Origin of the sequence: Pseudoalteromonas atlantica (assembly GCA_007988745.1) — a bacterium.
GTDB classification, from domain to species: domain Bacteria; phylum Pseudomonadota; class Gammaproteobacteria; order Enterobacterales; family Alteromonadaceae; genus Pseudoalteromonas; species Pseudoalteromonas atlantica.
In genome coordinates this window covers 1-50,784 of sequence record BJUT01000029.1, presented here as the reverse complement: position 1 = coordinate 50,784, position 50,784 = coordinate 1, and the positions used below count along the sequence as shown (strand labels likewise).

General features: G+C 42.6%; 48 protein-coding genes and 1 pseudogene. 36 read left to right on the top strand and 13 right to left on the bottom strand.

The window, feature by feature from the left end; translation table 11 throughout:
* Positions 1–179 precede the first annotated feature (179 nt).
* Positions 180–899: an osmolarity response regulator transcription factor OmpR gene (ompR, locus tag PAT01_RS12690; RefSeq protein WP_004587537.1), complete on the top strand. Its 720-nt coding sequence runs from the start codon at positions 180–182 to the stop codon at positions 897–899.
* Positions 900–904: 5 nt separating this feature from the next.
* A complete protein-coding gene (gene envZ / locus PAT01_RS12685; protein ID WP_154945575.1) occupies positions 905–2,221 on the top strand; it encodes a two-component system sensor histidine kinase EnvZ in 1,317 nt (438 codons plus the stop codon).
* Positions 2,222–2,266: 45 nt separating this feature from the next.
* Here envZ and PAT01_RS12680 read toward each other — a convergent pair whose 3' ends face one another.
* Entirely contained in the window at positions 2,267–4,309 is a 2,043-nt protein-coding gene (locus PAT01_RS12680; RefSeq protein ID WP_154945574.1) for a glycoside hydrolase family 97 protein, read from the bottom strand.
* 158 nt (positions 4,310–4,467) lie between these two features.
* Between PAT01_RS12680 and PAT01_RS12675 the strand changes: the two genes are divergently transcribed.
* Positions 4,468–5,091, top strand: a complete 624-nt coding sequence (locus PAT01_RS12675) for a methylamine utilization protein (RefSeq protein WP_154945573.1) — start codon at positions 4,468–4,470, stop codon at positions 5,089–5,091.
* Positions 5,081–6,307, top strand: a complete 1,227-nt coding sequence (locus tag PAT01_RS12670; protein WP_154945572.1) for a hypothetical protein — start codon at positions 5,081–5,083, stop codon at positions 6,305–6,307. The genes PAT01_RS12675 and PAT01_RS12670 overlap by 11 nt, the downstream gene beginning before the upstream one ends.
* 55 nt (positions 6,308–6,362) lie before the next feature.
* Here PAT01_RS12670 and speE read toward each other — a convergent pair whose 3' ends face one another.
* On the bottom strand, positions 6,363–7,226 hold the full coding sequence (speE, locus tag PAT01_RS12665; protein ID WP_024033887.1) for a polyamine aminopropyltransferase: 864 nt from the start codon (positions 7,224–7,226) through the stop codon (positions 6,363–6,365).
* A 197-nt stretch (positions 7,227–7,423) separates the two neighbouring features.
* On the opposite strand from speE, the pseudogene speA reads away from it, so the two are divergent.
* From speA to PAT01_RS12645, 4 genes and pseudogenes are all read left to right on the top strand, one after another.
* Positions 7,424–9,304 (top strand): annotated as a pseudogene (gene speA / locus PAT01_RS12660) (biosynthetic arginine decarboxylase).
* Positions 9,305–9,368: 64 nt separating this feature from the next.
* Positions 9,369–10,247, top strand: a complete 879-nt coding sequence (locus PAT01_RS12655) for an acyltransferase (RefSeq protein ID WP_154945571.1) — start codon at positions 9,369–9,371, stop codon at positions 10,245–10,247.
* Positions 10,248–10,275: 28 nt separating this feature from the next.
* Positions 10,276–11,196 (top strand): acetyltransferase, encoded by a 921-nt coding sequence (locus PAT01_RS12650; RefSeq protein ID WP_154945570.1) that lies wholly within the window; start codon positions 10,276–10,278, stop codon positions 11,194–11,196.
* Positions 11,193–12,449 carry a mechanosensitive ion channel family protein gene (locus tag PAT01_RS12645; RefSeq protein WP_029773670.1) on the top strand — a complete coding sequence of 419 codons (1,257 nt, stop codon included), beginning with the start codon at positions 11,193–11,195 and terminating at the stop codon, positions 12,447–12,449. The genes PAT01_RS12650 and PAT01_RS12645 overlap by 4 nt, the downstream gene beginning before the upstream one ends.
* Here the strand turns inward: PAT01_RS12645 and chrA are convergent.
* Entirely contained in the window at positions 12,409–13,563 is a 1,155-nt protein-coding gene (chrA, locus tag PAT01_RS12640) for a chromate efflux transporter (protein ID WP_154945576.1), read from the bottom strand. The two genes, PAT01_RS12645 and chrA, sit on opposite strands and share 41 nt — an antisense overlap.
* A 215-nt stretch (positions 13,564–13,778) precedes the next feature.
* Here chrA and PAT01_RS12635 point away from each other — a divergent pair, with 215 nt between their 5' ends.
* Complete coding sequence (locus tag PAT01_RS12635) at positions 13,779–14,411, top strand: YiaD family glycine zipper/OmpA-like lipoprotein (protein WP_004587548.1); 633 nt, start codon at positions 13,779–13,781, stop codon at positions 14,409–14,411.
* Here PAT01_RS12635 and PAT01_RS12630 read toward each other — a convergent pair.
* Entirely contained in the window at positions 14,408–16,186 is a 1,779-nt protein-coding gene (locus PAT01_RS12630) for an ABC transporter transmembrane domain-containing protein (RefSeq protein ID WP_138578635.1), read from the bottom strand. The genes PAT01_RS12635 and PAT01_RS12630 overlap by 4 nt on opposite strands.
* Positions 16,187–16,277: 91 nt before the next feature.
* On the opposite strand from PAT01_RS12630, the gene PAT01_RS12625 reads away from it, so the two are divergent.
* The 5 genes from PAT01_RS12625 (at position 16,278) to PAT01_RS12605 (ending at position 25,025) form a co-directional block, all read left to right on the top strand.
* Positions 16,278–16,676 carry a DUF3224 domain-containing protein gene (locus PAT01_RS12625; RefSeq protein WP_029773150.1) on the top strand — a complete coding sequence of 133 codons (399 nt, stop codon included), beginning with the start codon at positions 16,278–16,280 and terminating at the stop codon, positions 16,674–16,676.
* Positions 16,677–16,856: 180 nt separating this feature from the next.
* Positions 16,857–17,039, top strand: coding sequence for a hypothetical protein (locus PAT01_RS12620; RefSeq protein WP_008168146.1), 183 nt, complete (start codon positions 16,857–16,859; stop codon positions 17,037–17,039).
* Positions 17,040–17,657 (top strand): LysE family translocator, encoded by a 618-nt coding sequence (locus PAT01_RS12615; RefSeq protein WP_138578633.1) that lies wholly within the window; start codon positions 17,040–17,042, stop codon positions 17,655–17,657.
* 167 nt (positions 17,658–17,824) lie between these two features.
* Entirely contained in the window at positions 17,825–20,698 is a 2,874-nt protein-coding gene (locus tag PAT01_RS12610; RefSeq protein WP_138578631.1) for a TonB-dependent receptor, read from the top strand.
* 22 nt (positions 20,699–20,720) lie between these two features.
* Positions 20,721–25,025, top strand: a complete 4,305-nt coding sequence (locus PAT01_RS12605) for an alpha-1,6-glucosidase domain-containing protein (protein ID WP_138578629.1) — start codon at positions 20,721–20,723, stop codon at positions 25,023–25,025.
* A gap of 86 nt (positions 25,026–25,111) precedes the next feature.
* Here the strand turns inward: PAT01_RS12605 and PAT01_RS12600 are convergent, their stop codons facing one another.
* From PAT01_RS12600 to PAT01_RS12590, 3 genes are all read right to left on the bottom strand, one after another.
* Entirely contained in the window at positions 25,112–25,861 is a 750-nt protein-coding gene (locus PAT01_RS12600; RefSeq protein ID WP_138578627.1) for a MipA/OmpV family protein, read from the bottom strand.
* Between the two features lie 187 nt (positions 25,862–26,048).
* A complete protein-coding gene (locus PAT01_RS12595; RefSeq protein ID WP_029773146.1) occupies positions 26,049–27,374 on the bottom strand; it encodes a basic amino acid/polyamine antiporter in 1,326 nt (441 codons plus the stop codon).
* A 32-nt stretch (positions 27,375–27,406) separates the two neighbouring features.
* Positions 27,407–28,324, bottom strand: coding sequence for a homocysteine S-methyltransferase family protein (locus tag PAT01_RS12590; RefSeq protein ID WP_171038586.1), 918 nt, complete (start codon positions 28,322–28,324; stop codon positions 27,407–27,409).
* A gap of 248 nt (positions 28,325–28,572) precedes the next feature.
* Here PAT01_RS12590 and PAT01_RS12585 point away from each other — a divergent pair, with 248 nt between their 5' ends.
* Positions 28,573–29,112 (top strand): PH domain-containing protein, encoded by a 540-nt coding sequence (locus tag PAT01_RS12585; protein WP_096740265.1) that lies wholly within the window; start codon positions 28,573–28,575, stop codon positions 29,110–29,112.
* On the opposite strand, the gene PAT01_RS12580 is transcribed toward PAT01_RS12585, so the two are convergent.
* The 3 genes from PAT01_RS12580 to PAT01_RS12570 all read right to left on the bottom strand — a co-directional run bounded on the left by PAT01_RS12580 (position 29,109) and on the right by PAT01_RS12570 (position 31,486).
* Positions 29,109–30,887 carry an alkaline phosphatase D family protein gene (locus PAT01_RS12580; protein ID WP_154945569.1) on the bottom strand — a complete coding sequence of 593 codons (1,779 nt, stop codon included), beginning with the start codon at positions 30,885–30,887 and terminating at the stop codon, positions 29,109–29,111. The two genes, PAT01_RS12585 and PAT01_RS12580, sit on opposite strands and share 4 nt — an antisense overlap.
* A 66-nt stretch (positions 30,888–30,953) precedes the next feature.
* A complete protein-coding gene (locus PAT01_RS12575) occupies positions 30,954–31,298 on the bottom strand; it encodes a rhodanese-like domain-containing protein (protein ID WP_004589222.1) in 345 nt (114 codons plus the stop codon).
* Positions 31,298–31,486, bottom strand: a complete 189-nt coding sequence (locus tag PAT01_RS12570) for a YgaP family membrane protein (protein ID WP_138578623.1) — start codon at positions 31,484–31,486, stop codon at positions 31,298–31,300. The genes PAT01_RS12575 and PAT01_RS12570 overlap by 1 nt, the downstream gene beginning before the upstream one ends.
* Before the next feature lie 99 nt (positions 31,487–31,585).
* On the opposite strand from PAT01_RS12570, the gene PAT01_RS12565 reads away from it, so the two are divergent.
* Positions 31,586–31,894, top strand: a complete 309-nt coding sequence (locus PAT01_RS12565) for an ArsR/SmtB family transcription factor (protein ID WP_024033876.1) — start codon at positions 31,586–31,588, stop codon at positions 31,892–31,894.
* A 6-nt stretch (positions 31,895–31,900) separates the two neighbouring features.
* Here PAT01_RS12565 and PAT01_RS12560 read toward each other — a convergent pair whose 3' ends face one another.
* A complete protein-coding gene (locus PAT01_RS12560; RefSeq protein ID WP_154945568.1) occupies positions 31,901–32,578 on the bottom strand; it encodes a nitroreductase family protein in 678 nt (225 codons plus the stop codon).
* 185 nt (positions 32,579–32,763) lie between these two features.
* Here PAT01_RS12560 and PAT01_RS12555 point away from each other — a divergent pair, with 185 nt between their 5' ends.
* Both PAT01_RS12555 and PAT01_RS12550 read left to right on the top strand, forming a co-directional pair.
* Positions 32,764–33,645, top strand: a complete 882-nt coding sequence (locus tag PAT01_RS12555; RefSeq protein ID WP_029773142.1) for an ABC transporter ATP-binding protein — start codon at positions 32,764–32,766, stop codon at positions 33,643–33,645.
* Positions 33,646–33,654: 9 nt separating this feature from the next.
* Positions 33,655–37,233: an ABC transporter permease/M1 family aminopeptidase gene (locus PAT01_RS12550; protein WP_138578621.1), complete on the top strand. Its 3,579-nt coding sequence runs from the start codon at positions 33,655–33,657 to the stop codon at positions 37,231–37,233.
* Between the two features lie 286 nt (positions 37,234–37,519).
* Here PAT01_RS12550 and PAT01_RS12545 read toward each other — a convergent pair whose 3' ends face one another.
* Positions 37,520–38,206, bottom strand: coding sequence for a TorF family putative porin (locus tag PAT01_RS12545; protein WP_004589216.1), 687 nt, complete (start codon positions 38,204–38,206; stop codon positions 37,520–37,522).
* Positions 38,207–38,483: 277 nt separating this feature from the next.
* On the bottom strand, positions 38,484–39,647 hold the full coding sequence (locus PAT01_RS12540; protein WP_024033871.1) for a hypothetical protein: 1,164 nt from the start codon (positions 39,645–39,647) through the stop codon (positions 38,484–38,486).
* A 311-nt stretch (positions 39,648–39,958) separates the two neighbouring features.
* Between PAT01_RS12540 and PAT01_RS12535 the strand changes: the two genes are divergently transcribed.
* From PAT01_RS12535 to rplQ, 18 genes are all read left to right on the top strand, one after another.
* Positions 39,959–41,929, top strand: coding sequence for an AsmA family protein (locus tag PAT01_RS12535; RefSeq protein ID WP_154945567.1), 1,971 nt, complete (start codon positions 39,959–39,961; stop codon positions 41,927–41,929).
* 276 nt (positions 41,930–42,205) lie between these two features.
* Positions 42,206–42,574: a 50S ribosomal protein L14 gene (gene rplN / locus PAT01_RS12530; protein WP_004589211.1), complete on the top strand. Its 369-nt coding sequence runs from the start codon at positions 42,206–42,208 to the stop codon at positions 42,572–42,574.
* Between the two features lie 10 nt (positions 42,575–42,584).
* Entirely contained in the window at positions 42,585–42,899 is a 315-nt protein-coding gene (rplX, locus tag PAT01_RS12525; RefSeq protein WP_004589210.1) for a 50S ribosomal protein L24, read from the top strand.
* Positions 42,900–42,915: 16 nt separating this feature from the next.
* Positions 42,916–43,455 carry a 50S ribosomal protein L5 gene (gene rplE, locus PAT01_RS12520; protein WP_004589209.1) on the top strand — a complete coding sequence of 180 codons (540 nt, stop codon included), beginning with the start codon at positions 42,916–42,918 and terminating at the stop codon, positions 43,453–43,455.
* Positions 43,456–43,465: 10 nt separating this feature from the next.
* Positions 43,466–43,771 carry a 30S ribosomal protein S14 gene (gene rpsN, locus PAT01_RS12515; protein WP_004589208.1) on the top strand — a complete coding sequence of 102 codons (306 nt, stop codon included), beginning with the start codon at positions 43,466–43,468 and terminating at the stop codon, positions 43,769–43,771.
* A gap of 21 nt (positions 43,772–43,792) precedes the next feature.
* Positions 43,793–44,185, top strand: a complete 393-nt coding sequence (gene rpsH, locus PAT01_RS12510) for a 30S ribosomal protein S8 (RefSeq protein ID WP_004589207.1) — start codon at positions 43,793–43,795, stop codon at positions 44,183–44,185.
* 13 nt (positions 44,186–44,198) lie between these two features.
* Positions 44,199–44,732: a 50S ribosomal protein L6 gene (gene rplF / locus PAT01_RS12505; RefSeq protein ID WP_004589206.1), complete on the top strand. Its 534-nt coding sequence runs from the start codon at positions 44,199–44,201 to the stop codon at positions 44,730–44,732.
* A 9-nt stretch (positions 44,733–44,741) separates the two neighbouring features.
* Complete coding sequence (gene rplR, locus PAT01_RS12500; protein WP_004589205.1) at positions 44,742–45,092, top strand: 50S ribosomal protein L18; 351 nt, start codon at positions 44,742–44,744, stop codon at positions 45,090–45,092.
* Between the two features lie 9 nt (positions 45,093–45,101).
* Positions 45,102–45,608 carry a 30S ribosomal protein S5 gene (rpsE, locus tag PAT01_RS12495; RefSeq protein WP_004589204.1) on the top strand — a complete coding sequence of 169 codons (507 nt, stop codon included), beginning with the start codon at positions 45,102–45,104 and terminating at the stop codon, positions 45,606–45,608.
* A gap of 2 nt (positions 45,609–45,610) precedes the next feature.
* Positions 45,611–45,793, top strand: a complete 183-nt coding sequence (rpmD, locus tag PAT01_RS12490) for a 50S ribosomal protein L30 (RefSeq protein ID WP_004589203.1) — start codon at positions 45,611–45,613, stop codon at positions 45,791–45,793.
* Between the two features lie 4 nt (positions 45,794–45,797).
* The gene (gene rplO, locus PAT01_RS12485) at positions 45,798–46,232 is read left to right on the top strand and encodes a 50S ribosomal protein L15 (RefSeq protein ID WP_004589202.1); all 435 of its coding nucleotides are present in this window, start codon (positions 45,798–45,800) and stop codon (positions 46,230–46,232) included.
* 10 nt (positions 46,233–46,242) lie between these two features.
* Positions 46,243–47,571, top strand: a complete 1,329-nt coding sequence (gene secY, locus PAT01_RS12480; RefSeq protein WP_004589201.1) for a preprotein translocase subunit SecY — start codon at positions 46,243–46,245, stop codon at positions 47,569–47,571.
* A 22-nt stretch (positions 47,572–47,593) separates the two neighbouring features.
* The gene (rpmJ, locus tag PAT01_RS12475; RefSeq protein WP_002959476.1) at positions 47,594–47,707 is read left to right on the top strand and encodes a 50S ribosomal protein L36; all 114 of its coding nucleotides are present in this window, start codon (positions 47,594–47,596) and stop codon (positions 47,705–47,707) included.
* Between the two features lie 125 nt (positions 47,708–47,832).
* Positions 47,833–48,189 carry a 30S ribosomal protein S13 gene (gene rpsM / locus PAT01_RS12470; protein ID WP_004589200.1) on the top strand — a complete coding sequence of 119 codons (357 nt, stop codon included), beginning with the start codon at positions 47,833–47,835 and terminating at the stop codon, positions 48,187–48,189.
* A 12-nt stretch (positions 48,190–48,201) separates the two neighbouring features.
* Positions 48,202–48,588, top strand: a complete 387-nt coding sequence (gene rpsK, locus PAT01_RS12465; protein WP_002959471.1) for a 30S ribosomal protein S11 — start codon at positions 48,202–48,204, stop codon at positions 48,586–48,588.
* A 21-nt stretch (positions 48,589–48,609) separates the two neighbouring features.
* Complete coding sequence (gene rpsD / locus PAT01_RS12460) at positions 48,610–49,230, top strand: 30S ribosomal protein S4 (RefSeq protein WP_004589199.1); 621 nt, start codon at positions 48,610–48,612, stop codon at positions 49,228–49,230.
* 24 nt (positions 49,231–49,254) lie between these two features.
* A complete protein-coding gene (locus tag PAT01_RS12455) occupies positions 49,255–50,241 on the top strand; it encodes a DNA-directed RNA polymerase subunit alpha (protein ID WP_004589198.1) in 987 nt (328 codons plus the stop codon).
* A 39-nt stretch (positions 50,242–50,280) separates the two neighbouring features.
* Positions 50,281–50,682, top strand: a complete 402-nt coding sequence (gene rplQ, locus PAT01_RS12450) for a 50S ribosomal protein L17 (protein ID WP_004589197.1) — start codon at positions 50,281–50,283, stop codon at positions 50,680–50,682.
* Positions 50,683–50,784: the final 102 nt, after the last annotated feature.

Sequence of the window (50,784 nt, the reverse complement as noted above, 5' to 3'; positions counted from 1 at the left end):
GCTCGCGCCGCAATTTAATCGCCCCTAGATTGAACAAATTTCAATCCGCAAAGGTCAACACGCCCTAATAATACAACTTTGAAATGTTCAGTAACAATCTAAGCGCGCAATTAGATTTTGATTATTAAGTTTTTCATTTATATTAACTATTAATTGGAAATAAAAATAAGAAACACGCAATGGGACACGAAACCACAAAAGTATTAGTTGTAGATGACGATATGCGCCTGCGCAGCTTACTAGAGCGTTATTTAGTAGAGCAAGGCTTTATTGTTAGAACCGCCGCAAACTCAGAGCAAATGGATAGACTTATTGAGCGAGAGAACTTTCACTTAATGGTGCTTGATTTAATGCTACCAGGCGAAGATGGTTTATCTATTTGCCGTCGGCTACGCCAAAAAGAAAACGAAATTCCTATTGTGATGCTGACAGCAAAAGGCGATGAGGTCGACCGTATTATAGGCCTTGAACTAGGCGCAGACGACTACATCCCAAAACCGTTTAACCCGCGCGAATTACTGGCTCGCATAAAAGCTATTTTACGCCGCCGCGCCAAAGAAGTACCGGGCGCACCCGCAGCAGAAGAAAACTTAATAGCCTTTGGTCAATTTACGCTTAATTTAGCCACGCGCGAAATGAGCGAGGGCGATAAAACCATTTCACTCACCAGCGGTGAATTTGCCGTACTTAAAGCGCTTGTATCGCACCCGCGCGAGCCACTGAGCCGCGATAAACTAATGAACCTTGCCCGTGGGCGAGATTACAGTGCGCTTGAGCGCAGTATTGATGTGCAAGTATCGCGACTGCGCCGCATGATAGAAGTAGATGCCGCCAACCCGCGCTATATTCAAACTGTATGGGGTTTGGGTTATGTATTTGTTCCTGACGGTGATAAGTAGTTTATATGGGATTTTTTCCGCGTAGTGCGTTTGGCCAAACTGTATTTTTAGTGGCCGCTTTACTGCTAATTAACCAAATAGTGTCGTATGTAACGGTGAGCTTTTACGTTGTAAAACCAACCATAGAGCAAGTAAATTTAATGCTCGCTAAGCAAATTAAAACGGTATTTATAGACTGGGAAGACGGCGTAGAAATCAACGACGAAGTATCTGAAAAGTTTTTTGAAATTACAGGTATAGAAGTGATGACGCAGCGCGAGGCAATGCGTCAAGGGCTTGGTCAAACCCGAGAATACTCGATGCTGTCGCGTAGTATGTCTGAGCAATTAAATGGTTCTGCTCGGGTGCGTATTAGTCAAACCGACCCGCTGATTTATTGGGTAGAAGCGCCGCAAGCACCCGGTTACTGGGTAAAAGTACCGCTTAGCGGGTATCAAGAAAATAACCTCGAATTTTTAACGTTTTACTTATCAAGTATTGGTTTTTTAAGTGTGTTAGGCGGCTGGCTATTTGCTCGGCACTTAAACCGCCCATTAAAGGCGTTGCAGCAAGCAGCCGTGAAAGTGGGTAAGGGCGATTTTAGTAGCAAGCTTGAAGAAGAAGGCTCCAGTGAAGTTATAGAAGTTACCCGTGCATTTAACCAAATGTCGCGCGGTATAGCCGCTCTTGAAAACGACCGCCGTTTACTCATGGCCGGTGTTTCTCACGATTTACGCACTCCGCTTACTCGTATCCGCCTTGCCACCGAAATGATGAACGATAAAGATGACTACCTTCGCGAAGGCATTATTTACGATATTGAAGATATGAACGGCATTATCGATCAATTTATTGAGTATTTACGCCACCACAAAACAGATGAGCTTGCTTGCGAAGATATAAACGCGCTAGTAACTGAAGTGGTTAATTGTGAGCTTAAACAGCAACGCGCTATTACCTTTAAAGGCAACCCCAGCGTGGGGCTTATTCCGTTAAGTAGTGTGGCTATTAAGCGTGTAATTACTAACATGATTGAAAACGCGCTGCGTTATTCCGATGGCGATATAGAAGTACTAAGCTACTTTAATTCAAACAAAAAATACGTTGTGATAGCGGTAAACGATAACGGCCCCGGTATACCAGAAAGCGAACTAGAATCGGTGTTTGAGCCTTTTAAACAAGGTGATACCGCGCGTGGTAGTGAGGGGAGTGGTTTAGGCCTTGCCATTATTAAGCGTATTATTGATATGCACGATGGTAAAGTTAAGCTAGAAAACCGCCCAGAAGGCGGCCTAAGTGCACAAATTTATTTACCTATAAAAATACAAAACTCTGCACAGTAAGTTGTGCAGAGTTGGCTATTTCCATAACGTTAATAGTGCTAAAACTTAGAGTGCTTTAAAGCGGATTGCTGTACCACCACTTGTTGCTAGTTTTAAAGTTAGCTTGTCATTTGCGCTAACTACGCGCTTTTCTATATCTAAATCGTACGGATTGTTTTTCCATTCAGCGTTTTTACCGTCTTGGTATATGTGTGCTTCAAACTTTTTACCCTTTTCTAAAAAGTCGAGTTTTACCTCAATAGTTCGGGCTTTTTCGTCGGTTACGGCGCCTAAGTACCAATCGTTTCCTGAGTATTTATCGCGTTTGCGCTCTTTACGGGCAAAAACAATAAAGTCGCCCACTTCGCCATCAAGCGCAATACTTTGCTGCCAATCGGTTGGTACGTCTTGAATAAATTGAAATGCATCAGGCTTGGCTAAATAGTTTTTAGGTAAGTCGGCGGCCATTTGAATCGGGCTATACAGCACAACATAAAGTGCAAGTTGCTTGGCAAGTGTTGTTTGCGGGCGGTTTGTATCATCGCCTAAGCCATTAAAGCCCATATCGAAAATGCCAGGGGTAAAGTCCATAGGCCCTGCCAGCATACGGGTAAACGCCAGCATAGGAATGTGCTCTGGTGGGTTAGGTGGCGTGCCCCATGCATTAAACTCTTGGCCGCGTGCCCCTTCGCGCGCAATCCAGTTTGGGTAGGTACGGCGCAGGCCGGTGTCTTTTATTGGCTCGTGGGTGTTAATACTAATTTTATGTTTAGCAGCCAGCTTTACGTTGTAAAGGTACTCGTTAACCATAAATTGGCCGTCGTGCCACTCATGACGGGCAATGCCGTTTTCGTCTATGCGTTTTATGTTACCGCCATCCGCTACATAGCCCGTTTTAACTTGGCTTACGTTTGATTTTTCGTAAAGGGCAAAGGCATCCTCCATTTGGTCACGGTAGTTACTTACATTACCTGATGTTTCGTGGTGGCCAATTAACTGCACGCCTTTTTGTTTGCCGTATTGAGTAAGAGCCGCTATATCAAAGTCGTCGTAGGGTTGTGTAAAACTAAATACATCGCCATTAAAAAACCAGTCACCATCCCAGCCTATGTTCCAGCCTTCTACTAGTACGCCATCAAAGCCATATTCTGCGGCAAAATCCATGTAGTACTTAGTGGTTTGTGTAGTGGCACCGTGTTTTTCGCCGCTGCCCCAGGTTTGCGTGTTTATATGCATGCCCCACCAAATACCCACGTATTTACCAGGTTTTACCCACGACACATCGCCTAGTTTATTAGGCTCGTTTAAATTTAATATTATGTCTGAATTGACTAAGCCTACCGCGCTGTCGGCAATTTGAATGGTGCGCCAAGGGGTATTAAACGCACCTTGTTTTTTAACGGCAATGCCATCTGACCACGGTGTTAAATCGGCATTAAAAGTGCCTGGGCGACGCTGATTAAGTACCATGCCTGCGTAATCCACTAAGGCTGCTTCATGAATGCTTATATGGGTACCGTCATTGGTTTTTAAGGTAAACGGTGTGTGTGCTAGGGGGACGTCATTTAATGCGGTGGTGTTGTAAACGTATTCGTATCGGTTCCAGCCGCGGGCGGGTATCCACCATGCGGTGGCATTGTTGTTATTGTTAATGGCAAATTCGGTGAGCTCTTTGGTAATGTGTGTTTGCTCAAAGCCTGCTTGTTTTGGTACTTCGTATCTAAACCCAACGCCACTATCAAAAGCTCTAAAGCGCACTGTGTAGGTTGCAGCGTTAGGCTCGCTTTTTGTAAACGTAACCGCAACTTCGTTGTGTTTATCAGTAACCGTTTGTCGCTCGCCCCAAGGTTGTTGCCACTGGGTATTTACGCTTTGCTGCTTAACATGGGTAATTTTAAAGCCATCGCTAAATGCAGCTTGGGTTGTAAATTCAAAACCCAGGCGCGATGCGTTTATGGCTGGTTTGTTTTTAAAGCTAATAGCGTAGCTGGGTGTGCTATTTTCATCTGAAATAGTCACTTTTATTTGTGAGTTTGGTGATTCAACTACAGCGGTTTGTGCAAAGCTATTGCCAGCAAACGCCAGTAGTAAAAGTGCGGATGTTCTCATTGTGTGTCCTTTGATGAGTCGGTGGTGACCTTTAAGGATAATGGCAGTGAGTTGTTAATACGACTGTCTACATACGTATTCAATGTTTTAAAAAATAGAAAGAATTTAACGGTTTAATCGGTCTATAATGTAAACAAATTGATAATAGCGATTAGCCCATGATAAAACCCTTACTAAGTGTGTTACTGCTATGTATGAGTACTTGCGCAGCAGCAACAACAATAACTATAAAAAATGCCAATAATCAGCCTTTAGCAAATGCGGTAGTGTGGCTAAGCGGGGCATCAATTCAGGCCGGCAATCAAGAAAGTAAAACCTACGCAATGAGCCAACAAAACCGTGAGTTTACGCCGCGTACGTTAGTTGTTCCGCAAAATGCAAAGGTAGAGTTTCCTAATGCCGACTCTATCATGCACCACGTCTATTCGTTTTCTAAAGCTAAAACCTTTGAGTTGAAACTTTACAAAGAGCAGCCTAAAGCGCCCATAACGTTTGATCAAACAGGGGTGGTTGAGCTTGGCTGTAATATTCATGACTGGATGCTGGGCTATATTGTGGTGGTTGATAGCACCGTTTTTGCAATTACCGACGACAACGGTAAGGTTAATTTAACTGCCCCTAATGGGCAATACAGCATGAGTGTATGGCATTCTGGCTTTAGCGATATAAGCAACGTAGAAACCCACAGCGTTAATGTAAGCGGTTCACCTATACACTACACCGTAAAGCAGGCCATAGCCGAGCAAATAGACTTTGCTACGGATGAATTTGATGACTATTAAGCGCAAAAATACAGTATTACTTGGCTTACTTTTTATGAGCCTACCGGCTTTTTCGCAGGTCAAAGGGCTTATTCAGGTACGTGCGGTTGCAAGCGACGATACACAAAGCTTTCAAGATGGCGGTATTGGTTTATATCGCCATGGAGATAGCAGTGATAGCATTTTGTTATCGCAAGGAATTATAGACTTTAAGGCCGATTTAAGTAGCGCCTGGAGCGCACATGCCGTTGTTAATGCTAATCAAGAGCCGAACACCACATTAGGTTTAAGCCAAGCGTATTTACAGTATCAGCCGTTAGTAAATAGCCGTTATAAATGGCATGTAAAGCTCGGTGGGTTTTATCCTAGTATGTCGCTAGAAAACCCCGATATAGGCTGGACCTCGCCTTACAATTATACTAATTCGGCCATAAACAGTTGGCTTGGCGAAGAGCTTCGCACCATAGGTGGTGAGCTTAGCATTAAGCGCCCAGGTAAACGTTTTAATTCTAAGCATAGTTTTAGTGTGAGCGCTGCTATTTATAAAGGGAACGACCCAACAGGGACGTTGCTTTCGTGGCGCGGGTTTGCGCTGCACGACAGGCAAACAACTTTTAACGAAAGTGTACAATTTGCACCTATTGCGGCATTAAATAGTGACGAATTACGTTGGCAAGCTAACCAAGTACTGCCTTTTGAAGAAGTAGATGGCCGCTTTGGCTACTTTGCCGGTGTGCATTGGGATTATTTAAAACGCTCGCAGTTTAGGTTTTATTATTACGATAATAACGCCGATCCCAGCATTTTTAATCGCACAACAGGGCAGTATGCTTGGCATACTCGCTTTAGCAGTTTAGCGTGGTTATATAAATTTACAGGTAAAACCCGTTTGATTGCCCAGCTACTCGATGGTAAAACCGAAATGGGGGCTAATAAGCTTATTTATAACCGTTTTTATAGCCATTATTTAATGCTCAGCCATAAAGCGGGTAAGCATAGGTTATCGCTTAGGTATGATTATTTTAAAGTAGATGACGATGACACCACCGCGTTTGACCCTAACGCCAGCCACGGCGAAGGCTTAACAGCTACATGGCGTTACCAATTAACCGATACGGTACAAATAGGTGTTGAAGGCTCGGCGCTGCATAGCTTTGTACAAAATAGGCCGGGTAGTGGCTTTGCTCAGCGAATATCGCAGCAGCAACTTATGGCTAACGCTCAATGGCGCTTTTAAAGTACAAAAAAAGGGAGCTTTTAAAGCTCCCTTTTAGTTTCAAAAAAAGTGTGAATTATTTTTTATCAAATGCGCGTTTCATAAAGTTTGGTGTAGCAAGTGCGCCGTGATGAATACCGCTGTTGTAGTATTCGCTTTGTTGTGCAACTTGCTCGGCATCGGCTTCTCTAAAGCCATTAAATGCTTGTGATTTACGAGCAAGCGTTACTGACCATAAACCGCTTGGGTAAATTGGCTGTGGAAATGGCAGTGTTTGTAAGTCGTTAAAGCCCACACTTAGCATGGCCTCGCGCATTTCTACTAGCAGCGGCATATGCATTAATGGCGATTCGCTTTGCTGCACTAAAATACCACCAGGGCGTAATGCATTTAAGCAGCTAGTGTAAAACGCGTGGTTAAATAATCCCTCGCCTGGGCCTACTGGGTCTGTACCATCAACAATAACAACATCAATAGACTCGCCCGCAGCGTCACGCATGTATTTTATACCATCATCAAACATAACAGTTGCGCGTGCATCGTTGTTAGACTCACAAAGCTCTGGGAAGTATTTTAACGACATTTGCGTGACTACTTCGTCTATATCTATTTGCGTTACGGTTTCTACACTTGGGTGTTTTAAAACTTCACGTAATGTACCGCAATCGCCGCCGCCAATAATTACCACGTTTTTAGGATTTGGGTGCGCTAAAAGTGCAGGGTGGCTAATCATCTCATGGTAAAAAAAGTTTTCGCGGGTAGTTACCATAGTACAGCCATCGATGATCATTAAATTACCAAAGTCTGTGGTTTCGAACATTTCTACCTTTTGAAAAGGAGACTGTTTTTCATCCAACTTTTTGTTAATACGTAATGAAAATGCGCTGCCATCGCGGTCGCTAATTTCTGTAAACCACTTACTTTGATCTAAATTTGCCATAGTTGCTTTTACACTTTTTAAGTTGAGTATGAAAAAGGGGCAATTCTGCCAGTGCTTCGCGTTTTGCTCAATGAAATTTTAACTGCTTTGCCAATAAAGTTAGCCAGTATCGAGTTAAAGTTCAATTTTTGTTAGCGTAGGGGGTAGTGACGTATTAAAATGCGCCTTTATAGCTAATTGATTAAAGAAGAGTTGCCATGACTTGGGGTTTAGAAACAGCACGCGCTACATATAATGTTGCTCATTGGAGCGATGGCTATTTTGATATTAACGCACAAGGCGAGCTGGTTGCCTACCCAGATGGTGACCAATCTAAAAATGCGATTTCTTTAACGCAGCTCACAGAGCAATTTAAGCAGCAAGGTTTAACATTGCCGGTATTGGTGCGCTTTACCGATATTTTAAAAAATAGAGTAGATACACTCACCCATGCATTTACCTTAGCGCGCAGCAGCCGCGAGTACCAAGGCAAGTACACGTGTGTATACCCTATAAAAGTAAATCAGCAGCGCTCGGTGGTCAGTAAACTATTGGCGCACCCAAGTGGTTTAGTTGGCCTAGAGGCCGGTTCAAAGCCTGAGCTTATGGCAATTTTAGGGGTAGCCGATAAACCCATTACTATTGTGTGCAATGGCTATAAAGACAGTGAATTTTTACGTTTAGCCTGTATTGGTCAAGCCATGGGGCACAGCGTTAAAATAGTCGTCGAAAAACTCTCAGAGCTGACGACCTTACTTGAAGAAATAGATAACCTAGGCATAGAGCCTGCCATTGGTATACGTATTCGCTTAAACTCAGTAGGCAAAGGTAAGTGGCAAAATACCGGCGGCGAAAAAGGCAAATTTGGCTTAACCGCAGGCCAAGTGCTTAGTGCTGTTGAGGTGCTTAAAAAGCATAATAAATTACATTTAATGCAAATGGTGCATTTTCATATTGGCTCTCAAATTGCCAACATACGCGACATACACCGCGCCCTGCGAGAATGCGCGCGCCACTTTGCTGAACTTACCCAGCTAGGAGTGCCGCTTAATACCGTTGATGTAGGCGGTGGCTTAGGGGTTGACTACGAAGGCTCAGGCTCACGCAGTGCTTGCTCGATGAACTATACCGTTGAAGAATACGCACGTAATGTGGTTAATGCTTTTGCTGAGGTGTGTGACCAACATCAACTTACGCACCCAGCCATTATCACCGAATCAGGGCGTGCTTTAACAGCGCACCACGCGGTGTTAATTACCGATGTAATAGACGTAGAAAAAGCGCCAAATCATCCAAATCCAGAACCGCCACTTAAAAACAGTGCGCTAGTGCTTGATGAAATGTGGCAGTGTTTACAGCGTTTAAACCCGCGTATGGCGCTAGAGATTTACCATGATGCGATGCACTTATTTAGCGAAGCGCACGACCAATACGTGCATGGGTTAGTAAGCATGCTAGAGTGGGCGAAAATAGAGCAATTATATTTTACTATTTTGCACCGAGTACGCGCATCACTTAGCAATAACGCGCGTGCGCACCGTGAGGTACTTGACGATTTACACGAAAAGCTAGCCGATAAGCTATTTGTTAACTTTTCACTGTTTCAGTCGTTACCTGATGTATGAGGCATTGAGCAGTTGTTTCCGGTTATGCCAATCGAAAATTTAGATAAACCGCTTACCCAGCGCGCTATTATTCAAGATATTACCTGTGACTCAGATGGGCAAATTCGTGAGTACGTAGAAGGCGCGGGCATAGAAACCAGTTTACCTATACCTGAGTACCAGCATGGCGAGCAATACCATATAGCCATGTTTATGGTGGGGGCTTACCAAGAAATTTTAGGTGATTTACATAACTTATTTGGCGACACCGACTCAGTGCATGTAGAGCTTAACGACGACGGTTATGTATTAACCAATGCCATTAAAGGTGATAGCGTTAAGGATGTATTAAAGTTTGTTGACTATGATAGCGCCATTTTGGCACAAAACTTTGAATTATTGGTCAACAAGCTAGCAGTGTCTGAGCAGTGTAAAGCAGGGTATTTAGCCGAGCTTAATGCCGGGCTTGAAGGTTATACTTACTTCGAAGATTAACCGTATACTCTCAGAATTAAAAGCGTCGCTGTTTGGCGCGCATTGTTTAAAGGAAAGTAAATAAATGTCAGTAATCCGCAGTGTATTAAGTATTATGCTTTATACAATAAACACACTTATTTGGTTTGTGCCTATTTTTGTTTGTGGGCTATTAAAATTAATCCCTATCAAGCCTATGCAAAAGCTTTTAAGCTGGGTTGCTAAACAGTGCGCCACTATTTGGGTGTCGGTTAATAGCATTAACCAACGCTTATTCACGCCAACCAAAATTAACGTTACCGGCCTTGAAGAAACCAAATTAAAAGACTGGTACTTAGTGATTGCTAATCACCAAAGCTGGGTAGATATATTAGTACTGCAACGTGTATTTAATCGTAAAATACCTTTTTTAAATTTCTTTTTGAAAAAAGAGTTAATTTACGTGCCAATTTTAGGTCTGTGCTGGTGGGCGCTCGACTTTCCGTTTATGACCCGCACCAGCAAAGCGCAGCTAAAAAAGAACCCAAAGCTACGTGGTAAAGACATAGAAACAACCCGCAAAGCCTGTGAAAAATTTAAAGAAATGCCAGTAAGCATTGTTAATTTTGTAGAAGGTACACGTTTTACAACACAAAAACATGCTCGCCAAAATAGCCCTTTTCCGCATTTATTAAAGCCAAAAGCAGGCGGGATCGCATTCGTAATGCAAGCCATGGGTGAGCAAATCTCTAAAGTGGTTAATGTGACCATTCATTACCCCGATGGCATCCCTACGTTTATGGACTTTGCCGGCGGCAAAGTGAAGCAAATTAATGTTCATGTAGACATTCGCCCAGTAAGCGAGGAGTTGGTTGGTGATTACACTGGCGACTCTGAGTTTAGAGTCGGCTTTCAAAGTGAATTAAACCGTTTATGGGAAGAAAAAGAGCACACGCTTTTGCAGCTCGAACAAAACCATAAATAATAAGGTAATAAAAAATGGGCTTACAATTATGCTAAAAAAGTGGTTACCAAATTGGCTCAATGGCTTAATTGTAGGCTGCGTGATTTTTTCAAATGTAATCATTTTTGGCACCTTAGTATTAATGCTAGGCTTAATAAAGCTTGTCCTGCCTTTTTCTATAATTAACACCATACTGCATAGCGTGTACCGAGGCTGGTGTAATGGCAATCGGTTTGGCTTGTGGCTGGGCTGCGCCAACATAAAAGTAAACATAAACGGCGATGTAAATTCAAAAAGTTGGTACTTACTAATTTGTAACCACATGAGCTGGTTAGATATTGTGGTACTTAGCTCAATTAATGTTTTACCTGCGCCAAAGTTTTTTTTAAAAGACGAATTAAAGTATGTGCCATTTATTGGCTCTGGCGCATGGGCTATGGGCATGCCTTTTATGAAGCGCGTAACTAAAGCGCAGCTTGCTAAAAACCCCAAGCTTAAAGGACTAGATGTTGAGCGTACCAAGCAAAGCTGTCGTAATTTTAGGAATAATCCCACCACCATAATTAATTTTGTTGAAGGCACCCGCTACACGCACGCAAAGCATGCAAGCCAGCAAAGCCCGTTTAAACATTTACTCAAGCCCAAAGCGGGCGGGATTGCCTTTGCACTTGAGGTACTTGGCGAGCAATTTGACGCCATGCTAAATACCAGTGTGGTGTACAGCGGCAGCACAAGCCATGTTTGTCGTAATATTTTAAAGGGCGAGCTTGATTCAATTTATGTTTCTATTGACGTAGTTGCTATAAACCAGCAAATGTTAGGTAGTTACCAACACGACAAAGCATTTAGAAGCCACTTTCAAAAGTACGTTAATGAGCTATGGGTTGCTAAAGACGCGCAACTTGCCAGCATTTATGCCCAACACGATTTACCTGAGCCACCCATTTGTAAGGAAATAGAAACACTATGACCAATACCCACCTGCAGGAGCTAATCGCTCCTTGGTTTGAAAAAGTACCCGACGCAGATTTTTTAAGTGCAATTACTGCAGCCTCTATTGGTGTATTTTCGTTGTTAGTGGTGTATTTATTTACACGCCGATTAATGCTGCCAGGCATTCAAAAAGTGGTGACTAAGTTATCTCCAGAGCGCATAGGGTTACTTTCTCCGTTGCTCACAAAACTTAATAAGCGCATAGCCGGTATGTTATGTAGCGTGCTTTTTTTAGCAACCTTCGACAGCGTTTACCCTGTTAATGAGCTCAGTGCCGAAATACTAAAAACCATTGGCCAAGGTATATTAATTATTCATGTAGGCTTTATTTTTAGCAGCATTGTAAGCATTGCCGGCGCTATTTATAACCAGCTAGATTTTGCCCGCGAAGTGCCAATTCAGGGCTTATTACAAGTTGTTAAGCTGATCACCTTTATTGTGTGTGCAATTTTAATAGTCAGCATTGTGCTTGAAAAATCGCCTACCTATATTTTGTCGGGTTTTGGTGCGATAGCCGCTGTTACTTTATTGGTTTTTAAAGACACTATTTTAGGCTTTGTAGCCAGTATTCAAATTGCGGCAAACCGATTAGTTACTTACGGGGATTGGATTCAAGTAGAAAACTACGGCGCCGACGGTGAAGTAATAGACTTAGGGCTAAACACCGTAAAAGTGCGTAACTGGGATAACACCATTACGACTATTCCTACTTATATGCTGGTAGCAGGGTCGTTCAAAAACTGGCGAGGAATGCAAGAGTCTGGCGGCCGACGTATTAAGCGCTCGCTTAATATTGATATGCACAGCATATGCTTAGTAAGTGACGAATTTAGAAAACAAATAGATGCAGCTATACCACTGCATGAATATATACGTGTTGCCTCGTTGCCTGATCCGGTCTCTAACTTAGGCTTGTTTCGCCGCTACGCCGAGGGCTATTTAAAGCAGCATAACAGAATAAATACCTCACTGACGCTTATGGTGCGTGAGCTACAACCAATGAACCACGGATTACCGATTGAGTTTTATTGCTTTAGTGAAGACAAACGCTGGATATCTTACGAGCATTTACAAGCCGAAATTATGGATCACTTATTGGCAGTGTTGCCAGTATTTGGTCTTAGAGCGTATCAAAGTGTTAGCGGGCAATTAAGCCCGCCAAATGCACAGCAAACTGATAAGCCAACCTTTAAAGTAATGGCAAATAGTGCTGAACAAGGCCCACACTAATAAATAAAGCTAATAGCCACCAAATAGGTGGCTTTTTCATTCTTAGCCATGCAAAAGCGGCAATAACCAGTGCAACCTGCCATAGGTTGTGAACGGCTGATGTCCAAATAGGTGAGTACAAAGCCGCCGCTAAAAAGCCAACTACGGCAGCGTTAAGCGCAGCAATAGAGCTTGCAAAGCGAGGTTTACTTGCCAGGTTTAACCAGCTTTTTTGAAACGCCAGCATTAATAAAAAACCCGGTGTAAAAATAAGTAGGGTTGCAGCTATGGCCCCTATTAAGGGTTGCTCTGAAGAGAGTTGCGCGCCTAAGTAAGTAGCTATTGTAAACATGGGGCCAGGGATAGCTTGAGCACTGGCATACGCACTTAAAAATTGATCGTTACTTAGCGCTGGTACGCCAGCTTGCAATACAGGCAATACCACGTGTCCGCCCCCAAATACCATAGCGCCCGCTTGGTAAAAAGGAGCAAACAAAGCAAGGTCATCACCTAAAGGTATAAAGCTAATCGCGAGTAGTAATACAAATAAGCCTAAAGGGAGCCACTTAAACGCGCTTTTAGTATCTGCTTTAGGATCAATCTGGGTGTTGAGTTGTAACAGAGGCCAAATTGCGCCTATAGCAGCGGCACTCACTAAAATAGCTATTTGCGTGCCAAGTAAAGGAAATAGCAATAAAGCCAAGGTACTCATTACTGCGATAAGCTTGAGCGCAGCGCTGGTACAAAAGCTTTTTGCCATAGTGAGTGTTGCATCGGCCACAATAACAACTGCAAACAGTTTTAAGCCCGCAATAATAGTAAAGTAAATAGCATCAAACTGATGCGCGCTTACCGCTAATAACAACATGATTAAAAAAGACGGTAAGGTAAAAGCGATAAATGCGGTAATGCCACCAATAACCCCCGCCCGCTCAACACCAATTGCAAAGCCCACTTGGCTTGAACCAGGCCCGGGCAGCGCTTGGCTTAAACTAATGAGCTGCGCGTAGCGGGTATCGCTTAACCAGTTTAATGTGTCTACAAAGTGGCGTTTAAAATAGCCTAAATGGGCAGCAGGGCCACCAAAACTCATGCAGCCAAGTAAAAAAAACTGTCTAAAAATAGCGACTAACATTGAGCTCATATCCTTTTTAAAAGTTCATTAAATTGTCACAAAGGAGTATGACACTTTTATTAATTGCATACATTAATTCGTAATCTACGAATAATACCAATCCACTTAATTAAGTGGATTGGTATAAAGCGAACTGCTTTTAACATGCTCTTCATAGTTTGTTCATACATGTATTTGCATACTCGCTTTATAATTCTAAATGAATAGGACATCACATGACTTTAACTAAATCACTTTTAAGCGTAACCGTAGTAGCTGTATTACTAAGTGGTTGCGAAATGAACAATACAGGCAAGGGCGCCGCAATTGGTGCAGCCGCAGGTGGCGTATTAGGTAAAGCAACGGGTAATCATAAAGACAAGCGTATCTTTATTGGTGCAGCTATTGGCGCACTAGCGGGTGCTGCTGTAGGTGATTACATGGATAAGCAAGAAGAAGCGTTTCGTGATGAGCTAGCAGGCTCAGGGGTTGAAGTTGTACGTGAGGGCGATAACTTACGTTTAGTTATGCCATCTAATATTACCTTTGCGACAGACCAATCTTATATTTCATCAGGTTTTAACGATACTCTAAACGCCATTGCTAAAGTGATGAACAAATACGAAAAAACCTACCTAAGCGTGGAAGGTCACACAGATAGCACAGGTAAAGACAGCTACAATATGAACCTGTCGCGTGAGCGCGCGCAAAGCGTTAAAAATTACTTAGTGAACCAGCAAATTATGGCTGCACGTATTAGCACTACAGGCTACGGCGAAACCCGCCCAATAGCCACTAACGATAGCGCTAACGGCCGAGCTCAAAACCGCCGTGTAGAAATTCAAATAGTGCCAAACACAGAAGGTTAGTTTTTGTTGAATTGCAATTCACAAAGACGCTGATACAAAGGGGAGCTTGCTAGCAATTGCTGGTGGCTCCCTGTTGCTTTTATTTCCCCATTTTCCATTACTACAATCACATCGGCATGTTTAACCGTTGCCAGTCTATGGGCAATAATCAACGTTGTTCTATTTTGCATTAAATGCTCAAGCGCGGCTTGTACGTGGTGCTCACTTTGCGCATCGAGTGCACTGGTAGCTTCATCTAAAAGCAGTATTTCAGGGTCTTTTAAAATAGCGCGTGCCAATACAATACGCTGCTTTTGACCACCCGATAGCCTTACGCCTTGCTCACCTAAAAAGCTGTTATAACCTTGTGGTAATTGCTGAATAAATTCATCGGCGTGGGCATGTTTTGCCGCGGCATATACTTGCTCGTCAGTGGCGTTTGGGTTGCCGTAACGAATGTTATGCATTACATCTGAGCTAAATAAAATAGGGTTTTGTGCCACCATGCCCATTTTGTTCCTCAGGGTGGTAAGCGATATGTCTTTAATATTTACATCATGAAATTTAATCGCGCCGTGAGCAGGGTCGTAAAAGCGCTGTAGTAATTCAAATAACGTCGTTTTACCTGCGCCAGAGGGGCCTACAATAGCCACTGTTTTACCTTGCTCTATTGTTAAACTTATTTTGTTAAGTGCGCTTACATCGGGGCGAGATGGGTAGTTAAAGCTAATATTTTCAAGTGCAATGGCGGGGCTGTCAGTCTTTATTAATAGCTTTTCGTCTTGTGGAGTGACAGGGTTTTCTATTTCACTTTTAACGGCCAGTAATTCAAGTAGGCGCGCTGCCGCCCCAGCAGCTCGTTGTAGCTCGCCGTAAACCTCGGCTACGGTAGCCACCGACATGGCCACCATAATGGCGTAAAACACAAATGCACCTAGCTCGCCACCTGTCATGGTGCCTGCCAGTACATCACTACCGCCTACCCAGAGCATTACGCTAATCGCACTAAAGGTTAAAAATATTACCGCAGCAATTAAAAAAGAGCGCTGTTTAATACGGCTTTTGGCAACGTTAAAGGCTTTTTCTGTTTCAAGTGCAAAGGCGTGTTGTTCACGCTGTTCGTGGCTATAGCTTTGTACTACTTTAATATTTTGAATGATCTCGCCGGCATAGGTGCTTATATCGGCTATTGCATCTTGGCTAGAACTTGCAAGTTTGCGAACCTTTTTGCCAAATACCATCATCGGCACTAATACTAGCGGCACACACGCAACCACTACGAGCGTAAGCTTTAAGTTAGTCACTAATAGCATTACCAAGCCACCCACTAACATTAATGCACTGCGCAGCGCCATAGAAAAGGAAGAGCCAATAATCGATTGCAGCAAGGTGGTGTCGGTTGTTAAGCGCGACATAAGCTCGCCACTGCGGTTTTCTTCAAAGTAACTTGGGTGCAAGGTAACAATGCGATTAAACACCGCTTTGCGAATATCGTTACTGACTCGTTCGCCAATCCACGACATTAAATAAAAGCGGCTAAAGGTGCCCACGGCCAATAAACTAATTAAACCAATAAGCACTAATACAGCTTGTTGTAGCTGCGCTTGGGAGCCAGCAATAAAGCCATGATCTATGACAAACTTAACCCCTTGGCCTAATGATAAGTTAACACCAGCGGTGACTAAAAGGGCGCCAAGTGCGGCCACTACCATCCATTTATACGGTTTAATAAACGCAAAAATAGGTAATAAACTACTAAAAGCGGCTTTTTCGGGCTTAGGGCTTGTTTTTGACATAGTGGATTCTTTTTAAAGGTTAAGGTATAGATATGGCACTAAGATAATAAAAATCAATACTTTTAAACATTAGCATCAATAAGGAAACGTTATGACTACTGCAACCGTAAGTGGAGAATTTAATGTAAATTTGGCCCCAATAGAAGGCTACGCAAGCGGCCAAAACGGCGTTAATTTAGGGCGTATGTCGATAGATAAAACATTTAAAGGTAGCTTAAATGCCACTAGCCAAGGCGAAATGCTAAGCGCCATGACTCCTACACAAGGCAGTGCCGGTTATGTTGCCATAGAGCAAGTAATAGGCGAGCTTGAAGGTAAACAAGGCAGCTTTGTATTACAGCATTTTGGTACTATGGATAAAGGCCAAGACAGCCTAATTTTAAATGTAATTCCCGATTCAGGCACTCATGAGCTAGAAGGGTTAACGGGCAGTATGAAAATACGTATTGAGCAAGGGATTCACTACTATGATTTTGAATACACCTTATAATACCAATCCGCAATATTACTTAATCATTTTGCGGGCCTAAACGTGTCGCTACCTGCGTTAAAAAATTCTAATTTAGAACAACTAAATAGCGAATTTTTTGCCTAGCTATCAACACGTTTTTCCGTCCTCAAAAAAGATCACTTAAATAAGCGAATTGGTATAAGATACACAAGGATTAAAATGCAAAAAGTAATCGAATTTAGAAAGACCCGTTTTTTGGGTGGCGTAGATATAGCTGCATTGAATGACCGCATACAGGAATTAAATCAAGATGGCTGGAAAGTAATAAACGCAGTGCCATTGACAGGTTTTTATGGCCAAGTGCACGGTTATACATTACTTATTGAAATTGACGAGCTTTAAATGACATTTACAGTATGGTTAAGCCTAGCGGCTATTTGTATGATGGGGGCAATGTCGCCAGGGCCAAGTTTAGCGGTGGTTTTAAAGCACTCACTTAACGGCAGTATGAAAAACGGAATGCTTGCCGCGCTCAGCCATGGTACTGGTGTGGGGTTATACGCAGGTGCATCGTTATTAGGGCTAGGCGCTTTAATGATGCAGTTTCCGACTGTTTATCAAATACTGGTGTATTTAGGCGCAGCCTATTTGGCGTATTTAGGTATAAAAATATTGCTAGCAAAACCCAGCAATAACGAACTTGAAGTACAAAAAAGTGAAGTAAGTGCTGGTCAAGCTTTACAAGATGGCTTTGCTATTGCCTTTTTGAACCCCAAGCTCGCTATTTTCTTTTTAGCCTTGTTCTCGCAGTTTATTGACCCTCAGCTACTTACTTTAAGCGTGGGCATAATTATGTGTTTAACCGTGTTTGTAATTGATACCGGCTGGTATTTGCTGGTGGCGTTGCTGACAGAGGTTTCAAAAAATCGCTTTGGCTTTACCAAGCAAAGTCCGTGGCTTGATAAAATACTGGGAGTCATATTTATCGCCCTTGCGATAAAAGTGGTGCTAAGCCTTTAAATCGCGTTCCCAATACAGGGGCGCGTGCCTATATGCCCCCTGCAGCCTAACCCTCATGCACTGCATACGTATTCATCACATTAATTTTACCTTTTAGTTACAATTTGTTGGTTGTGTTTTAAACAACACAGCAACACCTGACAACAATAACTCAAAGGTTCACACACATGGACAAGTTTAAACTAAGTGCACTTATGCTGGCTTTATTTGCCGCTAATAGTGCATTGGCTGCAAACGAAGACTCAACAAATCAATCACCCTACACACAAGCTGAAGATTTAGAAATTATTGAAGTGCGAGGCTTTAGTCGCAGTTTAATTCAATCTTTAAATCAAAAGCGTTTTAGCGATACGGTGTCAGAACAAATTTCTGCCGATGATTTAGGGGCACTGCCTGATATTTCAATGGCCGATGCACTTACACGATTACCTGGTATTTCAGCGGTGCGAACGGGTGGGCAAGCGGCGCAAATTAATATACGCGGGCTGTCGGGCGGGTTTGTATTTTCAACACTTAATGGCCGCGAGCAAGTATCTACAAGTGGCAGCCGCAGTATTGAGTTTGACCAATATCCGTCAGAATTAATTAGCTCTGCGGCGGTATACAAATCGCCAAAGGCATCGCTTATTGAAGGTGGCGTGGCCGGTACGGTAGAGCTTGAAACCGCCAGTCCACTTAATAATGATCAAACGCATAAATTTGTAGCTAATGTGCGCGGTATGTATAACGACCGCGCCTCAGAGGTATCGGATGCCACTGAATTTGGCGACCGAATTAGTTTTTCGTATCAAGGCAAATACCTAGACGACACATTAGGCGTAGCGCTGGGCTATGCGCGTTTGTTTCAGCCAAGTGTAGCAACGCAGTTTATTGGCCTTGCGTACAACGACACAAAAGACGTTGATGGCGCAGCTAACGATACCAATGGCCCTTTAGCTAACCCAGAAAACGAATACATTAGCGAAGGTTTTGAGCTACAGCATTTAGGCGGCGAAGAAACCCGTAATGGTTACTTAGCAGCTATAGAGTGGGCGCCGGTAGATAACTTTACATTAAAAGGTGATGCGTTTTTATCGCGCTTTGATAAAGAGTCGTTTGCTCGCGGCCTGAGGGTTAAATTAGGCGGGCCAACAGCTGCATATGCTAACGCTAAGCTCGATGGTAATGCCGTAATAGGCGCCGCGGTTAACCGTACTTCGCAAAGCTATACCCGTGTTGAAATAGTGAACGACGATAACCAAGACTTTGACGAAGTAGACAGCTTTGGCGTTAATGCCGATTGGCAGGTAACCGATAGACTAAACGTAAATGCCGATGTGTCGCTTTCTCGCGCAAAAAGTAATTTTAGAAATGGCTTACTGTGGAGCTTAGTAGCAGAAGATGCCAATGCAGAAACGCCAGTATTTGATAACAACGTAGCAATTAACTATCAATTAAATGGCTTAAATTTACCTGACGTTGGGTTTAATCAGGCGGCCGCCTTTAGTGATATAGACCGTGTAATGGTCAGCAAATATGGTATTTACCCAGATCAAACAGAAGATGAAGTAACTGCATTTAGGCTCGACTTTAAATACGAGCTAGAAAGCGACATATTTAGCTCAGTAGAGTTTGGGGCGCGCTACTCAGATAGAGAGTACAGCCGTAAACGCTCGGTATTTGAGTACGGTAACGACGGGGCGTTTTCAGCAACGCAACCCCCTTTGCGTTTAACCGACGATATGGCGTCAGTGGTTGACTGGCAGGGCGAGTTTAGTTACTTCCCGTCGTATTTAGCCATTGATTTAGACAAAGCACTTAACGCATGGTTTCCAGATGGCACGCCAGAGCCTGTTCAAACATGGGGCAACGCCGATGGCGTAGACGACGCGCAAGGTTACACAACTAACTATTCGTGGTCAGTGCTGCAAAGCGGCTCGGTGTTTGAAGATGTGTTAGCTGCGTACGTTATGGTAAACATTAACACGCAAATTGCCGGGCTCGACTTATCGGGTAATGTGGGTGTGCGCCGCGTTGAAACCGACCAATCGGCAACCGTACTAGAAAACGTAGCAGGCGATGCGCGCTTAGGTGCACAAAATATTGTTGATGAGAACGGCATTGTAAATAATTTATACGCACCTAATGTATTAGGCACTAAATACACCGACTACTTACCATCATTAAATTTAAACCTGCAACTTAACGACAATTCACTTGTACGCTTTGCTGCGGCTAAAGTAATGTCGCGTGCGCCAATTAACCGCTTAGCGGGCGATGCCAGCGCAAACGTAAGTGATGATGGTGTTATTAACGGTTCAAGTAATAACAACCCATTTTTAAAACCCTTCTATGCTGACCAGTACGACTTATCTTACGAATATTATTTTGAAGAAGGTAACGGCACTGTCGCTGCGGCGTTATTTTATAAAAATATAGACTCGTTTGTTGAAATCTTATCAATCGAAAACTTCGACTTTAAAGGCAATGGCTTTAATGTCCCTGACTTTATAGAAGACCCTGTCAGTAGCGAGCAAGTTGCCACAACTAACGGTATTTACACCACGGCAGTTAATAACGGTGAAGGTGGCTACATTAGAGGGCTAGAGCTTGCGTATACGCAAGTGTTTACCTTTTTACCTTCGCCATTTAATGGCTTAGGCGCTAACGCAAGTTACTCATACACCGAAAGTGAAATTGAATCGATTACCAGTTTAGGGGGCGATACATTAGCGCAATCTTTACCTGGGCTCTCTAATAACGTGCTTAATGCCACGGTGTTTTACTCAATGGATGATTTTGAAACCCGCCTTAATGTGCGTTACCGCGATGAATTTGTATCGGAGCAGGTTGCCATTAACGAGCAAGTAGTTAATTTTGATGCCGAAACCGTAGTCGACTTTCAAACCTCTTATCGCTTTAGCGACTCGCTAACAATGCTTTTGCAAGTTAATAACTTAACCGATGAACCAACCCAAAGTTACTTTGGCTCAGAGCAACGAACAGGGACGACTCAGTACTTTGGTCGTCAGTTCTACCTTGGTTTTACATACAGTCATTAATTAGCAAACGGAGCGTTTAAAAATGAAAATTATAACTATGCCTAAATATTTGCTAATAACGTTAGCGTTAATGCTATTAGCAGCGTGTGGTGGAACAGATGATGTTGAATCTGGTGAACCATTACTTACCTGTAATGTGCCACAAGTGCCTAATGAAGCGGGGACACAATGTGTCGATCCTGAACCTATATCGTGCCCTGCACCGACAATACCTGATGAAAATAACGAAAGCTGTGTGGTTGGTGCCGACCCAACCCTGCCAGACCCTGTGGTATTTGCAGGGGAAGGAGAGGCGGTTTTATTTTACAATCGCCTAGCCGATGATAACTACGAAGGCTACCGATTACATTCGTGGAATAACGAAGTATGCGATGCTTATGCACCGCCATTTGATACCAGCGATTGGGCTAACGGCCATGAATACGATGGTATTGACCCTAACTACGGTGCGTACTGGATAATTAACCTTAAAGAGGGTTATAACGAATGTGCCAATTTTATTATTCATATTGGTACAGAAGGCACGGGTAAAGCGTTTGGTGATGTGGATTTAACCATGCCGCTGATGCAAGACGATGAAACCTTTCAACGTATGAACTTTACCATTCATGGTGAGCCTTCGGTGTTTGAATACCCTATTTTAAGTTTGGGCGAACGCGCAGTTGCTATAACAGGTGCTTCAGCGCATTGGATTGATTTAAATACTATTTTGTATAAACCAAGTAACGAGCTTACAAGCCTAATTAAGTTGCATTCATCAGCTACGGCTCAGCTGGAAGTGGATATAGATACTGGTTTAAACGGCGATACTGTTACGCTGCAATCAAGCAGTTTAACTGATGAGCAAGCGGCAAAAGTACCGCATTTAACTACTTGGAACGCTTACGAAGGAAGTTGGGATACAAACACGGCTAAAGCACTTATAAAATCGCAGCTTGTTATTGCCGGTTACGATAGTGAAGGTAAGCTGCTAGAAGCAAGCTATGTGCAAACCGCTAAAGCACTCGATGCCCTTTACACACAAGGCGAAGATGACGCTAACGAAGCTGTACTTGGCGTAACTTATGGCAATAACGCGATTGATGTAACTGTGTGGGCACCCACCGCTAATAACATGGTGCTAAACGTGTTCGATGATGCAAAAACACAAGTGCACTCTATACCAATGACATTAAATACACAGACGGGTATTTGGCAAGCAAGTTTAGATATGCAATACGACCGCCACTACTACCGCTTTAATTTTGATGTTTACCACCCACTGACTCAGCAAATAGAGTCGCTTTGGAGTACAGACCCTTACTCACTCAATGTATCTACCAATGGTTTATACAGCCAGCTGATTAATTTAGCCGATGATGACACTAAGCCAGAAGGCTGGGATGAACGTATCGTGCCTACTATTACTAACCCAGAAGATGCGGTTATTTATGAAGGCCACGTACGTGATTTTAGTGTGCGTGATCAGTCAGTAAGCGAAGCAAACCGCGGTAAATACCTTGCATTCACTGAACTTGAAAGCGTGCCAATGCAGCACCTTAAGCAATTAGCAGATAAAGGCTTAACACATTTTCATTTACTGCCAGTGACTGATATTGGCACCATTGAAGAGGATGCCTCACAGCGTGTGGAAATTACAGACACCTTAGGTAAATTATGTGAACGTATTAACGATGAAGCTGATGCATGTAAAATCGAAGATAAAAACAGCACGATTGTCGATATTATGCAAAGTTACCTACCAGGCTCAGACGATGCACAAGCATTAGCCAGTGCGATGCGTGATTTAGACGGCTTTAACTGGGGTTACGATCCGCATTACTTTATAGCGCCTGAAGGCTCGTATGCCTCAAGCCCAGAGGGCATTGCCCGCGTTAAAGAAACCCGTGCTATGGTGCAATCACTGCAAGAAGTAGGACTTCGTGTTGTACTGGATGTGGTTTATAACCACACAACATCATCGGGTATTTGGGACAAGTCGGTATTTGATAAGCTAGTACCGGGTTATTACCACCGTTATAACGAAGTAAGTGGTGAAATAGAGCGCTCAACGTGTTGTGAAAATACAGCTACAGAGCATGTAATGATGGATAAGTTTGTTACTGATTCATTGGTTATTTTAGCGCGTGAATTTGGCTACGACAGTTTTAGATTTGATGTAATGGGGCATATGCCAAAATCATCAATATTAGCTGCGCGTGAAGCCGTGCAAGCAGTTGACCCAGATAACTATTTTTACGGTGAAGGCTGGGATTTTGGTGAAGTAGCTAACAATCGTTTATTCACACAAGCTAAACAGGCTGATATGGCAGGCTCAGAGGTGGGTACATTTAACGACCGTATTCGTGAAGCCGTGCGTGGTGGTGCAATGTTTAGCAATAACCCGACAGATGGCAACCTAGCTGAACAAGATACGTTACGGTTATCGCTGGCGGGCAACTTACAAAATTACATTTTAAAAGACTTTAAAGGTAATTCATCTAAGGGCAATAGCTTTACTTGGAATACTCAGCCAACGGCGTATGCACTAGACCCAGCGGATAGCATTCATTACGTATCAAAACACGATAACGAAACACTGTGGGATCAGTTGCAATACAAACATGCATCAAGCATGAGTATTGAGCAACGTGTGCGCGCGCACAACATGGCATTGTCTATTCCACTTATGAGCCAAGGCATTCCTTTTATGCAATTGGGCGCTGATTTACTGCGTTCTAAGTCAATGGATCGTGATAGCTATAATGCCGGTGATTGGTTTAATGCTGTTGATTTAACCAAAGAGAATAATAACTGGAACATTGGTTTACCAAACGCAGAGAAGAACCAAGAAAAATGGTCTGAAATTATGCCTATTTCTGCTAATCCAGATGCACAGGCAATGCCGCAAGACATAGCCTATGCAGGTGATGTATTTAACGAGTTTTTACAAATACGTAGCAGCAGCCCACTATTTAGATTAACCACAGAGCAAGATGTCATTGAGCGAGTGGGTTTTCATAACGTAGGTAAAGCGCAGCAACATGGCTTAATAGTAATGAGCATTGATGATGGCGAAGGGCTAACAGACTTAGACCCAGCATTTGACGCGCTTGTAGTGGTGATTAACGCAACCGAGCAAACTCTTAGCCATACTATTGCCACCGCAGCGGGTTTTGAATTACACGACGTATTAAAAAACAGTGTTGATGCAAGCATGGCCAGCGCCAATTTTGCCCAAGGCGATAACGAAGGCACATTTACTGTACCGCCTTACACACTAGCTGTTTTTACTAAAAACCAAGGTGAGAGCCAAGGTGTTGGTTTAAGTGCAAATGCAACCGTAGGCGCGCCTGATGTAGTACCTTATGGCAGCACCGCTGTGTTTGTGCGCGGAACTTTAAACGACTGGGGCACACGCGATGCATTTGAATATATTGGCGAGGGAGAATACCGTATAGCAATTGCACTAAGCGCTGGCGATTACGAATTTAAAATTGCCTCAGAAGATTGGTCTACGGTTGATTTTGGTGCGCTTACTGACGCTGATAAAGAGGTAGTTGAAAATCAAAGTGAGCCATTAACGCGCTCAGGTGCAAACATGACCTTCAGCGCTGCCATTGATGCAACCTATGTATTTTCGCTTGATGCTTCAAACCCAGAAAATCCAACGCTTACTTTATACAACGAAGAGCCATTTGTAGGCACTGCTATTTATGTGCGCGGTACGCTTAATGATTGGGGAGTAACCGATGAGCTAAGTTATAAAGGTAAAGGCATTTACACCTTTACTAAAACACTGAGCGCTGCAAGCTATGAATTTAAAGTAGCGTCAGAAGATTGGAGCACGGTTGATTATGGCTCGGCTGAGGGTGATGCCAGTGTAATGGTTGGCACCGCTGAGCAGTTGTCGGTTGCGGGGGCAAATATGACCATAGACATTGCCGAGCAAGGTAAATACCAATTTATATTTGACGCCAGTGATTTAAATAACGTATCGCTAAAAGTGCTCAACGGTGAAATGTTTGCACAAACACCGGTGTTTATTCGCGGTAGCTTAAATGACTGGAGTACTGATAACCCACTTATGTACGAGGGTGATGCAATTTACTCTGCTTCTATTGAATTAGAAGTGGGCGACTACGAATTTAAAGTAGCGTCTGAAGATTGGAGCACAGTGGATTACGGTGGAGCAGGCGATACGCCGGTAGTGGTAATTGATGAACTAACACCACTTGAAGCGGTAGGTGCCAACATAACACTGAATATTACCGAACAAGGTACCTACACGTTTAATGTAATAGGCCCAGATAGAGAAAATGTAAGCATACTTATCAACAAGCAGTAGCAGTTATATTTTCCCAAACCTAAGCCGAGCATAGCCCTGTATGCTCGGCTTTTTTAATGCCTAATTAATACCTAACAAAGGGGGGATTAAAAACGATAGTTAACCGACATCATCACAGTCGTGGTGTTATCGGTATCAATAATGGGTGAGTCTTCAATATCAGAATCGAGCTGCTTATAGTTAACCATGGCATTTACGTTCCAGTTTTTATTAATGTAATACATTAAAAATAAACCCGCATTGTAGTTAACCGTAGAACTAAGTTCGTAAGGCGCATAGGTGGTAGATTCGCCCTGTGCTACACCATAATAATAGTTAGATACATCACTGCTATTTAGCTCAACACCCACAGAAGGAACGAGCATTAGTTGTTTAGATAACTTAATAGGGTAACTGTAATTGGTTTTAAATTTAGCGCCATCGCCGTGGCCTATTACATCATGAGTAGCACTGGCGCTTATTTTACCAAAGCTTGCAGTGTAGCTAACCTGCGTGCCTGCGTAGAGTGATAGCTTTCTATCGTCTAAGGCTTTTATGGCTGCAAGGTCTGAATCTGAGGTATCAAAGTTATCACCTGGCTCTAAAACTAATGACCAGTTAAAACCTTGCTGCTCCACTAATTTATAATCAAGCGACAAACCTTTAAAACTAAGCCTTTCGCCTTCGTAAGTAATGATAGGTAAAAATAGCGTTTCACTGTCGGTACCTGCATAAGGTGAGCTGGTAGAAATGACACCACCCCCTAATGAAAACTGCGACTCAGCTTGAGCAGTAATACTGCCAAGTGCAAGTGTGCCAACTAATAACCGTAGTGAGTTTTGTATATAAGTGTTCATAGGAGCCTTGGTGTTAAGTAAAAAGTGAAAATTGTTTGCGATAAGTAAAGTGTGCCGCAACGCTATTAGGCTTTAGTGTAGCTATATTTTTGATTGGCGTTTGTAAGAGAGTGTATGAAAGTTTATCTGAATGTAAGTGGATTAATACTCAGGCTTTTAATAAAGATAAAACCTGAGTATGGGTGCTTTAAGCGTGTTGATTTAATTTAAATTGTTTACGGCTATACATAAATAATAACGTGCCTGGAATATATAAAATAAGTGAAAGTGCTAATGTGTTCAGCCCCGCAGCATAAACAAGCCATAAACCATACACACTTGCGCCTAACCCCATTAGTTTAATGGGTACCGAGAGCTTTTGTGCAAAGGCGACTTTTACCATATAGGCGGCAACTAAAAAGTACGGCACCAATATCATAGACGTTGATACAAGCACTAAGGTGTTATAACTCTCGCCAGTAAATAAAATAAGCACTAAGCAAAGTTGCACTGTAAGGCTGGTTAAAGTTAATGACGCTATAGAGGTTCCGTTATGATTTTGCTTTTTAAAAACGTTAGGAAATGCGCCGTATTTAGCCGCGCTGTTAGGCACTTCGGCGGCGTAAATAATCCAACTTAAGTAAGAAGCCAGTACCGACACAATAAGCCCCGCACTTATAATAACTTTGCCCGTAGTGCCACTCATCATGGCCATAATGCCCGCCATTGAAGGGTTACTAAGTTGGGCAATAGTGCTTTGGTTCATTATTCCAAATGACAGCATGGTAATAGCAATATATAAAATAAGCGCTGCAACAACGCCTATCACCGTGGCTAGGCCAATATCTTTACGGTTTTTGGCACGAGCAGAGAGCACAGCTGCCCCTTCAATACCGGTAAATACCCATAAAGTAATAAGCATGGTATTTTTTACTTGATCAATAAAGTCTGTTTGCACACTCACATGGCTTTGATTTGCCTTAAATACGTTAGGGTCAAAATAAGCATAAGCAAAGCCGATAAATAGCAACAGCGGGATCACTTTAGCGATAGTGCCAAGCAGGTTAATGAAAGAGGCCTGTTTAATGCCTTTAACAATAATTAAATGCACAGCCCATAAAATAATAGATTCGCAAATAAACGCCATAAGGGTATTACCCTGGCCAAATAGAGTGAATGTCGGCGTATCTACAAATGCGCCTAAAGCAGCAAAAGCCACGACTAAATAACCCACCACCCCAATGGTGGCGCAAAGCCAATAGCCCCATGCAGATAAAAAGCCTGCTAGTTCGCCAAAGCCTTCTCTAGCATAAATATAAATGCCGCCGTCGAGCTCTGGCTTAGCGCGTGATAATTGTAAAAAACACCCTGCAAGTAATAGAATACCCACACCGGTGATAAGCCAGCCTACTAAAACAGCATTTACACCGGCCACTTCGGCCATATTTTGTGGCAGACTAAATATCCCAGCCCCTACCATTGCACTAAATACCAGCGCGGTAAGTGCGACTAATCCAATTTTATTTTCTTTCATTTTACTACTTACATGTAAGCTAATAATTAGCGTTATAAAGAGGCAAAGTGCTGATTTAACGTTGCAATGTGTTCAGGGCCTATACCGCAGCAGCCACCAATTATGCTGGCACCTTGTTGTTGCCATTGCTTAGCCCATTGCAAGTAAGAAAGCGGGGTTAAGTCTTTGCGAACCTCATCTAACCCTTCGTTAGCTGTGGCTTCTTTAGTTTGTGGCGCAAATGCATTTGCGTAAGCCCCCACTTGAACATGCTCTGCTCTTTGTGCTTTTAATTCCTTTTGGGTTAGAACTAAAGCTTGCTCTATTACCTCAGGCTGGCAGCAATTAAATAAAATGCCTTTTACATTTTCTTTTAGCATTGCAGTGACCGCATCTTGCACCGACTCGCCCGAGCGTAACGTGGCTTGCTCGTTGGGGTTTTCATCGTCAAGGGTAAAGGCGACCCACACAGGTTTTTGACTATCACTTACTTTACTGATTAGTGCTTTAATATCGAGCGCTTCTTGAATGAGGCTTTGGGTTTCTATTAACCACAGGTCGGCATAAGGTGCTAGGCCTTCTATTAAAGGCGTGGCAATGCGTGTTAGTTGCTCTGCTTGGTATAAATCTGGGCGATATGAGCCAAACATAGGAGGTAAACTTGCCGCTATTTTTGTGCCTTTATTGTGTTGCTCAACCGCTTTTTGAGCCGCTAGTCCGGCGGTTGCAGCCAGTGATTTAGCAGATTGATTAAAGCGCTCTTCGCCAATATGAAAAGGCACTAATGCATAGCTATTTGTGGTAATAACAGTGGCACCACTTTGTATAAAGTTACTATGAGCCTGCGTTACTTTGTCAGGGGCTTCTATTACTGCCAATGCTGACCACTCAGGTTGCTGAAATGGCGCACCAATACGAGTGAGCTCTCTGCTCATGCCGCCATCGAGTAAAGTTAGGGTATGAGTTGTCATTATGTTCCCTTTGTATGAGATAATTTCACTTTGGATGTTTAGACGTCTATAAAGCTGTTGCCAGAATATAAAGCACACAATTAGGTTAAACAACCCTATAAATTAAAATAATGGGCGTATTAACTAAGTGTTATCATTGCTTAACAACCTCGTTAAATTGCATTGAAGTTATTGATCACGTAACTTAAACAAGCAATGTATTTTACTAGCAGTAAAGCGCTGTGTTTGAGTAGATTAAGGATAAACCAATGAGCAACCCTATTTTAAAAAGTGCCAGCTTTGATCCCAAAGTGAAGCAATACTGGATGACCATGGCATGCTTTTTTAGTGCCGTTGCATTAGTGACCATTCCACTTATACCTGTGGTGTTATTTGTTGTATGGCTGGTGGCAGGTAAAATTTTGGCCGCTATGTCGGCGCAATTACTCACGCAAAAGCTAGTTGTTAAACGCGGCATTTTATTTAAAGAAGAAAAATCTATACCGCTTGAAAAAATAACCGATGTGGGGCTCAACCAAGGGCCGCTTATGCGCTTTTTTGGGTTATACCGGTTAAGCTTTGAAACTGCAGGGCAGTCGGGTCATGGCGCATTGGTGTCATTACTTGGTGTTGAAAATGCCAGTGAGTTTAGAGAAGCCATACTTGAGCAAAAAGATAACTTAGCTGCGCAAGCCCCTAAAACACAGGAGCTTGCTGAAGATCACCTCAACCAAGCATTACTTGCTCGCTTAGTTGAGGTAGTAGAGCGCATAGATACGCGTTTGGCAGCTTTAGAGGCGAAGCGTTAAGCGTTTTGTAATTGAGCCTGACCTGCCAGCATGCTTAGCTCTTTGGTACGGCTTTCAATAACCTGATATTCGCGCGCTTTAATTGTGCTTATATAATTCCACTTAGCACTGGCTTTTGCAGGTGTAAATGTAACGGTTAAATAGCCGCGCTCCACTAAATTATTATAAGCAAGGTCATCAACTAATAAGGCAATTACTTGCTCTATTTGCGCTACGGTTTGCGCATCTTGTGTGTTTAGCGCTAAATATTCTTCAAGCCCTGGTGATGAAACCGATGCCGTTGCAAATTCCACCCCAGCATTTTGTGAGGCTGCAATAGGGTTACTGGCATCAGTTTTAAGCTGTCCCGCCCAGCCGTTATGAGTATCTCCGGCTAAAACTACTAAGTTTTTTTGTGCTGCAATAGCGGTACCTAATAATACTTCTCGCTCGTAGGCATAGCCATCCCACGCATCAAGGTTATACGGTATGGTGGTTTGAACACGGGCAAGCTCTGCCTCGGTTACACTTGGGTCGCCCGCTAATACACGGCCTTTAATTTGCGCCAGCTCTGCAAATAATACATTGGCCTGTGCGAGCAATTCACTTGGATCGCCTCCGTTTGCCTGAGCACTTTGTAAGCTAGAAAGTAGTAACATGACCTCTACTGGTAAGTGCATTTTTGTCATTAGCACTTGTTGCCCTAACACTTGCCACTGTGTGCTTGAGGTAGTGATGGCATCACTAAGCCAGGTAAGTTGTTCGCTGCCTAATAATGCACGGTCTGTTGCGCCTATTGCTGCAGCAAATGCGCTTTGCCCGGCAAGGGAGGTAAGGTCAAAATCACTGTAGTTAAGCTGCTCATCACGGGCTAATACACGGGTATCTAGCATGTATAAAGAGACTAAATTACCAAACTCAAAGCGTCGGTAAATACGTTCTTGGTCGGCTACATTACGAATTGGCATCCACTCAAAGTAGGCTTGTAGTGCATTGAGTTTACGTTGGCTAAATTCGCCTTCACCTTCGTTATGGTTTTCTGCGCCTTCGCGCCATGTGTCGTTGGTGATTTCGTGGTCGTCCCACACTGTTATAAATGCACAGTGGCTATGGGCTGCTTGTAAGTCGGCATCGAGGCGATAATTTGCATAGCGTTTTCTATAATCGGTCAGTGCGATAATTTCGCTGCTGTTATCTAATGGTAGCAGTCGGTCTAACTGTGCGGCGTCTTCGGTTGCATAACCCGTATTGCTGTATTCGTATATGTAATCACCTAAGTGCAGTACCGCATCTAAATCGCTTTGCTTAGCAATTTCGCCATACACATGAAAATACCCGGCAGGGTAATTTGCGCACGATACAACGGCTAATTTCACCTGATCAACCGCACCGACAGGAAGCGTTTTTCCTTGTCCGATAGGGGAGGTTTTTCCGTGTGCATTAAAGCGATAGTAATAAACGGTGTTGGCATCAAGCCCTTGTAAATCAACTTTAAGAGTAAAGTCGGTGGTGTCACTGATATGTGTTTCACCATCGTGAACAATATTTGTAAAGCTTTGGTCGGTGGCGGCTTGCCATTGTACTTTTAATGATTTAGTTGTTACATCGAGTGGGGTTACACGGGTCCAGATAATTAAGCTATCGCTTAGCGGGTCGCCGCTGGCAACGCCGTGGTCAAAGCTAACGGGAGTGTCGTCATCATCGTCAAAACGACAGCCTGTTAAACCAAGTGATAATACGGCAGCGCCAAATCCTGCTGCCGATGCTTTTAAAAAACTTCTCCGTGTAAATGCCATTGCTTTGTACCTGTAAAGTGTAAAAAGCAAAGTGTAGGCAATTTAGGTTACTTTTTTGTGAAGCAATTAAAAAACTTCACTTACTTGCGTTGCATTACACGTAATAACGGTAACGTTTTCGTAGCCTACGCGGGTTAGCGCTTCTGCACCTAAGGTGGCGCGGGCACCGCTGGCACAATGTAAGTAAATAGGGCGTGCAGCGTCTTTTTCTATTTCCATTAGCTTCATTTCGAGTAATCCGCGTGGAATATTTATTGCCCCTACCGCAGCTACATTAGCATGCTCAGCGGGTTCGCGTACATCAATAAGTAAACCTTTATTTTGTTCTAGCTCTTGCTTTGCTTGCGCTGCATCAATACGGCGTTGGTTAGGTGTGATAATTTTTAGTAAATCAGGAATTGAAGTAAGCATTAGCCTGTAAATCCTCTTTTGCGCAAAAAAGTCATTAATGGGCACCATTTAGTGTAGGCGGATTGCACTAAGTTAATACCAATAAATAACGTTAAAAATTGAAAGTTACTATCAACAAAGTAGCTTAATAGCACAGAAATTGTAACGGCACTTCCGCCAATTAAGAGTATGGCGTCACTTATTTTCATGAATTGACCTTAATATTAGTTTTTTCTAATGTTAATTATATTAGAACTTACTAATGTAAAAGTCTATAATTAAAACACACAAAATAATTAAGTATCACAATGAATATTGAACAACTTGCAGAAAACGCTCAGCAGGCAGAGCAATTTTTAAAATTAATGGCAAATAAAAACCGTTTAATGATTTTATGTAGTTTATTGCAAGGTGAACAAAGTGTGGGTGAGTTAAATCAAAATGTTCCGTTGGCGCAGTCTGCTTTGTCTCAGCATTTGGCGAGTTTACGTAAAGCCCAGCTAGTGGCAACTCGCCGTGAGGGACATACAATTTATTATTCGTTAATCGACCCAAAAGTTGAGTCGATTATTACGTTACTTTACGAATGGTTTTGTAAGCAAAGTACGGCTGAGTAATTTGCTTTAAATAAAAGTGGCAATCTCATCAAGCGACTTTTTATCAAGTGCATGGGCAGGTACAGTTGCATCGTCACTTGGGTAGCCCGCAATAAGTAACATGTAAGGACGTTCGTTGTCTTTGTCGCGCTTACAAATGTCGGTTAAAAAACTCATTGGTTTAGGTGTATGGGTAAGCGTAGCTAAGCCACAGCGGTGCAGGGCTTGTATTAAAAACCCAGTAGCCAGCCCTACTGATTCGTGCACATAATAATTGGTGTTTTTATCATCCGTATTCACACCGCCTTTTTTTTGACTAAACACTGCAATAAGCCAAGGCGCATGTTCTAAATAGGGTTTATTGGCGTCGGTACCTAATGGTTTTAGCGCATCAAGCCACCCTTCTCCTGCTCTGCCTTCATAAAAAGAGCGCTCTAGTTTTTCGGCGGCCTCTCTTATTTGTTTTTTTACATCGCTACTGTTTATAGCCACAAAATGCCACGGTTGATGATTCGCTCCACTTGGCGCGGTACCTGCTGCTTTTATACAGGCTTCAATTATATTTTTAGGCACAGGTCGGTCGCTAAAGCTGCGAATACTATGGCGGCGCTGGCTGGTTTGTAAAAATTCGGTTGCGCGTTTTAGCATTTCATCGTGAGGGTATTCTATAAAGTCGTTTAGTGGTTGGCTTTGATGTTTTTGCATGGCTTTACGCTTCTTATAAAGTGTGTGTGTGGTTTTTATACCGACTGAATAAATGCGAGGCAAGTATTATTACCTATCGTGTTTATTTATTGTTACAAAATTAACCACTGCGTAACTTATGTTCCTTTTTTTAATGTGATATAAAAAGCGCAATAAAAAAACTATTAAAATTCAAGGAAGTAAAAATGCTATCAATAACAGGGTTATCTAAAACCTACGATAATGGCGTACATGCACTACAAGGTGTTGATTTATCTATAGGAAAAGGAATGTTTGGGCTGCTTGGGCCAAATGGGGCCGGTAAATCATCACTAATGCGTACTATTTCTACGTTGCAATCTGCCGATTCGGGTTCAATTACTTTTGATGGTATTGATGTTTTTAAAGACCCACAGGCTTTGCGCCAACGTTTAGGTTACCTACCGCAAGATTTTGGTGTATACCCACGAGTTAGTGCTTACGACTTGCTGGACCACATGGCTGTTTTAAAGGGCATTCATAACAAAGGCGAGCGTAAAGAGTCGGTAGAAGGCTTGCTTGCACATACTAATTTATATCAACATCGCTCAAAAGCGGTAAGTGGCTTTTCGGGCGGTATGCGCCAGCGTTTTGGTATTGCACAAGCCTTACTAGGTGACCCTGATTTACTAATTGTTGATGAACCAACAGCAGGGTTAGATCCTGAAGAGCGAAATCGTTTTCATAACTTGCTAGTAAGCTTAGGCGAGCAAAAAGTCGTTATATTATCGACCCACATTGTTGAAGATGTGGCAGAGCTTTGCCCAAACATGGCCGTACTGGCAGGCGGAAAAATATTATTAGAGGGTAACCCCATTGCCCTTACCGATAAACTCCAAGGCCAAATTTGGCGCAAAGCCATGAGCCAAGAAGAAGCACTAGAGCTTGAGCCGCAACTGCCTGTTATTTCAAAACGCTTATTTGCTGGGCAAACCATATTACATGTATTAGCCAATGAAGCCCCTGAAGGTTTTGAGCTCAGCAGTGCAAACCTAGAAGATGTGTATTTTTCTACGTTGCTTAATCATCGTAACAGCCAAGTAGCATAAGGGGGCGCTATGTTTTTTAATATGCTCGCGTTTGAGCTGCGCTATTTTGTGCGCCAGCCTTCGTTTTATGTGACCTCATTAATATTCTTTTTTATGGCGTTTTTTATAAGCTCCAGTAGTAAGTTTCCGCTAGGTGGGGCTAATGTTCATATGAACTCGCCTTATACCATTATGGTTTTAACGGTTACCTTTTGTACGCTTGCTATGTTTTTAGTGGTTAACTTTGTTGCAAGCTCAGCGATTCGCAACAGCGAGACCAAAATGGATGAGCTGGTGTTTAGTAAGCCCGTTAACCCGCTTGCTTATCAATCAGGGCGTTTTTTTGGTTCTTACTTAGTTGTACTTATCGTGTTTTTAAGCGTGCCACTAGGCGTATTTTTGGGGTCTCAGTTTGGCTTGTTGGTTGGCTGGCTTGATAGTGAGCTAGTAGGCCCTAATAAGTTTATATATTACGCTGCGCCTTTTTTATATTTAGCGGTGCCAAGCTTATTGGTGCTCAGTGCTATTTTTAATAGTGTGGCGGTTTATTTTAAAACCATAATGGCGGTATATGTAACGGCCGTGGTGATCTATATAAGCTACCAATTGGCGAGTATCTATTTTGACGATTTAGCGTTTAGAAATATTGTTGTTTACGCAGACCCATTTGGCACTGGGTCGTTAATTGACTTAACCCGTTACTGGACTGTAAGTGATAAAAATACTGAAGTGTTGACGCTTTCGGGCGATTTTTTAATTAACCGTATTTTATGGGTAGCAATAAGTTTAGCGATGTTTTTTGGCCTCGGAAAGTTAGCTAATCGCGTAGTCACTAAAAAACAGAAAAAGCAATTTGCTGTCTCTACGTTTGTAAAAAATAAACAAGCAGCACTTATTAGCAGCGCTAAAAATTACAAGTCAAAAGGGGTCAATACGCAATCGCAATTAGTAATGCGCAGCTTATTTGAGCTTAAGCAGGTTATATTAAGTGCTCCTTTTATGATTTTAGCGGGTGTCAGTATTATTACGTTACTCGCACCACTTTTTGCGCCTATTGGCGCATATGGCACAACAGATTGGCCGCTCACACAAAACATGGTGGGCATTATTCAAAACGCCTCCGCTATATTTATGTTTATTATTATTGCTTATTACAGCGCAGAGCTGGTTTGGCGAGAACGCCACAGTGGTATGGGCGATATTGTTGACAGCTACCCGGTGCATAACAGTGTGTTTTGGGTATCTAAAATTATTGCGCTAATCACTGCGGTTTGTGGCCTTTATTTAGTAGGTATGATGTTTACCATTGCGGTGCAACTATTTAAGGGGCAATTTAACTTAGAGCTTGGCCAGTACTTATTTAGGTTGGGTTACCTTACATTATTGCCTTTAATTATGATGGCTATTTTGGCGTTCTTTTTACAAATAATTAGCCCTAATAAATACATAGGTATGGGTTTATTTATTCTGTATTACATTGCTCAAATGGTAATGGGTGCTTACGGGTTTGAGCATCATATGTATCATTTTTCACAAAGTAGCAGCGTACCGTATTCAGACATAAACGGTTACGGGCATTTTTTACAAGGCGCGCATTGGTATACCGTATATTGGGGTGCATTGAGTGTGTTTTTAGCTATTGTAGGGTTTGCTTTATGGCATCGTGGTCCATCGCAAACATTGCGTACGCGTTTATCTTTAGTGCGTTACAACATGTCTTTAAAAGGCCAGATTGCAGCCGTTATAAGTTTATTGGTATTTGTGGGCGCGGGTTATAACATTTATTACAACACCCGTGTAATCAATGAGTTTGTAACAAGTGATGATAACGAAGCGCTACAAGTAAGGTATGAGCAAGAGTTCTCACAATACAAAGACTTGCCACTGCCAATAATAACTGATGTTGATTTACACATTGATATTTATCCTAAAAAACGTGCTTTAAATGCCGTGGCTAAAATTAAGTTTACCAATACCGCAAACGAGCCAATAACCCGTGTGTTAATTAACGAGCCTAGCCAATCTAAAAGCTGGGATGTAAAAATGGCGGGCGGAAAAATAGTTGAGCGTTTAACCGATTTTGGCATGGTATGGTTTGAGTTTGAACAACCGCTAATGCCTAATGAAGTACGCGAAGGTGAGCTTTCTGTTACTCGTGAACACGACGGCTTTGTTGATAGAGGCTCTGATACTCAACTCGTGCACAATGGTACATTTGTAAATAATGGAGAATTATTACCAAATTTTGGTTATCAAAAGTATTTTCAAATTGCGGATAAGTATGAGCGCCGTAAGCACGATTTACCCGAGCTTGAACGTGCACATAAACTAGAAGACAGCCGCTATTATACGCAAAATGAGTTTGGGCCTGCTAATGGCTTTATAAACTACAAGGCAACAGTAACCACCGATGAGTCACAATTTGCTATTACACCCGGTTATTTAAAAAGTGAGAGTGTAAAAGACGGACGACGTACTTTTGTTTATGAAATGGATGCGCCTATTTTAAACTTTTATTCTGTGCTTTCGGCAGAGCTTGAAAGTAAAAAGGTTGAGCACAACGGTGTAAATATTGAGGTGTACTACCACAAAGATCATGCATGGAATGTTGACCGTATGATTGAGTCGGTACAAGACTCAATAGATTACTACACGCAAGCCTTTGGGCCATATCAGCATAAGCAGTTACGTATTATTGAGTTTCCTAAGTATCGCTCATTTGCGCAAAGTTTTGCCAATACGGTACCTTACTCAGAAAGTATTGGCTTTATTACAGACTTAAGAGATGAGAGTAAAGTTGACCTACCTTACTATGTAACCGCACATGAAGTTGCACACCAATGGTGGGGGCATCAAGTATCCGGGGCTAATGTAGAAGGCAGCGCCGTTATTTCTGAATCGCTCTCCCAATACAGTGCGCTTATGGTGCTAAAAAAACGCTTTGGCGCCGAGAAGCTTCGTAAATTCTTAAAGTACGAGTTAGATAAATACTTAATGGGCCGCACAGGCGAAGCCTTTGAAGAAATGCCACTATATAAAACACAGTCGCAACAATATCTTCATTACAATAAAGGCTCAGTTACGATGATGGCTTTGTATGACCGATTAGGTGAAGAGCGCTTAAATGCCGCACTTAAAGCATTTTTGAATGAGTTTAAATACCAGGCAACGCCATACCCAACCACACTTGATTTACTTAGTTATTTAAAGCGAGATACAACACAAGCTGAACAACGTTTTATTGATGATCAGTTTAAATACATAACGCTTTATGAGCTTGAAATGAAAGCAGTGTCGGTTACAGATGATGTTGATAGCGAAGGTTTATACACAGTAACACTGAGCGTTGAAGCAATTAAGCAGCATGCCGATGGACAAGGTGAAGAAACCGAGCAGCCACTCGATGAGCTAATTGATATTGCATTATTTAGCGATGATCCTGAAAACCTTCTCGCTGAAGACTTTGTGATTTACTCGCAAAAGCATCAAATAGTCTCTGGTACTAATACTATTGAGCTAAAAGTAAAAGAAAAGCCATTGTACGCGGGGGTAGACCCGTACATTAAGCTTGTAGATAAAGACAGTAAAAACAACCTAGCTAAGTTTTAACGATTAACGATTAACGATTAGTAATTAACTGAAAGGCCGCCTTTAATGCGGCCTTTTTTGTTTTAGCGAATTGCTAATAGCAATGCGGATTAAAGCTTAATAAAGCGAATTAGCATATTGGTAAAAAGAGGTAATAGCAGCGAGGAGCTCGGCGATTAACCGAAGTGTGTTTTATAGTAAGGTGCTTTAGTCGCTAAAATTTAAAAGGCGCTGTGAGTATTTAGGTGCCCTAAACGAGAAAAGGGCCAAAAGGCCCTTAGTGTTGCAGCAAGTAACACATTTTGTTTTAAAGCGTAAAGTCTACAGCGTAGCCTACGTAAACTTTAACATCTGACTCATCCATGTCGGTGTCAGATACGCCAAAAGTAAAACCATCTTTTGATACAGAGATACCGTAATCAATAATATTATCATCACCTATAAAGTCACCAGAGTAGTGACCTAAGTGCAGCGCAACCTCAGTACCATTGCTGCCAACAGCAAAGCTGTAATCGGCATTTAGGTATAATGAATCGCCAAAGTCGGTGCCATCGCCATCTGCCGCTGAAGTGGCAAGGATTGCAGCGCCAAAGGTGAAACCTTCTGCGCTGATGCTACCGTAAATTTCAGAGAAATCAGCATCTGCCTCAGAAGCTGCATCTGGGTAAGCGTAATAAATGTAACCTACATCGTAGCTAAATGTGTCGTTAATATCGCCACCAAAACCCGCGTAAACATCAAGCTCGTAAGTCATTTCATCGGCCCATGAAGCATTTGATGCCCAAGTACCTACATAAAAGCCTGACTCGTCAGCGTAATCAATACCGCCAGAAATAGCAGCATCGCCCCCAGTTTGCTCTTGACCACGCCATAAGTAGTTAGACGTAGCCGCTGCGTTTGCTGTTACTTCTGCATGTACGGCTGTTGATGTTAAAGATGTAGCACCTAATAAAGCTATTGCGCTAATTGCGATGGTTTTTTTTAGTTTTAGCATGTCCATTTCCCGTTATATGATTTTTATCGCCTAGGTTTTTATTCTCTTATTGGCAACCCTTTGACTGGCGGTGTTTTATTGTTTAACTGGGAATGCAATTGCACTGTATGTGCCAGCTTAAAATAATTTCTATAAAACTGGTTTTTTACTTTTATAAAACAATATGTTGAGAAGTTTTAGAAGAGGGAATGATTGAGGAGGTTAATAAAAAAACGCACACTGCTGGTGCATAAGTTAACCTAACTGCACCAGAAAAATACAGCTAGGTTAGGTAAATTTAGCCAAATATAGTGCGCATAAGACTAATTGTTTCGTTTACTCCGCGGCCTTTTTGTACTTCGCTAATAATAGAGTCGCGTTTGCTACGAATATGCTCGGGAATGTCATCGGCTGCAAGTGCACGGTCTACAAGTATTTCGGCTGACTCTTTACCTCTACGCTGTGGTTTTCCGGCACTTGTTGTGCTGCGTTTAGGTTTATTTAATAACTTAATATAATTTGAGTTGTCGGCCGTGCTGGCATCTGCATAGTAAAAAAAGCACGGTAATAACGCTTTTATACTAACTAGTTGCTCTTCTAGTTCATTGCTGCCATTAGCCATTTTAAACCACGACATAGCATGAATGCTTTGTACTATATCTTGCCAGTAGCGCTCAAAGTCGCGATTGTTTAATTTTGTAATACCTAAAGCTGCGCATAATGCATCAAGACGGCTATTACTAATCGGCGTAAACACATCGGGGCGGCGCATTGCTAATAAACGTGTAGCAGGAGCAAGGGTTGGCTTTTCATCGCTACCGTTAAAGGCAAGTAAATAAGCAACAACAAACTGTTGGTAATCAGCTTCGCTCACATCACCTTCAAGCGGGATGTTAGCAAGTGCATCGTCAAACGCGCCAGGCAAGTCGGCTAGCATTTGATGAAAACCCTTTGCACTTTTTGTTGATGCGAACCATTCAACATCAAAGTTATAGGTGCTTGGGTCGAGCGTGGCAGTGTGTTTACCACTAAATGCCAGTAAATCCTCTGGGATCATATCTTTTAGTGCTTGCTCACGAATGCTGTGCAAATACGTGGTAAGGCGAAGCTGTTCGTCCAGTGCAATAAGTTTTTTATGTTGCTCTACAAACATACTAATAACAGGCCAAGGTGCTACACGTAGTGTTTTAAGCTGTAAAAAGCTAATTGCTGAGGTTAGCTGGTCGTGCAGCTTTTTTAAAACTGGCAGTTGTTGTGGCTCTAGTAAATCGTAATTTATACGGTCTTTACTTGCACTTAGTAGCTCGTAACACCAGCCTAAAAAATCCTCTGGGTGGTTTTCTACTTTCACGGCCATTAGGTTTAGGCTTAGTTCTGAAGCTTGCTTCAAGATGTTTTGGTAAATTTGACTTTCTTGTTCGCCTAGCGCCATTTTTGACGGTGAAATTAGCAGTTTTTTCATGCCTTGTAGAGTCTCCGAGTAGATACATTTTTTAGCTGCTTTATTTTAGCGCAAATACGCCAATAGCAACAGGGCCGTGCATCATACCTAACAATTCAAGGGATGCAATGTTGTAGGGTTTAATACTTGGTTAGATTTAAACTTGATGAGCTTTACTTTTAGTCACCAATTTCGCAACGTTTACTTTTAAGCATAAATTCATTTCAAATTAAATAAATTACAATAAAGTGCTTTTTTGTCACAACGACAATGATTTTAAAGCTAACACTCGCTATGATAAGAACATTATTTGCACGTTTGAAAGGATGATCATGAAGACCTTACTCAAAATTGTTGGTGTAATACTCTTACTTTGTATTGCGTTAATTATTGCCGCTCCGTTTTTAATCCCAACCGATACTATTTTTAATAAAGTATCTGAACAGGTTGAAAAAACAACAGGGCGCACACTTACTATTAAAGGTGATAAAACGCTTAGTGTATTTCCTGCATTAAAGTTAGAGCTTAACGATGTACACTTTGCAAACATGCAGACAGGCTCGCGCGACGACATGGCAAGTATGGAGCAATTAGCTGTGCATATACCATGGTTATCGTTATTTGGCGGCGAATTCAAACTTGATAAGTTTGTTATTAACGAGCCCAATATTTTATTAGAAACTGATAAAAACGGTAAAGCTAACTGGCAGTTGTTTGATGCTGTAGCAGAGCAGCCGCAAGAGCAAACTCAATCAGGTGAGGCTGTTAAACTACCAGAGAACTTTGATATAGAGTTAGGTGAAGTGGCTATTTACGGTGGTACGTTTACTTACCTAGATGGGCAAACAGGCGCTAAACAACAAATTAGTGACTTGGAATTGGCTATTTTACTTCCTTCACTACGTAAAACACTAGAGATCAAAGGCGGCATTACATATATGCAAGAGCGCTTTGAGCTTGATGTAAAACTTGATACGCCGGCAAAGGCAATTGAAGGGGCGACGTTTGAGGTTACTCAAAGCGTAGACTCTCGCTTGGTCGATCTTACTTTTAACGGCAGTATTGCTCGCCAAGGTAAAGATATAAAAGGCGAGTTAGCGCTAAGTGGCGACTCTGTTAAGGAGCTAGCAACTTGGCAAGGGGTAGACTTAAACGCTAAAGAAAATGCATTTAATGCGTTTAGTGTAAACGGTAAAATGCATCTTATAGATGATACGTTTAACTTAGAAGAGCTGATTGCTACCCTAGATGAATTAGAGATTAAAGGAAAAAGTGAAGTAAACTTAGGCAATAAACTAGCGGTTAATGCTGATATAGACCTAGGTATGCTTGATTTGAATCCCTACTTACCGGAGGCAGTCGCTAAGCAGCAAGCGCCGCAAAGCGAAGAACCTAAAGCCGCGCAGCCGATTGTTTGGGACGATACTAAAATTGATTTAAGCGCATTAAATGCACTTAATGCTAATGTAGTTATTCGCTCAAGCGGTTTAAAAGCTAACGATATTGAGCTAGGTGCTAATCAATTTACAGTCGATTTAAACAACAGCGTTGCTAAATTAAGCTTAGATAGCTTTAAAGCATATGAGGGCACTGGTAAAGGAGTTATCAACATAAATGCGCAGCAAACGCCGTATAAAATAAGCACAAATTTTGATTTAGCCGACATAGACGCACAACCGTTACTCACTGATGCAGCTGGCTTTGATAAGCTCATGGGTAAAGGGTCATTAAATTGGAATTTAACCACAACTGGGCAAAGTCAAAAAACCTTTATTAATGCATTAAATGGTAAGGTTGGCTTTGAATTTGCCGATGGTGCTGTTAAAGGCGCAAACGTGGCTGAAATGGTTCGCAAAGGCAAAGAGCTTATTACGGGTAACCTTGGAGCTGTGAGTGAAGGGTTAGATACAGGCTTTGAAGAATCAGAGCAAACAGATTTTTCTGCGCTCACAGGTAGCTTTAACTTTACTAATGGCGTGGGCCGTAATAACGACCTATCGCTGATGAGCCCACTTATTCGTATTACAGGTGAGGGCGATGTAGATTTGCCTAAAACCAATGTTGATTATCGCTTAGTGACCGGCATTGTTGATTCGATTGAAGGGCAAGGCACTACAGATGATAGTACAGGCTTTAAAATCCCACTGCGTATAGAAGGCCCATTTCATGACGTTGGCTTTAAGCTAGATGTAAGCAACGCGCTTAAAGATGAAGCAAAGCAAAAGCTGGATGACGCCAAAGAGAAAGCAAAAGAAAAAGCCAAGGACAAAGTTAAAGATAAACTAAAAGGTTTATTTGGCTAACTATTAAACCCCACTAATAAATAATTAAGGCGCTATTTGCGCCTTGATTGTTTTATAACCACTTGTAAAATAGCTACATAGCGGTTTTTACTCAGTTTTAATCTGTCCTTCCCTTAAATTAATTAAAAAATAACCTACCACTCACTAGCCAATGCTGGTACAATTGCCCGCCCTTAAGAGACAACTCTGTTGTTTTTTGAGTGGGATTTAATCGAAGTGCCTTGATTTTAAACAAATTTAAGGCAAGTTGTAATTACTACACCGGAGGTCATTAACATGATCCAAATGCAAACTCAGCTGGAAGTTGCTGATAACAGCGGCGCTCGCAAAGTGCAGTGTATAAAAGTCCTTGGTGGTTCACACCGTCGCTATGCGGCAGTTGGCGATATCATTAAAGTTTCTGTGAAAGAAGCTATTCCTCGCGGTAAAGTGAAGAAAGGTGATGTTAAAAACGCGGTAGTTGTGCGTACCAAAAAAGGCGTTCGTCGTCCGGACGGTTCTCTGATCCGTTTCGATAGCAATGCGGCTGTTATCTTAAATGATAACTTGCAGCCAATTGGTACTCGTATCTTCGGCCCTGTGACTCGTGAACTTCGTAATGATAAGTTCATGAAAATTGTTTCACTAGCCCCAGAAGTACTGTAAGGAGTCTATCATGGCAGCAAAAATCCGTCGTGATGACGAAGTAATCGTACTAGCAGGTAAAGACAAAGGTAAGCGCGGCAAAGTGCTTTCAGTTGTTACCGAGTCTGGTCGAGTATTTGTCGAAGGCATTAACTTAATCAAGAAACACCAAAAGCCGGTTCCACAATTGAACCAAGCTGGCGGCATTGTTGAGAAAGAAGCGTCTATCGACGTATCAAACGTTGCGATCTACAACTCGGAAACGAGTAAAGCAGATCGTGTAGGTTTCAAGATTGAAGATGGTAAGAAATTACGTATCTTTAAATCTACTGGTAAAACTATCTAATAGTTGGAGTAGAATGATGGCGAAACTGCATGAAGTATATAAAGACAAAGTAGTTGCTGAGCTTCAAGAGAAGTTTGGTTTCAGCTCTGTCATGCAAGTCCCTCAGATCGAAAAGATCACATTAAATATGGGCGTGGGCGAAGCCCTAGCTGACAAGAAGATTTTAGATAACGCTGTTGCGGATCTAGAAGCTATCGCTGGTCAGAAACCTTTAATCACTAAAGCACGCAAATCTGTTGCTGGCTTCAAAGTGCGTGAAGGCTACCCAATAGGCTGTAAAGTAACCTTACGCGGCGAGCGTATGTGGGACTTTTTTGAGCGTTTGGTATCAATCGCTATCCCACGTATCCGTGACTTCCGTGGTGTGAGTGCTAAGTCTTTTGATGGACGTGGTAACTACAGCATGGGCGTACGTGAACAAATCATCTTCCCAGAAATTGATTACGATAAAGTAGACCGTGTACGCGGTATGGATATCACAATCACAACTTCTGCGAAATCTGATGAGGAAGGCCGTGCGTTGTTAGAAGCGTTTAACTTCCCATTCAAGAAATAAGGGTAGGGTTATGGCAAAGAATTCTATGAAAGCGCGCGAAGCAAAGCGCACTAAACTAGTTGCTCAGTACGCTGAAAAGCGTGCAGCACTAAAAGCTATCATCAGCGATGTTAACGCATCTGAAGATGATCGTTGGGACGCGGTACTTAAGCTTCAAGCTTTACCACGTGATTCTAGCCCTGCACGTCAACGTAATCGTTGTAACATTACGGGCCGCCCACATGGTTTCCTTCGCAAATTCGGCATGAGCCGTATTAAAGTTCGCGAAGCAGCTATGCGCGGTGAAATTCCTGGCCTTAAAAAGGCTAGCTGGTAATAGTATCACGGGAGTAAGACTATGAGCTTGCAAGATCCTATCGCGGATTTGTTTACACGTATCCGTAACGGTCAATCAGCGAAGAAAGTATCTGTAACGATGCCAACTTCAAAGCTGAAAGTAGCAGTAGCTAAAGTATTAAAAGACGAAGGTTACATCGCAGATTTCGCTGTAAACAGCGAAGCGAAACCTGAGCTTTCTATCGAGTTGAAATACTTCGAAGGCAAAGCTGTAATTGAAAATATCCAGCGTGTTAGCCGCCCTGGTCTACGTATCTATAAGAAACGTGACGAATTACCGAAGGTAATGGGTGGTCTTGGTATCGCTATCGTATCAACTTCTAAAGGCCTAATGACAGACCGCGCAGCACGTAGTGCTGGTGTTGGTGGTGAAATCATTGGCTTTGTAGCTTAATCGGAGGGGAACTATGTCTCGCATAGCAAAGGCACCAATCAATGTTCCTGCCGGTGTAGAAGTTACATTAAAAGGCCAGGACATCACAGTTAAAGGCAAAAACGGTGAACTTACTCGTACTATCAACAACGCTGTTGAAGTACAAGTTAACGACAACGTTATTACAACTTTACCTCGTGAAGGCGTAGCTAATGCATGGGCTCAAGCAGGTACTGCTCGCGCTCTAATCAACAACATGGTTGTTGGTACGCATGAAGGTTACGAGAAGAAACTTCAGTTAGTAGGTGTTGGTTACCGTGCTGCAGCTAAGGGTAAAGTTTTAGACTTAACACTTGGTTTCTCGCACCCAGTTAATTTCGAAGTTCCTGAGGGAATTACGATTGAAACTCCAAGCCAAACAGAAGTTCTAGTTAAGGGCGTAGATAAGCAGTTAGTTGGTCAAACAGCTGCTAACATTCGTGCATACCGTAAACCTGAGCCTTATAAAGGTAAAGGTGTTCGTTATTCAGATGAGAATGTACGCCGTAAAGAGGCTAAGAAGAAGTAAGGTAAGACGATGGATAAAAAAACAGCTCGTCTACGTCGTGCTAAACGCACTCGTAGAAATTATATTGAACAAGGCACAACGCGTCTTGTTATCCACCGCACGCCACGTCACATTTACGCTCAAGTAGTTAATGCTGAGGGTACTGTACTGGCTGCTGCTTCTACTGTTGAGAAAGCTATTAGCGAAACAGTTAAAGGCACAGGCAACGTTTCAGCTGCACAAGCAGTTGGTAAAGCGGTTGCAGAACGTGCGGCTGACAAAGGCATCGAAAAGATTGCTTTTGATCGCAGTGGCTTTAAATATCACGGCCGTGTGAAGGCGCTAGCTGATGCTGCGCGTGAAGCCGGTTTGCAATTCTAGGAGTAGACAATGGCTAACGTAGAAGCAAAGCAACAACAGCCTGATTTAGCTGAAAAGCTAATCGCGGTAAACCGTGTGTCTAAAGTAGTTAAAGGTGGTCGTATCTTTAGCTTCACTGCACTAACTGTAGTTGGTGATGGCGCAGGTAAAGTAGGTTTTGGTTATGGTAAAGCTCGTGAAGTTCCAGCTGCTATTCAAAAAGCAATGGAAAAAGCACGTCGCAACATGATCAATGTAGACCTAAATGGCAACACATTACAGCATCCTGTTAAAGGACGTCATGCTGGCTCACAAGTGTTCATGAAACCAGCATCTGAAGGTACTGGTATCATCGCAGGTGGTGCTATGCGTGCAGTACTAGAAGTTACTGGTGTGCAGAACGTACTTTCTAAATGTTACGGTTCTACCAACCCGATCAACGTAGTACGTGCAACGATTCAAGCTCTAGAGAACATGAACTCTCCTGAGTCAATCGCTGCTAAACGTGGTCTGCGCGTAGACGAAATTCTGGGGTAACCATGGCAAATAAAACTGTAAAAGTAACACAAGTAAAGAGCTCTATCGGTCGTTTACCGAAGCATAAAGCTACATTACGCGGTCTTGGTTTACGTCGTATCAACCACACTGTTGAGTTAGAAGACACAGCATGTGTACGTGGTATGATCAACCGAGTTTCTTACATGGTTAAGGTAGAGGGTTAATTTCATGCATTTGAATACACTTTCACCTGCTGCAGGTTCTAAAACTGCTCCAAAACGTGTTGGTCGTGGTATCGGTTCTGGTCTTGGTAAGACTGGTGGCCGTGGTCACAAAGGTCAAAAATCACGTTCTGGCGGTAAAGTACGCGTTGGTTTTGAAGGCGGTCAAATGCCTATGCAACGTCGTCTACCTAAATTTGGTTTCACTTCACGCAAATCGTTAGTATCTGCAGAAGTAAACCTTTTTGAAATCGCTAAAGTTGAAGGCGATGTGGTAGACCTAAACGCGTTACAAGCAGCTGGTCTAGTTAAAAAGAACGTTCTGTTCGTTAAAGTTGTTAAATCTGGCGAAGTTTCACGCGCTGTTACCGTTAAAGGCCTTAAGGCTTCTAAAGGTGCTCGCGAAGCTATTGAAGCTGCCGGAGGCAAGGTAGAAGACTAAGGAAGTACTAATGGCTAAACCAGGTCAAGATACACAAAGTGCACAAAGTGGACTTTCGGAATTGAAGCGTCGATTACTATTTGTTTTAGGTGCTATCATTATTTACCGTCTAGGTTCATTTGTGCCAATCCCTGGGATTGACGCCGCTGTACTTGCCGATTTCTTCGAGCAACAAAAGGGCACCATTGTTGAGATGTTCAACATGTTTAGCGGTGGTGCGCTTGAGCGAGCTTCAGTGTTAGCACTGGGTATTATGCCGTATATCTCGGCTTCGATTATTACGCAACTATTAACGCATATGTATCCTCCGTTTATAGAGCTTAAGAAAGAAGGTGAGCAAGGGCGTAAAAAAATTAGCCAGTACACACGCTACGGCACGCTTGTGCTTGCTACTATCCAATCAATCGGTATTGCAACTAGCTTACCGGGCATGATGGAAGGGTTAGTTGTTAACCCGGGTCTCGGTTTCTATTTCACCGCAGTGGTGAGTTTAGTAACTGGTACTATGTTCCTAATGTGGTTGGGCGAACAAATAACAGAACGCGGTATCGGTAACGGTATCTCAGTTCTAATATTTGTTGGTATTGTAGCTAACCTGCCGTCTGCTATTGGTTCGACAGCCGAAATGGCGCGCCAAGGTGATTTGAATGTTTTTGTACTGTTGATGGTTGCGGTTATAGTATTCGCTGTTACTTATCTTGTAGTGTTTTTCGAACGTGGACAACGTCGTATCGTTGTTAACTACGCTAAACGCCAACAAGGTCGTCAAGTATTTGCTGCTCAAAGCACGCATTTACCACTAAAAGTAAACATGGCGGGTGTTATTCCACCAATCTTCGCTAGCAGTATAATTCTGTTCCCTGGTACAATTGCAAGCTGGTTCGGCCAGGGTGAAGGTCCGGTCGCTGATGTGCTACAAGCTATTGCAACAACGTTGACTCCAGGTCAGCCTTTGTATGCGATGGTGCTAGCAGCAGCTATCATCTTCTTCTGCTTTTTCTACACAGCGTTGGTTTTTAACCCGCGTGAGACAGCAGACAACCTGAAGAAATCTGGCGCATTTATCCCAGGTATTCGTCCAGGTGAGCAGACATCTAAATACATTGATAAAGTGATGACACGCCTGACATTGGCAGGTGCTTTGTATATAACCTTTATCTGTCTGGTGCCCGAATTCATGACTATGGCATGGCAAACGCCATTCTATTTCGGCGGTACATCAATTTTGATTATCGTTGTAGTAATCATGGACTTTATGGCACAAGTACAGACTCACCTGATGTCACATCAGTATGATTCTGTGCTGAAAAAAGCGAACCTTAAAGGCTACGGCCGATAAGGTCAGTTTACGGAGTTGAGCAATGAAAGTACGTGCTTCCGTTAAGAAAATATGCCGTAACTGTAAAGTTATTAAACGTGCTGGTGTAGTACGCGTAATTTGCAGTGAGCCTAAGCATAAGCAAAGGCAAGGCTAAGTAAACAGTCGTGCAGGCTGAGATTTCTCGGCCTGTGTTTTTAGTTGTGATTTGGTCTTCGTTTGAGTATCCTTACGGGCTTTTCAAACTTTTGATTACCAAATTCAAATATAGGAGATGTGTTAGTGGCCCGTATCGCTGGCATTAACGTCCCTGATCATAAACATGCAGTTATTGGTTTAACAGCTATTTATGGCATAGGTAAGACTCGCTCTAAGGCTATCTTAGAAGCGACTGGTATCGCCGAGACCACAAAAATCGGTGAACTTTCAGACGAAACTCTTGACGTACTGCGTGATGCAGTTGGCAAGTACACTGTAGAAGGTGACCTTCGTCGTGAAGTTACTCTAAATATCAAGCGCCTTATGGACCTTGGTTGTTTCCGTGGCCTACGTCACCGTCGCTCTTTACCACTACGTGGTCAAAGAACAAAGACTAACGCGCGTACCCGTAAGGGTCCTCGTAAGCCTATTAAGCGATAAGGGGATAGTATTATGGCTAAGACACCAATTCGTCGTAAAAAGGTTAAAAAGCAAGTTGCTGATGGTATGGCTCATGTTCATGCGTCTTTCAACAACACTATTGTAACAATTACCGACCGTCAAGGTAATGCACTATCATGGGCTACTGCCGGTGGTTCAGGTTTCCGTGGTTCACGTAAATCTACACCATTTGCTGCTCAGGTTGCTGCAGAGCGTGCAGGTACTGCTGCTCAAGAATACGGTTTAAAAAATCTAGAAGTTTTTATTAAAGGTCCAGGTCCAGGTCGTGAATCTGCTGTACGTGCTTTGAATGCTGCTGGTTACCGTATCACCAACATTACTGACGTGACGCCAATACCACACAATGGTTGTCGTCCACCGAAGAAACGTCGCGTTTAACAATAGGTTAGGAGAAATAACATGGCAAGATATTTGGGCCCTAAGCTCAAGCTGAGTCGTCGTGAAGGTACTGACCTGTTCCTTAAGAGCGGCGTAAGAGCTATCGACTCTAAGTGTAAACTTGAGACTGCACCTGGTCAGCACGGCGCTCGTAAAGGTCGCTTATCTGATTACGGTTTACAATTACGTGAAAAGCAAAAAGTACGTCGTATCTACGGTGTATTAGAAAAGCAATTCCGTAATTACTACAAAGAAGCTGCTCGCCTTAAAGGTAATACAGGTGAAAACTTGTTACAGCTTTTAGAGCAACGTTTAGACAATGTTGTATATCGCATGGGTTTTGCTAGCACACGCGCTGAAGCACGTCAGTTAGTAAGCCACAAAGCGATTTTAGTTAATGGTCGTGTTGTGAACATTCCTTCATACGTAATTGCTCCAGAAGATACTGTAGTAATCCGTGAGAAGTCTAAAACACAAGCACGTATCATCGCTGCTCTAGAGTTGGCTGAGCAACGTGAAAAGCCGACTTGGGTTGAAGTTGACGGTAAGAAATTGGAAGGTAGCTTCAAGCGCCTACCTGAGCGTTCAGATCTGTCTGCGGACATTAATGAACAACTAATCGTCGAACTTTACTCTAAGTAAAGTTAAGAGTTAAGAGAGGATAAAATGCAGGGTTCTGTTACAGAATTTCTAAAACCAAGGTTAGTCGATATCGACGCTATCAACCCAACGCGTTCTAAAGTAGTTTTAGAACCACTAGAGCGTGGCTTTGGCCATACTCTGGGTAATGCCTTACGCCGTATACTGTTATCATCTATGCCTGGATGTGCAGTAACTGAAGTTGAAATCGACGGTGTATTGCATGAGTACAGCGCGAAAGAAGGCGTACAAGAAGACATCATTGAAATACTACTAAACCTAAAAGGTCTAGCAGTAACGTTAGAAGGCAAAGATGAAGTTTTTCTGACCCTGACTAAATCTGGTGTAGGCCCTGTGACTGCGGCTGATATTCAGCACGATGGCGATGTAACAATTGCTAATCCAGATCACGTTATTTGTCATTTAACGACAGATAGCAGCGAGATCAGCATGCGTATTCGTGTTGAGCGTGGTCGTGGTTATGTGCCGGCATCTAGTCGTTTATCCTCTGATGACGATGAGCGTCCAATTGGTCGATTGCTGCTTGATGCATCATTCAGCCCAGTTGAACGTATTGCGTACTCGGTTGAATCAGCCCGTGTTGAGCAACGTACAGACTTAGACAAGTTAATCATTGATATGGAAACAAACGGCACCTTAGATCCTGAAGAAGCGATCCGCCGTGCGTCTACTATCTTAGCTGAGCAATTAGATGCATTCGTAGATTTACGTGATGTAACTGAGCCAGAAGAGAAAGAAGAGAAGCCAGAATTCGATCCTATTCTACTTCGTCCAGTTGATGATCTTGAACTAACAGTACGTTCAGCAAACTGTTTGAAAGCCGAGCAAATTCAATATATCGGTGATTTAGTTCAGCGCACTGAAGTTGAGCTTCTTAAAACGCCTAACCTAGGCAAGAAGTCTCTAACTGAAATAAAAGACGTGCTAGCTTCACGTGGTCTTTCTCTAGGCATGCGCCTAGAAAATTGGCCGCCTGCAAGCCTAGCTGAATAATCTAAATCACTATATTAGTTTAGTTAGAAGGATAGGGTCATGCGCCATCGTAAGAGTGGTCGTCAATTAAACCGTAACAGTAGCCATCGTAAAGCGATGTTCAGCAATATGGCAGGTTCTTTGGTGAAACATGAAATCATCAAAACTACTTTGCCTAAAGCGAAAGAGTTACGCCGTGTAATTGAACCTTTAATCACACTGGCTAAGACTGACAGTGTAGCAAATCGCCGTTTAGCGTTTGCTCGCACGCGTGATAATGAAGTAGTTGGTAAATTGTTCAGCGAAATCGGTCCTCGTAATACAGACCGTCCAGGTGGTTACACTCGTATTCTTAAGTGTGGCTTCCGTGCTGGTGATAATGCACCAATGGCTTATATTGAACTAGTAGGTCGCCCAGCGACTAACGAAGAAGTTCAAGAAGACGCGCAGTCTGCAGAGTAAGTCTTTAAAGAGACACCAAAAAGCCGAGCTTAATGCTCGGCTTTTTAATGCCTAAAATTTGACATCCCTCCAAATAGTTACTTGATAATTACCTATTACCTA

Excerpts from the sequence above, each read along its gene's own strand:
- ompR (WP_004587537.1), top strand. The coding sequence starts at position 180 with ATGGGACACGAAACCACAAAAGTATTAGTTGTAGATGACGATATGCGC.
- envZ (WP_154945575.1), top strand. The coding sequence starts at position 905 with ATGGGATTTTTTCCGCGTAGTGCGTTTGGCCAAACTGTATTTTTAGTG.
- PAT01_RS12680 (WP_154945574.1), bottom strand. The coding sequence starts at position 4,309 with ATGAGAACATCCGCACTTTTACTACTGGCGTTTGCTGGCAATAGCTTT.
- PAT01_RS12675 (WP_154945573.1), top strand. The coding sequence starts at position 4,468 with ATGATAAAACCCTTACTAAGTGTGTTACTGCTATGTATGAGTACTTGC.
- PAT01_RS12670 (WP_154945572.1), top strand. The coding sequence starts at position 5,081 with ATGACTATTAAGCGCAAAAATACAGTATTACTTGGCTTACTTTTTATG.
- speE (WP_024033887.1), bottom strand. The coding sequence starts at position 7,226 with ATGGCAAATTTAGATCAAAGTAAGTGGTTTACAGAAATTAGCGACCGC.
- PAT01_RS12655 (WP_154945571.1), top strand. The coding sequence starts at position 9,369 with ATGTCAGTAATCCGCAGTGTATTAAGTATTATGCTTTATACAATAAAC.
- PAT01_RS12650 (WP_154945570.1), top strand. The coding sequence starts at position 10,276 with ATGCTAAAAAAGTGGTTACCAAATTGGCTCAATGGCTTAATTGTAGGC.
- PAT01_RS12645 (WP_029773670.1), top strand. The coding sequence starts at position 11,193 with ATGACCAATACCCACCTGCAGGAGCTAATCGCTCCTTGGTTTGAAAAA.
- chrA (WP_154945576.1), bottom strand. The coding sequence starts at position 13,563 with ATGTTAGTCGCTATTTTTAGACAGTTTTTTTTACTTGGCTGCATGAGT.
- PAT01_RS12635 (WP_004587548.1), top strand. The coding sequence starts at position 13,779 with ATGACTTTAACTAAATCACTTTTAAGCGTAACCGTAGTAGCTGTATTA.
- PAT01_RS12630 (WP_138578635.1), bottom strand. The coding sequence starts at position 16,186 with ATGTCAAAAACAAGCCCTAAGCCCGAAAAAGCCGCTTTTAGTAGTTTA.
- PAT01_RS12625 (WP_029773150.1), top strand. The coding sequence starts at position 16,278 with ATGACTACTGCAACCGTAAGTGGAGAATTTAATGTAAATTTGGCCCCA.
- PAT01_RS12620 (WP_008168146.1), top strand. The coding sequence starts at position 16,857 with ATGCAAAAAGTAATCGAATTTAGAAAGACCCGTTTTTTGGGTGGCGTA.
- PAT01_RS12615 (WP_138578633.1), top strand. The coding sequence starts at position 17,040 with ATGACATTTACAGTATGGTTAAGCCTAGCGGCTATTTGTATGATGGGG.
- PAT01_RS12610 (WP_138578631.1), top strand. The coding sequence starts at position 17,825 with ATGGACAAGTTTAAACTAAGTGCACTTATGCTGGCTTTATTTGCCGCT.
- PAT01_RS12605 (WP_138578629.1), top strand. The coding sequence starts at position 20,721 with ATGAAAATTATAACTATGCCTAAATATTTGCTAATAACGTTAGCGTTA.
- PAT01_RS12600 (WP_138578627.1), bottom strand. The coding sequence starts at position 25,861 with ATGAACACTTATATACAAAACTCACTACGGTTATTAGTTGGCACACTT.
- PAT01_RS12595 (WP_029773146.1), bottom strand. The coding sequence starts at position 27,374 with ATGAAAGAAAATAAAATTGGATTAGTCGCACTTACCGCGCTGGTATTT.
- PAT01_RS12590 (WP_171038586.1), bottom strand. The coding sequence starts at position 28,324 with ATGACAACTCATACCCTAACTTTACTCGATGGCGGCATGAGCAGAGAG.
- PAT01_RS12585 (WP_096740265.1), top strand. The coding sequence starts at position 28,573 with ATGAGCAACCCTATTTTAAAAAGTGCCAGCTTTGATCCCAAAGTGAAG.
- PAT01_RS12580 (WP_154945569.1), bottom strand. The coding sequence starts at position 30,887 with ATGGCATTTACACGGAGAAGTTTTTTAAAAGCATCGGCAGCAGGATTT.
- PAT01_RS12575 (WP_004589222.1), bottom strand. The coding sequence starts at position 31,298 with ATGCTTACTTCAATTCCTGATTTACTAAAAATTATCACACCTAACCAA.
- PAT01_RS12570 (WP_138578623.1), bottom strand. The coding sequence starts at position 31,486 with ATGAAAATAAGTGACGCCATACTCTTAATTGGCGGAAGTGCCGTTACA.
- PAT01_RS12565 (WP_024033876.1), top strand. The coding sequence starts at position 31,586 with ATGAATATTGAACAACTTGCAGAAAACGCTCAGCAGGCAGAGCAATTT.
- PAT01_RS12560 (WP_154945568.1), bottom strand. The coding sequence starts at position 32,578 with ATGCAAAAACATCAAAGCCAACCACTAAACGACTTTATAGAATACCCT.
- PAT01_RS12555 (WP_029773142.1), top strand. The coding sequence starts at position 32,764 with ATGCTATCAATAACAGGGTTATCTAAAACCTACGATAATGGCGTACAT.
- PAT01_RS12550 (WP_138578621.1), top strand. The coding sequence starts at position 33,655 with ATGTTTTTTAATATGCTCGCGTTTGAGCTGCGCTATTTTGTGCGCCAG.
- PAT01_RS12545 (WP_004589216.1), bottom strand. The coding sequence starts at position 38,206 with ATGCTAAAACTAAAAAAAACCATCGCAATTAGCGCAATAGCTTTATTA.
- PAT01_RS12540 (WP_024033871.1), bottom strand. The coding sequence starts at position 39,647 with ATGAAAAAACTGCTAATTTCACCGTCAAAAATGGCGCTAGGCGAACAA.
- PAT01_RS12535 (WP_154945567.1), top strand. The coding sequence starts at position 39,959 with ATGAAGACCTTACTCAAAATTGTTGGTGTAATACTCTTACTTTGTATT.
- rplN (WP_004589211.1), top strand. The coding sequence starts at position 42,206 with ATGATCCAAATGCAAACTCAGCTGGAAGTTGCTGATAACAGCGGCGCT.
- rplX (WP_004589210.1), top strand. The coding sequence starts at position 42,585 with ATGGCAGCAAAAATCCGTCGTGATGACGAAGTAATCGTACTAGCAGGT.
- rplE (WP_004589209.1), top strand. The coding sequence starts at position 42,916 with ATGGCGAAACTGCATGAAGTATATAAAGACAAAGTAGTTGCTGAGCTT.
- rpsN (WP_004589208.1), top strand. The coding sequence starts at position 43,466 with ATGGCAAAGAATTCTATGAAAGCGCGCGAAGCAAAGCGCACTAAACTA.
- rpsH (WP_004589207.1), top strand. The coding sequence starts at position 43,793 with ATGAGCTTGCAAGATCCTATCGCGGATTTGTTTACACGTATCCGTAAC.
- rplF (WP_004589206.1), top strand. The coding sequence starts at position 44,199 with ATGTCTCGCATAGCAAAGGCACCAATCAATGTTCCTGCCGGTGTAGAA.
- rplR (WP_004589205.1), top strand. The coding sequence starts at position 44,742 with ATGGATAAAAAAACAGCTCGTCTACGTCGTGCTAAACGCACTCGTAGA.
- rpsE (WP_004589204.1), top strand. The coding sequence starts at position 45,102 with ATGGCTAACGTAGAAGCAAAGCAACAACAGCCTGATTTAGCTGAAAAG.
- rpmD (WP_004589203.1), top strand. The coding sequence starts at position 45,611 with ATGGCAAATAAAACTGTAAAAGTAACACAAGTAAAGAGCTCTATCGGT.
- rplO (WP_004589202.1), top strand. The coding sequence starts at position 45,798 with ATGCATTTGAATACACTTTCACCTGCTGCAGGTTCTAAAACTGCTCCA.
- secY (WP_004589201.1), top strand. The coding sequence starts at position 46,243 with ATGGCTAAACCAGGTCAAGATACACAAAGTGCACAAAGTGGACTTTCG.
- rpmJ (WP_002959476.1), top strand. The coding sequence starts at position 47,594 with ATGAAAGTACGTGCTTCCGTTAAGAAAATATGCCGTAACTGTAAAGTT.
- rpsK (WP_002959471.1), top strand. The coding sequence starts at position 48,202 with ATGGCTAAGACACCAATTCGTCGTAAAAAGGTTAAAAAGCAAGTTGCT.
- rpsD (WP_004589199.1), top strand. The coding sequence starts at position 48,610 with ATGGCAAGATATTTGGGCCCTAAGCTCAAGCTGAGTCGTCGTGAAGGT.
- PAT01_RS12455 (WP_004589198.1), top strand. The coding sequence starts at position 49,255 with ATGCAGGGTTCTGTTACAGAATTTCTAAAACCAAGGTTAGTCGATATC.
- rplQ (WP_004589197.1), top strand. The coding sequence starts at position 50,281 with ATGCGCCATCGTAAGAGTGGTCGTCAATTAAACCGTAACAGTAGCCAT.